This is a genomic window from Streptomyces sp. NPDC048479, from assembly GCF_040651435.1.
Taxonomy (GTDB): domain Bacteria; phylum Actinomycetota; class Actinomycetes; order Streptomycetales; family Streptomycetaceae; genus Streptomyces.
Map to the genome: position 1 here is coordinate 338,804 of NZ_JBEZKA010000003.1, position 55,857 is coordinate 394,660.

The 55,857-nt window shown below is 69.3% G+C and carries 54 protein-coding genes and 4 pseudogenes (1 of these 58 running past the window's edge); 33 read left to right on the top strand and 25 right to left on the bottom strand.

What is annotated here, in order from left to right; translation table 11 throughout:
- On the top strand, positions 1-5 hold the final stretch of the coding sequence (locus tag AB0D12_RS06905) for a response regulator transcription factor (RefSeq protein WP_327325048.1). 655 nt of this gene lie to the left of the window's left edge; the window shows 5 of its 660 coding nt (coding positions 656-660); its start codon lies beyond the left edge, outside the window; it ends in the stop codon at positions 3-5.
- A 21-nt stretch (positions 6-26) separates the two neighbouring features.
- On the opposite strand, the gene AB0D12_RS06910 is transcribed toward AB0D12_RS06905, so the two are convergent.
- Positions 27-989 (bottom strand): hypothetical protein, encoded by a 963-nt coding sequence (locus AB0D12_RS06910; RefSeq protein ID WP_362677826.1) that lies wholly within the window; start codon positions 987-989, stop codon positions 27-29.
- Positions 990-1,422: 433 nt separating this feature from the next.
- Between AB0D12_RS06910 and AB0D12_RS06915 the strand changes: the two genes are divergently transcribed.
- Complete coding sequence (locus AB0D12_RS06915; RefSeq protein WP_362677828.1) at positions 1,423-2,625, top strand: cytochrome P450; 1,203 nt, start codon at positions 1,423-1,425, stop codon at positions 2,623-2,625.
- A gap of 176 nt (positions 2,626-2,801) precedes the next feature.
- On the opposite strand, the pseudogene AB0D12_RS06920 reads toward AB0D12_RS06915, so the two are convergent.
- Positions 2,802-3,691, bottom strand: a pseudogene (locus tag AB0D12_RS06920) (ABC transporter permease); the annotation flags it as partial.
- Positions 3,692-3,774: 83 nt separating this feature from the next.
- On the bottom strand, positions 3,775-4,596 hold the full coding sequence (locus AB0D12_RS06925; RefSeq protein ID WP_362677830.1) for a diacylglycerol kinase: 822 nt from the start codon (positions 4,594-4,596) through the stop codon (positions 3,775-3,777).
- 153 nt (positions 4,597-4,749) lie between these two features.
- On the opposite strand from AB0D12_RS06925, the gene AB0D12_RS06930 reads away from it, so the two are divergent.
- Positions 4,750-6,033, top strand: a complete 1,284-nt coding sequence (locus AB0D12_RS06930; RefSeq protein ID WP_362677832.1) for an adenylosuccinate synthase — start codon at positions 4,750-4,752, stop codon at positions 6,031-6,033.
- A gap of 73 nt (positions 6,034-6,106) precedes the next feature.
- On the opposite strand, the gene AB0D12_RS06935 is transcribed toward AB0D12_RS06930, so the two are convergent.
- The gene (locus AB0D12_RS06935; RefSeq protein ID WP_362677834.1) at positions 6,107-8,242 is read right to left on the bottom strand and encodes a protein kinase; all 2,136 of its coding nucleotides are present in this window, start codon (positions 8,240-8,242) and stop codon (positions 6,107-6,109) included.
- 342 nt (positions 8,243-8,584) lie between these two features.
- Between AB0D12_RS06935 and AB0D12_RS06940 the strand changes: the two genes are divergently transcribed.
- Together AB0D12_RS06940 and AB0D12_RS06945 are read left to right on the top strand one after the other, a co-directional pair.
- Positions 8,585-8,851: a hypothetical protein gene (locus tag AB0D12_RS06940; protein WP_360884392.1), complete on the top strand. Its 267-nt coding sequence runs from the start codon at positions 8,585-8,587 to the stop codon at positions 8,849-8,851.
- On the top strand, positions 8,848-9,288 hold the full coding sequence (locus AB0D12_RS06945; protein WP_362677836.1) for a hypothetical protein: 441 nt from the start codon (positions 8,848-8,850) through the stop codon (positions 9,286-9,288). Before AB0D12_RS06940 ends, AB0D12_RS06945 begins: the two co-directional genes overlap by 4 nt.
- A 46-nt stretch (positions 9,289-9,334) precedes the next feature.
- Here the strand turns inward: AB0D12_RS06945 and AB0D12_RS06950 are convergent, their stop codons facing one another.
- The 3 genes from AB0D12_RS06950 to AB0D12_RS06960 are packed head-to-tail and all read right to left on the bottom strand — an operon-like array spanning position 9,335 to position 11,801.
- Positions 9,335-10,711 (bottom strand): cytochrome P450, encoded by a 1,377-nt coding sequence (locus AB0D12_RS06950; protein ID WP_362677838.1) that lies wholly within the window; start codon positions 10,709-10,711, stop codon positions 9,335-9,337.
- A gap of 20 nt (positions 10,712-10,731) precedes the next feature.
- The gene (locus AB0D12_RS06955) at positions 10,732-10,968 is read right to left on the bottom strand and encodes a DUF397 domain-containing protein (RefSeq protein WP_362677840.1); all 237 of its coding nucleotides are present in this window, start codon (positions 10,966-10,968) and stop codon (positions 10,732-10,734) included.
- On the bottom strand, positions 10,965-11,801 hold the full coding sequence (locus AB0D12_RS06960; RefSeq protein WP_362677842.1) for a helix-turn-helix transcriptional regulator: 837 nt from the start codon (positions 11,799-11,801) through the stop codon (positions 10,965-10,967). The genes AB0D12_RS06955 and AB0D12_RS06960 overlap by 4 nt, the downstream gene beginning before the upstream one ends.
- A gap of 157 nt (positions 11,802-11,958) precedes the next feature.
- On the opposite strand from AB0D12_RS06960, the gene AB0D12_RS06965 reads away from it, so the two are divergent.
- Both AB0D12_RS06965 and AB0D12_RS06970 read left to right on the top strand, forming a co-directional pair.
- Positions 11,959-12,366, top strand: a complete 408-nt coding sequence (locus AB0D12_RS06965) for a hypothetical protein (RefSeq protein WP_362677844.1) — start codon at positions 11,959-11,961, stop codon at positions 12,364-12,366.
- Between the two features lie 8 nt (positions 12,367-12,374).
- Positions 12,375-12,689, top strand: coding sequence for a hypothetical protein (locus tag AB0D12_RS06970; RefSeq protein ID WP_362677846.1), 315 nt, complete (start codon positions 12,375-12,377; stop codon positions 12,687-12,689).
- Between the two features lie 54 nt (positions 12,690-12,743).
- Here the strand turns inward: AB0D12_RS06970 and AB0D12_RS06975 are convergent, their stop codons facing one another.
- Positions 12,744-14,402 (bottom strand): serine/threonine-protein kinase, encoded by a 1,659-nt coding sequence (locus AB0D12_RS06975; protein WP_362677848.1) that lies wholly within the window; start codon positions 14,400-14,402, stop codon positions 12,744-12,746.
- Between the two features lie 211 nt (positions 14,403-14,613).
- Between AB0D12_RS06975 and AB0D12_RS06980 the strand changes: the two genes are divergently transcribed.
- On the top strand, positions 14,614-15,060 hold the full coding sequence (locus tag AB0D12_RS06980) for a VOC family protein (protein ID WP_362677850.1): 447 nt from the start codon (positions 14,614-14,616) through the stop codon (positions 15,058-15,060).
- Here the strand turns inward: AB0D12_RS06980 and AB0D12_RS06985 are convergent.
- Complete coding sequence (locus AB0D12_RS06985) at positions 15,023-15,493, bottom strand: MarR family transcriptional regulator (RefSeq protein ID WP_362677852.1); 471 nt, start codon at positions 15,491-15,493, stop codon at positions 15,023-15,025. The genes AB0D12_RS06980 and AB0D12_RS06985 overlap by 38 nt on opposite strands.
- A complete protein-coding gene (locus AB0D12_RS06990; RefSeq protein WP_362677854.1) occupies positions 15,490-16,083 on the bottom strand; it encodes a type 1 glutamine amidotransferase family protein in 594 nt (197 codons plus the stop codon). Before AB0D12_RS06990 ends, AB0D12_RS06985 begins: the two co-directional genes overlap by 4 nt.
- Before the next feature lie 472 nt (positions 16,084-16,555).
- On the opposite strand from AB0D12_RS06990, the gene AB0D12_RS06995 reads away from it, so the two are divergent.
- Positions 16,556-17,914: an aspartate aminotransferase family protein gene (locus AB0D12_RS06995; RefSeq protein ID WP_362677856.1), complete on the top strand. Its 1,359-nt coding sequence runs from the start codon at positions 16,556-16,558 to the stop codon at positions 17,912-17,914.
- Positions 17,915-18,024: 110 nt separating this feature from the next.
- On the opposite strand, the gene AB0D12_RS07000 is transcribed toward AB0D12_RS06995, so the two are convergent.
- Positions 18,025-18,462 carry a hypothetical protein gene (locus AB0D12_RS07000; protein ID WP_362677858.1) on the bottom strand — a complete coding sequence of 146 codons (438 nt, stop codon included), beginning with the start codon at positions 18,460-18,462 and terminating at the stop codon, positions 18,025-18,027.
- Positions 18,463-18,564: 102 nt separating this feature from the next.
- Here AB0D12_RS07000 and AB0D12_RS07005 point away from each other — a divergent pair, with 102 nt between their 5' ends.
- From AB0D12_RS07005 to AB0D12_RS07020, 4 genes are all read left to right on the top strand, one after another.
- Complete coding sequence (locus AB0D12_RS07005) at positions 18,565-19,251, top strand: GntR family transcriptional regulator (RefSeq protein ID WP_362677860.1); 687 nt, start codon at positions 18,565-18,567, stop codon at positions 19,249-19,251.
- Positions 19,252-19,271: 20 nt separating this feature from the next.
- Positions 19,272-21,734, top strand: coding sequence for a dolichyl-phosphate beta-glucosyltransferase (locus tag AB0D12_RS07010; protein ID WP_362678017.1), 2,463 nt, complete (start codon positions 19,272-19,274; stop codon positions 21,732-21,734).
- A gap of 102 nt (positions 21,735-21,836) precedes the next feature.
- Positions 21,837-22,487: a hypothetical protein gene (locus AB0D12_RS07015; RefSeq protein ID WP_326651519.1), complete on the top strand. Its 651-nt coding sequence runs from the start codon at positions 21,837-21,839 to the stop codon at positions 22,485-22,487.
- Between the two features lie 62 nt (positions 22,488-22,549).
- Positions 22,550-23,569, top strand: a complete 1,020-nt coding sequence (locus AB0D12_RS07020) for a class I SAM-dependent methyltransferase (RefSeq protein ID WP_362677862.1) — start codon at positions 22,550-22,552, stop codon at positions 23,567-23,569.
- A 296-nt stretch (positions 23,570-23,865) separates the two neighbouring features.
- Here AB0D12_RS07020 and AB0D12_RS07025 read toward each other — a convergent pair whose 3' ends face one another.
- Positions 23,866-24,609 carry an SLATT domain-containing protein gene (locus tag AB0D12_RS07025; RefSeq protein ID WP_362677864.1) on the bottom strand — a complete coding sequence of 248 codons (744 nt, stop codon included), beginning with the start codon at positions 24,607-24,609 and terminating at the stop codon, positions 23,866-23,868.
- A gap of 306 nt (positions 24,610-24,915) precedes the next feature.
- On the opposite strand from AB0D12_RS07025, the gene AB0D12_RS07030 reads away from it, so the two are divergent.
- The 7 genes from AB0D12_RS07030 to AB0D12_RS07060 all read left to right on the top strand — a co-directional run bounded on the left by AB0D12_RS07030 (position 24,916) and on the right by AB0D12_RS07060 (position 31,308).
- Positions 24,916-25,251: a YbaB/EbfC family nucleoid-associated protein gene (locus AB0D12_RS07030; RefSeq protein ID WP_362678019.1), complete on the top strand. Its 336-nt coding sequence runs from the start codon at positions 24,916-24,918 to the stop codon at positions 25,249-25,251.
- Between the two features lie 55 nt (positions 25,252-25,306).
- A complete protein-coding gene (gene recR, locus AB0D12_RS07035; protein ID WP_362677866.1) occupies positions 25,307-25,906 on the top strand; it encodes a recombination mediator RecR in 600 nt (199 codons plus the stop codon).
- Positions 25,899-26,558, top strand: coding sequence for a DUF5063 domain-containing protein (locus AB0D12_RS07040; RefSeq protein WP_362677868.1), 660 nt, complete (start codon positions 25,899-25,901; stop codon positions 26,556-26,558). The genes recR and AB0D12_RS07040 overlap by 8 nt, the downstream gene beginning before the upstream one ends.
- 298 nt (positions 26,559-26,856) lie before the next feature.
- The gene (locus AB0D12_RS07045; RefSeq protein WP_327325084.1) at positions 26,857-28,128 is read left to right on the top strand and encodes an aspartate kinase; all 1,272 of its coding nucleotides are present in this window, start codon (positions 26,857-26,859) and stop codon (positions 28,126-28,128) included.
- On the top strand, positions 28,125-29,192 hold the full coding sequence (locus AB0D12_RS07050; protein ID WP_362677870.1) for an aspartate-semialdehyde dehydrogenase: 1,068 nt from the start codon (positions 28,125-28,127) through the stop codon (positions 29,190-29,192). Before AB0D12_RS07045 ends, AB0D12_RS07050 begins: the two co-directional genes overlap by 4 nt.
- A gap of 398 nt (positions 29,193-29,590) precedes the next feature.
- The gene (locus tag AB0D12_RS07055) at positions 29,591-30,181 is read left to right on the top strand and encodes a SigE family RNA polymerase sigma factor (protein WP_362678021.1); all 591 of its coding nucleotides are present in this window, start codon (positions 29,591-29,593) and stop codon (positions 30,179-30,181) included.
- Between the two features lie 143 nt (positions 30,182-30,324).
- The gene (locus AB0D12_RS07060; protein ID WP_362677872.1) at positions 30,325-31,308 is read left to right on the top strand and encodes a hypothetical protein; all 984 of its coding nucleotides are present in this window, start codon (positions 30,325-30,327) and stop codon (positions 31,306-31,308) included.
- 207 nt (positions 31,309-31,515) lie between these two features.
- Here AB0D12_RS07060 and AB0D12_RS07065 read toward each other — a convergent pair whose 3' ends face one another.
- Positions 31,516-32,277, bottom strand: a complete 762-nt coding sequence (locus tag AB0D12_RS07065; protein ID WP_362677874.1) for an SURF1 family protein — start codon at positions 32,275-32,277, stop codon at positions 31,516-31,518.
- A 146-nt stretch (positions 32,278-32,423) separates the two neighbouring features.
- Positions 32,424-34,277 carry a prolyl oligopeptidase family serine peptidase gene (locus tag AB0D12_RS07070; RefSeq protein ID WP_362677876.1) on the bottom strand — a complete coding sequence of 618 codons (1,854 nt, stop codon included), beginning with the start codon at positions 34,275-34,277 and terminating at the stop codon, positions 32,424-32,426.
- 287 nt (positions 34,278-34,564) lie between these two features.
- On the opposite strand from AB0D12_RS07070, the gene AB0D12_RS07075 reads away from it, so the two are divergent.
- Positions 34,565-34,768: a hypothetical protein gene (locus tag AB0D12_RS07075; protein ID WP_362677878.1), complete on the top strand. Its 204-nt coding sequence runs from the start codon at positions 34,565-34,567 to the stop codon at positions 34,766-34,768.
- Here AB0D12_RS07075 and AB0D12_RS07080 read toward each other — a convergent pair.
- A complete protein-coding gene (locus AB0D12_RS07080; RefSeq protein WP_362677880.1) occupies positions 34,710-35,441 on the bottom strand; it encodes a 4'-phosphopantetheinyl transferase superfamily protein in 732 nt (243 codons plus the stop codon). The genes AB0D12_RS07075 and AB0D12_RS07080 overlap by 59 nt on opposite strands.
- 145 nt (positions 35,442-35,586) lie before the next feature.
- On the opposite strand from AB0D12_RS07080, the gene AB0D12_RS07085 reads away from it, so the two are divergent.
- Entirely contained in the window at positions 35,587-36,222 is a 636-nt protein-coding gene (locus AB0D12_RS07085) for a TetR/AcrR family transcriptional regulator (RefSeq protein WP_362677882.1), read from the top strand.
- Between the two features lie 92 nt (positions 36,223-36,314).
- On the opposite strand, the gene AB0D12_RS07090 is transcribed toward AB0D12_RS07085, so the two are convergent.
- Together AB0D12_RS07090 and AB0D12_RS07095 are read right to left on the bottom strand one after the other, a co-directional pair.
- Positions 36,315-36,890, bottom strand: a complete 576-nt coding sequence (locus AB0D12_RS07090) for a TerD family protein (RefSeq protein ID WP_266548966.1) — start codon at positions 36,888-36,890, stop codon at positions 36,315-36,317.
- Between the two features lie 168 nt (positions 36,891-37,058).
- A complete protein-coding gene (locus tag AB0D12_RS07095) occupies positions 37,059-37,520 on the bottom strand; it encodes a potassium channel family protein (RefSeq protein WP_362677884.1) in 462 nt (153 codons plus the stop codon).
- Between the two features lie 401 nt (positions 37,521-37,921).
- Here AB0D12_RS07095 and AB0D12_RS07100 point away from each other — a divergent pair, with 401 nt between their 5' ends.
- Together AB0D12_RS07100 and AB0D12_RS07105 are read left to right on the top strand one after the other, a co-directional pair.
- Complete coding sequence (locus AB0D12_RS07100) at positions 37,922-38,362, top strand: hypothetical protein (RefSeq protein ID WP_362678022.1); 441 nt, start codon at positions 37,922-37,924, stop codon at positions 38,360-38,362.
- Positions 38,363-38,510: 148 nt separating this feature from the next.
- Positions 38,511-39,047: a flavoprotein gene (locus AB0D12_RS07105; RefSeq protein ID WP_362677886.1), complete on the top strand. Its 537-nt coding sequence runs from the start codon at positions 38,511-38,513 to the stop codon at positions 39,045-39,047.
- Positions 39,048-39,088: 41 nt separating this feature from the next.
- Here the strand turns inward: AB0D12_RS07105 and AB0D12_RS07110 are convergent, their stop codons facing one another.
- Complete coding sequence (locus AB0D12_RS07110; protein WP_327325092.1) at positions 39,089-39,316, bottom strand: hypothetical protein; 228 nt, start codon at positions 39,314-39,316, stop codon at positions 39,089-39,091.
- A gap of 155 nt (positions 39,317-39,471) precedes the next feature.
- Between AB0D12_RS07110 and AB0D12_RS07115 the strand changes: the two genes are divergently transcribed.
- The 5 genes from AB0D12_RS07115 (at position 39,472) to AB0D12_RS07135 (ending at position 43,479) form a co-directional block, all read left to right on the top strand.
- On the top strand, positions 39,472-39,915 hold the full coding sequence (locus AB0D12_RS07115; RefSeq protein WP_362677888.1) for a CBS domain-containing protein: 444 nt from the start codon (positions 39,472-39,474) through the stop codon (positions 39,913-39,915).
- Positions 39,916-40,867: 952 nt separating this feature from the next.
- Positions 40,868-41,119 carry a hypothetical protein gene (locus AB0D12_RS07120; protein ID WP_327325094.1) on the top strand — a complete coding sequence of 84 codons (252 nt, stop codon included), beginning with the start codon at positions 40,868-40,870 and terminating at the stop codon, positions 41,117-41,119.
- Positions 41,120-41,130: 11 nt separating this feature from the next.
- Complete coding sequence (locus tag AB0D12_RS07125) at positions 41,131-42,336, top strand: SPFH domain-containing protein (protein ID WP_362677890.1); 1,206 nt, start codon at positions 41,131-41,133, stop codon at positions 42,334-42,336.
- Positions 42,337-42,774: 438 nt separating this feature from the next.
- Positions 42,775-43,263, top strand: a complete 489-nt coding sequence (locus AB0D12_RS07130) for a VOC family protein (protein WP_362677892.1) — start codon at positions 42,775-42,777, stop codon at positions 43,261-43,263.
- Between the two features lie 27 nt (positions 43,264-43,290).
- On the top strand, positions 43,291-43,479 hold the full coding sequence (locus AB0D12_RS07135; protein WP_362677894.1) for a bleomycin resistance protein: 189 nt from the start codon (positions 43,291-43,293) through the stop codon (positions 43,477-43,479).
- 130 nt (positions 43,480-43,609) lie between these two features.
- On the opposite strand, the gene AB0D12_RS07140 is transcribed toward AB0D12_RS07135, so the two are convergent.
- Positions 43,610-44,215: a hypothetical protein gene (locus AB0D12_RS07140; RefSeq protein ID WP_362677896.1), complete on the bottom strand. Its 606-nt coding sequence runs from the start codon at positions 44,213-44,215 to the stop codon at positions 43,610-43,612.
- Positions 44,216-44,523: 308 nt separating this feature from the next.
- Here AB0D12_RS07140 and AB0D12_RS07145 point away from each other — a divergent pair, with 308 nt between their 5' ends.
- Positions 44,524-45,225 (top strand): DUF899 family protein, encoded by a 702-nt coding sequence (locus tag AB0D12_RS07145; RefSeq protein ID WP_362677898.1) that lies wholly within the window; start codon positions 44,524-44,526, stop codon positions 45,223-45,225.
- Between the two features lie 6 nt (positions 45,226-45,231).
- Here AB0D12_RS07145 and AB0D12_RS07150 read toward each other — a convergent pair whose 3' ends face one another.
- Together AB0D12_RS07150 and AB0D12_RS07155 are read right to left on the bottom strand one after the other, a co-directional pair.
- A complete protein-coding gene (locus AB0D12_RS07150; RefSeq protein WP_362677900.1) occupies positions 45,232-45,747 on the bottom strand; it encodes a hypothetical protein in 516 nt (171 codons plus the stop codon).
- A 174-nt stretch (positions 45,748-45,921) separates the two neighbouring features.
- Positions 45,922-46,369, bottom strand: a pseudogene (locus AB0D12_RS07155) (DoxX family membrane protein).
- A gap of 173 nt (positions 46,370-46,542) precedes the next feature.
- On the opposite strand from AB0D12_RS07155, the gene AB0D12_RS07160 reads away from it, so the two are divergent.
- Positions 46,543-47,775: an amidohydrolase family protein gene (locus AB0D12_RS07160; RefSeq protein WP_362677902.1), complete on the top strand. Its 1,233-nt coding sequence runs from the start codon at positions 46,543-46,545 to the stop codon at positions 47,773-47,775.
- 96 nt (positions 47,776-47,871) lie between these two features.
- Positions 47,872-48,792 carry an FkbM family methyltransferase gene (locus AB0D12_RS07165; RefSeq protein ID WP_362677904.1) on the top strand — a complete coding sequence of 307 codons (921 nt, stop codon included), beginning with the start codon at positions 47,872-47,874 and terminating at the stop codon, positions 48,790-48,792.
- Between the two features lie 47 nt (positions 48,793-48,839).
- On the opposite strand, the gene AB0D12_RS07170 is transcribed toward AB0D12_RS07165, so the two are convergent.
- The 3 genes and pseudogenes from AB0D12_RS07170 to AB0D12_RS07180 all read right to left on the bottom strand — a co-directional run.
- A complete protein-coding gene (locus AB0D12_RS07170; protein ID WP_362677906.1) occupies positions 48,840-49,604 on the bottom strand; it encodes a glycosyltransferase family 2 protein in 765 nt (254 codons plus the stop codon).
- Between the two features lie 5 nt (positions 49,605-49,609).
- Positions 49,610-50,398, bottom strand: coding sequence for a GntR family transcriptional regulator (locus tag AB0D12_RS07175; protein WP_362677908.1), 789 nt, complete (start codon positions 50,396-50,398; stop codon positions 49,610-49,612).
- Between the two features lie 136 nt (positions 50,399-50,534).
- Positions 50,535-50,720, bottom strand: a pseudogene (locus AB0D12_RS07180) (ABC transporter ATP-binding protein); the annotation flags it as partial.
- 2 nt (positions 50,721-50,722) lie between these two features.
- Between AB0D12_RS07180 and AB0D12_RS07185 the strand changes: the two are divergent.
- A pseudogene (locus tag AB0D12_RS07185) lies at positions 50,723-50,830 on the top strand (DNA-binding response regulator); the annotation flags it as partial.
- A 436-nt stretch (positions 50,831-51,266) separates the two neighbouring features.
- Here the strand turns inward: AB0D12_RS07185 and AB0D12_RS07190 are convergent.
- The gene (locus AB0D12_RS07190; RefSeq protein ID WP_362677909.1) at positions 51,267-55,280 is read right to left on the bottom strand and encodes a hypothetical protein; all 4,014 of its coding nucleotides are present in this window, start codon (positions 55,278-55,280) and stop codon (positions 51,267-51,269) included.
- Positions 55,281-55,857: the final 577 nt, after the last annotated feature.

Consider the following 55,857-nt stretch of genomic DNA (forward strand, 5'->3'; position numbering starts at 1 on the left):
GCTAGGCTTTAGCCCGTCTGAGGCACTCAAACCTCAAGTCGAGTGGCGACATCGGGCTGGTCATGGGACTCGGCGACGCGGATACGCGTGCGGATGAGTGTCCGCAGCATCGCCGCGCCCGCCACTACAGCGCAGAGATGCAGCACCACCGCGACGACGAGGTTCTCAGGCGGGCCGGCGCCAACCGGGTCCGCCCACGCTGTATACAGCGTGATGGGCAGCTTCCAACCGCTCCACGCGAACAACGAGCCCGACCCGACCCAACCGAACACCAGAGGCAGCCAGCGGGGCAACCGGGCAGGTCGCGCCCGGGCGACCATCCTGACGGCGACGGATCCGGCGAGCGCCCAGAAACCGGAGACAGCTCCCAGCACGTACCAGTCCGTGATCCGCTCGGCCGGGTGCGCGATCCCCATCGTGCCGCCGACCGCCCAGTAGAGCCAGACCAGCCCGACCGCCGCACCGACGGCAGCCGCCCATGGTGGCGCCGTGCGCGGGCCGTCGCCGACTCGCCCGGTGAACGCTTCTGGCCAGCGGCGCCTCAGATACGCGGGGACCGCGAGGGCCAGCCCCAGCCCCATCCCCAGAAAGCTGAACTGGACCAGAAGGCCTTCCCAGACCGGCATGGCCGGATCCTCGCCGCCGCCCTGTGAGCCGCCGCCCGCATCCAGGAGTGCACCGAGCACGCCGAACGGCAGTATCGAGACGAGGAACCCCGACCCCACCCACGCGCAGAACGCGACCGGCGCCCCCGGTATCCGCATCCCCCACGGCCGCACCAGAGCAAGCGCCAACGCGATCCCGATCGCGGCCATACCGACCGTGACGGTGTTGAGTACCACCCACTCCGCCATGCCGAACCCATTGCCGACCGGCAGCACCCCCATGAGCGAGCCGACCACCCACGAAACCTTGATCAGTAAGTACGGCAACAGTGCCAAAGCCGCCCCGTAAGACGCTCTCCGCCCGACCCGATCCCACCGTTCCACCCGAACTCCCCTTCCACCAGCAGGAATCCCATTCTCGAAGGTCACCCCGACCGGCCACATCCCCCGCTGGTTGCACCCGCCTCCCCCATCCGGGGGGCGACTGAATTCCACAAGACCGCCCCGCCGAGGCCACGTTCCACCGATGTTCTTCAACCTCGTTCCTGCCCGACCTGCCTGGGTGGAGAACGGCGTGCGTGAGCCGGGGGACCGAACCACGAGGGGCAGGATGACCGAAGACAGCGATGGTGGCGGCTGATGAGCAAGGACGCTCTCGTCGGCACGATTGCCGTAGACGAAGCTGACTTCCGGGGTACTCCTGTTCTGTGCAGAATCGCGGCATGAGCGACATAGTCGAGGTTCAGTGGCGGCGTCCTGGTTGACTTCCGTCCTACGCGGAGCCCCGGGTACGGGAGGCGACCGGTAGCGTCGGCGCATGGCCGCCTTCGACCCCTGGTCACCCGCATTCGTCGCCGACCCCTACCCCGCCTACGCCGAGCTCCGCTCCCGCGGCCGGGTGCACTACTACGAGCCCACCCGCCAGTGGCTCGTCCCGCACCATGCCGACGTCTCCGCGCTGCTGCGCGACCGGCGGCTCGGGCGGACCTATCTGCACCGCTTCACACACGAGGAGTTCGGCCGTACGGCACCTCCGGCCGCGCACGAGCCGTTCCACACGCTCAACGACAGCGGGATGCTCGATCTCGAGGCGCCCGACCACACCCGGATCCGGCGGCTGGTCTCCAAGGCCTTCACACCGCGCACCGTCGAGGCGCTCGTGCCCACCGTGCGCAGGCTCGCGGCCGAGCTCGTCGCGCGGATCACGGACGCCGGCGGAGGTGATCTGCTCGCCGAGGTCGCCGAGCCGCTGCCCGTGGCCGTCATCGCGGAGATGCTCGGCATTCCGGCCGCCGACCGTGCGCTGCTGCGGCCCTGGTCAGCCGACATCTGCGGGATGTACGAGCTGAATCCGTCCGAGGAGACCGCCGCCCGCGCCGTCGCGGCCTCGCTCGAATTCAGCGCGTATCTACGGGAGTTGATCAACGAACGGCGCAGCTCGCCCGGCGCCGACCTGATCTCCGCGCTCATCGCCGCCTACGAGGAGGGCGACCGGCTCAGCGAGCAGGAGATGATCTCCACCTGTGTGCTGCTGCTGAACGCGGGGCACGAGGCGACGGTCAACACCACCGCCAACGGCTGGTGGACGCTCTTCCGCCACCCCGGGCAGCTCGCCGCTCTCCGCGCCGACCACACACTCCTGTCCACAGCTGTGGAGGAGCTGATGCGCTACGACACTCCGCTCCAGCTGTTCGAGCGGTGGGTCCTCGACGACATCGAGATCGACGGGACGGTCGTCCCGCGCGGCTCCGAACTCGCCCTGCTCTTCGGCTCGGCCAACCGCGATCCGGAGAGGTTCGGCCACCCGGACACCCTCGACCTCGCCCGCGCCGACAACCCTCATGTCAGCTTCGGCGGTGGCATCCACTACTGCCTCGGCGCGCCGCTCGCCCGTATCGAACTGGCCGCGTCCTTCGGCGAGTTGCTCCGCGAAGCCCCGACGATGCGGCTCGCCGCCCAGCCGGAGTGGAAGCCGGGCTACGTCATCCGCGGCGTCAAGGAGCTGCTGGTCGAACTCTGATGCCCGCGCAACCGGCCCGGGCAACGCACGGCGCCCGGACACCACCAACCGGCCCGGGCAACGCACGGCGCCCGGACACCACCAACCGGCCCGGGCAACGCACGGCGCCCGGACTCCGACACAGGTCTTCCGGGCGCCGTGCGTTCCCGCCGTGCGTTCCCGCCGGGCGGGCAGGGTCAGGTCTGCATGTCCCTCCTGCGCAGACCGCCGAGTCCCGCCGCCACCAGTGCCGCCGCCACCGCGGTCAGCAGCAGCACCGGCGTCCAGGTCATCTCCGGGCCCGGCAGCTTCGGCAGGTGGCTGAACGGCGACAGGTTCATCACCGACTCGGGCAGGTCCAGCGCCGGGCTGATCCAGCCCAGGGTCAGGCAGATCCCGACCACCGCCCAGGACGCCACAGCCGCCTTCGGGAAGAGCCCGTACAGCACCACCGCGAGCCCGCCCAGCAGCCAGGTCGCCGGGAGTTCGACCAGGGCCGCGCCCATGATCGGGCCGAACTCCTCGCCGTGGCCGATCGCCGGCCCCAGGCCGGCCATAGCCATGATCACGACCGCGCCGCCGAAAGCGATGGCGAGGTGGCCCGCCGCCCAGGCGACCCGGCCGACCGCGTTCGCCAGGATCGGCTCGGCGCGCTGTGAGGTCTCCTCGCCGTGCAGCCGCAGCACGGACGCGACCGTGTACAGCGCGGCGACCATGCCGAACATGCCGATCATCGCCGCCAGGAAGGCCTCGGTCATCCCGGCCTGCCCGCCCATCCGCTCGAAGATCTCCCGGGCAGCCTCGTTGTCGCCGACCAGGTCCGCCGTGCCCTTCGCCATCCCGCCGAAGACGATCCCGGCGAGGAAGAAGCCGACGGCCCAGCCGAGAACGCTGCCGCGCTGGAGCCGCCGGGCGAGCCCGGCCGCGGTGGCGATCCTGCCTTCCGCGGGCCCGGGCGGGTCGGCAGGAAGCTCATGCCGACATCGCGCCGTCCGGCCAGCAGATAGGCGACCGCACCCTGCGCGACGACCGCGACCGCGAGGAGCAGCAGGACCCACCAGCGCTCGTTCGCGTACGGCCGTACGGACGGGCTGAACGCTGCTAGACGGGCTTGGATTCGAGCCTGTCCGGCGCTCGAGGACGAACCGGCTGTCGGCCCCTCCCGGCTCACTACCCGCCCGACGCCACCGCCACCGACGGCAGCGTCAGCCCCCACGCCCCCGGCCGCAGCGTCCACGTCCGCGTCCGGACCGGGCCCGTGATCAGCGCGTCCGCCCGGTAGCGGAAGTCCGCCCCGGACACGGTCACCGTCAGCGCCCGCGCCGTCACCGGCTCCATGTCCGCGCCGTGCCGGACGACCACCTCCGCCCGACCGCCGCCCGCGCGCACCGTCACGTCCTCCACCAGCCGGTCCAGGTCCGTCAGCAGTACTCCGTCGGCCTCCACCCGCAGCCGGTGCGTACGCACCGCGGGCACCGGCGGCGCCGGGCGGACCAGGGTGCGCACCAGCGAGCGGCAGGTGCCCCACACCGACGTCCCGTTCGCCGCCGCGCCCGCCGCCGCCCGCGCCGCCGGGATCGACAGATCCCCCAGCACCACGCCGTCGCTCTCGTCCACCAGCAGATCAAGACGCTGTACGGTCCCGTCCAGCACCGCCCGAGCCGCCGCCACCGCACCCCTCGGCACGCCCAGCGCGTGTGCGAGCTCTATGGATGTGCCCACCGGGACCAGCGCCAGCGCCCCGTCGCCCAGCCAGCGGTCCCGGTGCAGCAGGGCCACCGCCCGCAGCAGCGCACGGTCGTCACCGACCACCACCGGCCGCCGCGAGCCCCTGCGTGCCAGTGCCCGCGCAAACTCCTCCGGGCTCTCGGGAAGGCAGATCTTCGCCTCCGCGCCGCCACGCAGCACATCTTTCGCGATCCGCACGGACTCGCCGTCACTTCGGCGGGCGACCGGGTCGATGACCACTAGTAGCTGGTCGTGAGCCGACACCTCGGTCCTTCCTCGGGTAGCATCTTTGTGCAAGAGCCCCTTGCGCTATTGCGCCAGGGGCTTCGTCTATTCCGGGGCAACCGGTCCGAAGACTCAGGCACGGCTCAGGCCCCCTGACCTTGGTCTTGCCCCGCCCGGAAGGGGTGTACGCCTGTGCCCGCACTTGTGCTGCTCGGTGCTCAGTGGGGTGACGAGGGCAAGGGAAAGGCCACCGACCTGCTCGGTGGATCCGTGGATTATGTAGTGCGTTACCAGGGCGGCAACAACGCCGGCCACACGGTTGTCGTGGGCGACCAGAAGTATGCGCTGCATCTCCTCCCTTCCGGAATCCTCTCGCCCGGATGTACTCCGGTAATCGGCAACGGCGTCGTTGTGGACCCGGCGGTACTGCTCTCCGAGCTCAGCGGGCTGAACGACCGCGGCGTCGACACGTCCAAGCTGCTGATCAGCGGAAACGCCCACCTGATCACTCCGTACAACGTCACCGTCGACAAGGTGACGGAACGGTTCCTCGGGAAGCGGAAGATCGGCACGACCGGCCGCGGCATCGGTCCGACATACGCGGACAAGATCAACCGTGTCGGCATCCGCGTCCAGGACCTCTACGACGAGTCGATCCTGGTGCAGAAGGTCGAGGCGGCGCTGGAGTCCAAGAACCAGCTCCTCGCCAAGGTCTACAACCGGCGCGCGATCGAGGCTGACAAGATCGTCGAGGAGATGCTCCAGTTCGCTGAGCAGCTCAAGCCGTACGTCGCCGACACCACGCTGATCCTGAACGACGCCATCGACGAGGGCAAGGTCGTCCTCTTCGAGGGCGGCCAGGGCACGCTCCTCGACGTCGACCACGGCACGTACCCCTTCGTCACCTCCTCGAACCCGACCGCGGGCGGCGCCTGCACGGGCGCGGGCGTGGGCCCGACGAAGATCAGCCGGGTCATCGGCATCCTCAAGGCGTACACGACCCGCGTCGGCGCGGGCCCGTTCCCGACGGAGCTCCTCGACGAGGACGGCGAGGCGCTGCGCCGCATCGGCGGCGAGCGTGGCGTGACCACCGGCCGCGACCGCCGCTGCGGCTGGTTCGACGCGGTCATCGCGCGGTACGCGACCCGGGTCAACGGCCTGACCGACTTCTTCCTCACCAAGCTGGACGTGCTGACCGGCTGGGAGCAGATCCCGGTATGTGTGGCGTACGAGATCGACGGCAGGCGCGTCGAGGAACTCCCGTACTCCCAGACCGACTTCCACCACGCGAAGCCGATCTACGAGATGCTGCCGGGCTGGTCCGAGGACATCACCAAGGCGAAGACCTTCGACGACCTGCCGAAGAACGCGCAGGCGTATGTGAAGGCGCTGGAGGCGATGTCGGGCGCGCCGATCTCGGCGATCGGTGTCGGCCCCGGCCGCACCGAAACGATCGAGATCAACTCGTTCCTGTAGGGGTGGTTCCTGCGGCTCGCCCCGGGCGGCCTTTCGGCCGGTCGGGGCGAGTTGCGTTCCTGTGGACCCGTTCCTACGGACGCCGGTACTCGCGGGGCGAGTCGCCCGTGTCGAGGAAGGACCGGTTCAGTGTGCTGCCGCTCACCGTCAGGACCGACGACCCGGCCGCCGCGCAGTCGCCGCTCACCACCAGGGACGGACCGATCACGACGCGGTCCCCCGCCGAGAACAGAGCGGACTTCGACGTACAGATGCCGCCGCTCTGCGTGGTGGTGAAGGTGACGACCTGGCTGCCCACGGCGCCCTGCGAGACGGTCAGCCGCTGCACACCGGCGGAGCTGGTCAGGTCTCGCTCCCAGGAGCCCAGGAACGTGCTCTGGATCCGGTCGGGGCCCGCCTTGCGCAGCGTCGAGCTCCGGCCGCCGCTCGCGGTCCACGCGAGCGTCCCGTCGGAGCGCGCTGTCAGGGTCTGCTCGCCGATGGCGGAACACTTCCCGGCGGGCGTGCTGACGGTGACACCGGTGTCGATACGGATCGAACCACCGCCTGCCGCAAGCAGCTTGCCGGTGCCCTTGCACAGATAGCTCTCGCCCACGCTGATGCTCGCGACGACGGTGTCGCCGACCTTGCCGGGGGAGAGGGTGATCCGGCGCTGTGAGCCGGTGTCCGCGCCGTCGCGGAGGACGCTGCCGATCCAGGTCCCGGCATACGCGGCGGGCAGCGCGGCCGGTCCGGCGGGGTTCCCCGACCCTCCCGGCTTCTTGCCCTCCGGGTCCTTGGACGCGGGGTCCTTCACGTCGTCGCCTGCGCCGCTCCCGGGCCCGGGGGACGACAGCGACTCCTTGCCCTTGCCCTGTGCGGCCGCGCCAGGCCCTCCGGTGGCCGAACCGCCGCTTCCCGGCCGGCCGGCCACCGTGTCGCCGTCCCCGCGCAGCAGGGTGACGGCAGCAAAGGCCGAGCCCAGCAGCGCGGCCACGGCCACACCGGTGATCACCACGGTCCGCCGGGAGCGCTTCCGCGCGGCGGGGCTGGTACCGGTGGTGTCGGGTGCGTCGGCGCCCGTGAGGTGGCCCTGTACCCAGGAGCCGTAGGGAGCGGCGGCCGAGGGGACTCCGGGCACGCCGCCGGGGGTTCCGGGCGCAGGGGCGCCGGAGGCCTGGGGCCACGGGGGCGTGGCACCCGGCTGCGGGGTGCCGTAGGTGCCCGGGGTGCCGGGAGTTCCAGAAGTTCCGGGCGCGCCCGGCGACGGCGGGGTGCCGTACGCCGCCCGAACGGCATCCGGCGCCGGCGTCGGCGGGTTCGGCACGGCGCCCCTCGTCGGCGTATCGGCGTCCAGCAGCGACACCGCGCGCTGCCCGAGCTCGGCGATCAGCGCCGCGGGCAGCCAGGGTGCGGCCGGATCGGCAGGACGGGTGCGCTCCACGATCTGCTCCGGCGTCGGCCGTTGCGCCGGATCCTTGGCCAGACAGTCCGCGATCAGCTGCCGCAACTCCCCTTCCACGCCGCTCAGATCGGGCTCCGCGCTCACGATCCGGAACATGACCGAGTGAATCCCGGTGTCGGAACGCCCGAACGGCAGCCGCCCGGTCGCCGCATACGCCAACACCGAGCCCAGCGAAAACACATCGCAGGCAGGACCGACCCGCTCGCCCTGGATCTGCTCGGGCGACATATAGCCCGGCGACCCCACCACCACGCCGGTCTGGGTCAGTTCGTCGGACGGATTCTCCAGCGCGCGGGCGATGCCGAAGTCGATGACCCGAGGACCGGCGATCGTGATCAGTACGTTGGACGGCTTCAGGTCCCGGTGGACGAGACCGGCCCCGTGCACGCTCCGCAGCGCGCCGGCCAGACCGTACGCCAGTGTCCGCACCGACTCCTGAGGCAGCGGCCTCTCCCGCACGACATGCAGCAACGAGGGCCCGGCGATGTACCCGGTCGCCACCCAGGGCTCCGCCGCCTCGGTATCCGCGTCCAGCACGGGCGCGGTCCACTCCCCGCCGACCCGGCGCGCGGCGGCCACCTCCTGCCGGAACCGGCCGCGGAACTCCGGATTCCCGGCGAGCTCGGCCTTGATGAGCTTGACGGCGACCGTACGGCCGCCCGCGGAACGGGCGAGGTAGACCCGGCCCATCCCGCCCTCACCAAGGCGGCCGAGCAGACGGTACTCACCTATGGAGGGCGGATCCTGGGGCGCGAGCTGTTCCATGCGCCGAACATTACGCAGTCGGTGTGGCGACGCCGAGTTCGGGGCTTACGGGGTCTCGACGCCGGATGTTCGCCCCCAAGTCACCCTGGGGGGTGAACTCTTCAGGGAGGTGGCGGCTGTCTGCCGTCCGTCGATTCGACCCCATTTTCGGCAAATGCCGACCTGATTTCGGGCTTTGAGTCATTCGAACTACGGGTTTGGCATAGTCAGTTGGCACTTGCGTCGATCGCTGTGCGTGGCAGTACGGTCACCCGGCAGTCCATACGACTTCAAGGGAAGTGGAGCGACGTGACCATCGCATTAGAGCGCCCTGAAACGGTATACCGCCGGTATACTGTGATCATGGCTGACACCACCATCAAGGTCGACCCCGCGGTCCGTGACCGCCTGCTGGAGCTCGCTCGCGAGCGCGGGATGACGATGCGCGACCTGGTCGCGCAGCTCGCGGGTGCCACGCCCACCAAGGAGGAGCTCCAGAAGCAGTACGAGGAGACCAAGGCGTACGTCGAGGAGCACTTCCTCGGCAGGCCGTACACCGAGGAGGACGAACGGGCCGGCGAGCAGCTCTGGGCCGACCTCGAGGCCGGACGGATCGGGGAGGTCCAGTGACGGCCAGCAAGGAGTACCCGCTGCCGCGTGCTGTCGTCTTCGACGACACCGCCGCCCTGGCGCTCGGCGCAGGCAACAGCATGGCCTCGCGCCTTGTCACCGAGGCCGAGAAGAACCCGGCGCAGCGCGTCTACATTCCGGCCCTGTGCCTGACTGCCGCAGAGGCGGAACGCGCGGGCGTGGCCGAGCACATCGGCGCGCTGCCGTCCGTGGACATCACGGCGCTCGACTTCGCGGGAGTCATGGCGGTCGGCAAGCAACTGCGCTCCGACGTGGACGACGACGACCCGGAGAAGGCGGAGAGCGACTGGAGCGGTGCGCACGCGCTGCATCTGGCCCGGCCGTCTGTCGAGTGGCCGCGCGGCCGCCCGGTGCTGACCCGCGCGCCGTCGCGGTACCGCGGTACGGGCATCCGGACGATCCGGATCGTCGAGTAGTACGCGGCGCGGGGCCCGGATCGCGCCCGGGCCCCGCGCCTCCGCGTCAGGCGGACGCCCCGTCCACCCGCCGCAGCGCGCACCGCGCCGGGCCCGCCGCCCGCAGAGTGATTCCGGTGTCCACCGGAACCTCCACGTCGACCGCCTCCAGCTCGTACTCCCGCAGGATCATCGCCAGCGCCAGCACCGACTCCAGCATCGAGAAGTGCTGACCGATGCATGCCCGCGGCCCGCCGCCGAACGGGAACCATGCGTACCGCGGCCGCTCCTTCTCCCGCTCCGGCGTGAACCGTTCCGGGTCGAAGCGCTCCGGATCGTCCCAGTACCCCGGATGCCGGTGCGTCACCCACGGCGCGACGATCACATCCGCGCCGGCCGGGATCGTGTGCCCGCCGATCTCGGCGGCCGCGACAGCCTGGCGGCCGATGACCGGACCCGCCGGATACAGCCGCATGGCCTCCTTGAGGACCTTCGTCAGATACGGCAGTGCATCGAGATCCGCGGCCCCAGGGGTCCGCCCGTCCAGTACGCGTACGACCTCGTCCCGCGCCAGCGCCTGCTGCTCGGGGTGGCGGGCCAGCAGATGCAGCGCGAACGCCAGCGACGTGGCCGTCGTCTCGTGCCCCGCGAGCAGGAACACCAGGACCTGGTCGCGGATCTCCGACGCGTCGAGGGACCCGTCCTCCGCGCTCTCGGCCTGGGAGAGCAGCGTCAGCAGATCCTCACCCTGGGCCGCATCCCCCTCCGCCCGCCGCTTCTCGATGATCCCGTCGCACACCGCGAACAGTTCCTCCATCGCGGTGGCGGCCCGCCGGTTGGCAGGAGTCGGCCAGCTGCGCGGGAAGTTGGCGGGGGAGTAGCCGCGGGTGAGTGTGTACTCCCCGATGATCGGGAAACAGCGCTGCACGACGTCGACCGCCGCCTCGACGTCCGTGCCGAACAGGATGCGGGCAACCGCCCGCAGTGTGAGCCGGGTCGTCTCGTCGACGACGTCCACCGTGGCGTCCGGGGCGGTGCGCCAGGCGGAGAGCAGAGCAGAGGTTTCGGCGGTGACGGCGTCGGCGTAGCCGTCGACCCGGCGGCGGGTGAACAGCGGCTGCACGAGTCGCCGCTGCCGGAGGTAGTCGTCGTCCTGGCTGGTCAGCAGGCCGTTGCCGAACGACTCCCGGACCTCCTGATAAAAGGCGTTGTCCTTGCGGAAGTTGGCCGATTCCGTCGCCAGTACCTGCTGGGCGCCCTCCGCGGAGAACACCGCGTACAGCTCGGCCCGCAGCCCGGGCGGGCCCGCGGTGATCCTGACGACGTCGCCGTGCTCGCGCTGTGCGTTGAGGAAGGTGCCGAGCGAGTCCCGCTTGAGCTCGAACATCGAGCCCAGGAGCGGCAGACCCGCCGGACCCGGTACCGCTGTGCCCGTCAACGTCATGGCTTCTCCTCCGTACGGGTTCAGCTCGCCCAGTCGAGGAAGTTCGTCCAGGTGGTGGGGGCGACGGCGAAAGTGGGGCCGTCGGTGACCTTGGAGTCGCGGATGTGGATGGTGTGGGGGCAGGTGGCGACCTCGACGCAGTTGCCGGTGCCGTTGCTGCTGTACGAGGACTTGTGCCAGTCGAAGGCCACTTCGATGCACTCGCCGCCGCTGGCGCTGCTGTAGCTGGACTTGAACCACCGCAGGGTGCTGGTCATTGCTGATCTCCTGCCAACCGCTCGATGAGGCCCAGCGATTCACGAGGACCCAGGGCCTGTGCTCGGATCTTCGCATACCGCTGGGCGCATGTGCTCACCTTTGCAGGGTCCTTGATCAGCAGGCTTTCGTCCTGTGCCTCCAGGTAAACCAGGTGGTCGTGTTCCAGCGTTTCCACGAGGGTTAACTCGCTGTGGGCACCAGCGTGCTCGCCGCTGAGACCGCAGTCCAGCGGCAGCACCTGGAGTGTCACATTGCGCCGCCGCGCACATTCCGCGAGATGTAGCAGCTGGCCCCGCATGACCTCCTCGCTGCCAATCGTCCTGCGCAGTACGGACTCCTCCAGCACCACCTCGATCAGTGCCACCGGCTCCCGCTCGAACAGCGCCCTACGCGCCATCCGCGCCTCGACCAGCTCCTCCACCCGCTCCCCGGACAGCGGCGGATACCCGCCCCCGATCAGCGCCCGCGCGTACTCCTCCGTCTGGAACAGCCCGTGCACGACCAGCGTTGCGTACAGGCACAGCCCCACCGCCTTCTGTTCCAGCAGTGCGTAGTTCTTGAACTGCGCCGGGTACTTGTCCAGCCGTACGTACGTCCTCGCCTCCTCGAAGATCCCCGTCCCGCCCCCGAGCACTCTCTCCAGCTCCACCAGCATCTGGTCGCTCGCGGGCTGCGCGCAGGTCTCCATCGCGCTCACCGCCGCGCCTGTGAAGCCCATCTCGTCTCCCAGCTGCTCCTGTGTCAGTCCTTTCTGGACGCGCATATTGCGCGCGACATTCGCCACCAGGCGCGTCGCCGGACCCGCCGTTTCCTTGTTTTCCGAACGTGCCATTTGCGATCACCGCTTCGACTCAACCGGACTCAACCGGTCTCAACCAGTCCCCGCCGAATTCGACCCGCCTCAAGGGAAGTTCGCCCAGGTCAACGTATGCCGGACCCCCTCCTCGCGGTCCTGGAAAACGCTAGCCAAAGTCACTCAGACTGTCCTTGTGGATACGCAAAGTCGCCAAGTAAACCTCGATTGGATTCCGGCTTCCGGATTCCAGCTCCGTAAGGCAGGCGTGCAATTCGACGCAGTCCGCGTCGACGACGAGGACGGCCGCCGCCTGGCCGACCTCCTGGAGAGGATGACCGGGGGCGACCCGGGCCCCGTCGTCATAGAGGCGTACGGGCGACGGTCGGTCTACTTCCTCGTACCGCCCGGGACGACGTCCCACCGGCCCTGGCCGCGTGGTGTCACCCGGTTCAACTCAGGTCCGGCACATGTGAGTTTCGTGCCCGTGCCCGCCCTCCGCGGCCGCACCTGGCCGCTGTCCTGGAGGTTCCCGCCCACCGGCGAAGGGCGGTTCGTGCACCCGCTCCTGCTGTCCAACGCCGCGTCGGCGCTGCTCGGTTGACCCCCGGCGTGTCCGGGACACGTCCCGGACGCGACATCCAGCAGATCCAGGGCGCGGCCAGCGTCAACCAGACGTTCTACGTCTCCCGCAGCGACGGCCCGTCCGTGTACGGCTACCTGGACACCGGCCGGGCGTCCGCCACCGATCTGACCGTGCGGACGAACGGAGGAGTGGTGCGGGGTACGGAGGACCTGTCCTACGCACGGACCGGCGGGCGACGACTCCTGTGGTCGCTCGGCGAGTACGCGGTCGACGACCAGGACCGGGGCACCCGTCCACGGTCCCCGTACAACAGCCGCTACGTGTATGCGATCAGACTCTGACCGCATGGTCGGTGGCGGCCGCAGTACGGAATGACGGACCTCGAGGTGTGAGCCTCAGCCGCGCTTCGTGTACGTGAGCGGCGCGCCGCCCGAGCCCACCAGCTCGCGCACGATCGTCGTGTCGTTGGGCATGTTCAGGCGGCTCCACTGGCCCGGTGAGCACTGCTTCGGGTCGCCGAACGTGACCTGGGTCGGCCCGAGTTCGAGGGGCGGGCCCGAGGCGCGGAGGGTGGCCGACCAGCGGCAGTCGTAGTTCGGGCCGGTGCCCGTCAGGGTCATGACCTGGGTGCCGGTCGAGCCCTGGGTGATCGTCATGGTGCGGACATTGGTGCCGTCGGCGGTGTCGAAGGAGGCCTGCCAGGTGCCGACGTACTCCTGGGGGACGCCGCCGGTCCCGGTGCCGGGATCGGTCGGGGGTGTGGTGGCGGGGGCCGTCGGCGACGAGGTCTGCGGCGAGGGGGACTTCGAGGCCGGCGGCGTGGAGTGGCTGGACCCTGTGTGCTTGCCGTCGCCGCCCATGAACGCGTACACCGAGCCGCCCGCCAGGACCGCGACGAGGAGGGCCACCGCGACGAGGGCTACGGTGCCGCCCTTCCTGCTGGGCGCGGGCGGGGGTGCGTACGGAGCCGGGGCGGGGAGGTACCCGGCTTGGGCGGGGACGTTGTACGGGTAGCCGTACCCGTACGCCGGGGGTGGGGTCGGCGGAGGCGTGGGCCGCGGCATCGGGGGCTTCGGGGCGGCCGCGGTCATCGTCGGCGGCTGTTCCGGGGTCGGGGCCGGGAGCGCGGCCGGTGCGGGAGCAGCCGGGGCCGCCGGCTGCTCCACCTCCAGCAACTGCACCGCATGGCGGCCGAGTTGGGCGATCAGCGCGCCGGGCAGCCAGGGCTCGACGTCCGCGTCGGAGGTCGTACGCTCCAGGATCCGCGCCAGCGTCGGGCGGGCCTCGGGGTCCTTGTTGAGGCAGTCGCGTACGAGCTCGAGCAGGCCCTCCGGAAGGCCGGCCAGGTCCGGCTCCTCCTGAGCGATACGGAACATCAGCGCGTGCACACCGCTGTCGGCCGAGCCGAACGGGAGGCGGCCCGTCGCCGCGTACGCCAGGACGGAGCCGAGGCAGAAGATGTCGCAGGCGGTGGTGACGCGGTCGCCGCGTACCTGCTCGGGAGCCATGAAGCCGGGCGAGCCGACGAGCGCGCCGGTGCGGGTGAGGCCGCCGTCGGTGACCGTTTCCAGGGCGCGGGCTATGCCGAAGTCGATGACGCGGGGGCCGTCGATCGTGATCAGGATGTTGGACGGCTTGAGGTCGCGGTGGATGAGGCCGGCGCCGTGGATGTTCTCGAGTGCGTGCGCGAGTCCGGTGGCGAGGATGCGAACGGAGCGCTCCGGGAGCGGGCCGTGGTCGCCGGAGACGACGCTGTGGAGCGCGGGTCCCGCGATGTAGCCGGTGGCGACCCAGGGGACGGGGGCCTCGGTGTCGGCGTCGAGCACGGGTGCGGTCCACTCGCCGCCGACGCGCAGGGCCGCGCGTACTTCCTGGCGGAAGCGGCTGCGGAACTCCTCCTGCACGGCGAGCTCCTGGCGTACGAGCTTGACGGCGACGGTGCGGCCGCGGTCGTTGCGCGCGAGGTAGACCTGGCCCATGCCGCCCGCGCCGAGCCGGGCCAGCAGACGGTACTCGCCGATGTGCCGTGGATCTGCCGGTGCCAGTGGCTCCATCGCCGCGCGCCCTTCCCCCGTGCCGGACCTGCTTCGTGCCGGACGTGCTTCCGTTCCGACGGATCGAGAATAGTGCGCGCGGAGGTGGCCCTTGTAGGTCAGGATCTGACCTCATTGCCCCCTACCGTCGGACTCACGAACGCAACCCCGTATGCGAGGAGACTGTCATGGCCGTCAAACCGGTTCCCGAGGGCTACTCCAGCGTCACGCCGTGGATCACTCGCAGGACACGGCGGGTGTCATCGACTATCTGAAGGCCGCCTTCGGGGCGGTGGAGCTGGGCCGTACGACCGGCGAGGACGGGCGCATCGGGCATGCGGAGATACGGATCGGGGACGCGGTGGTCATGCTGTTCGACGCGGCGCGCGCCGACTGGCCGCCGACGCCGGCGTTCCTGCGGCTGTACGTCGAGGACGCGGACGCGGTGCACCGGCGGGCGGTGGAGTGCGGCGGCGAATCGGTGACCGACGTGACGCACCTCTTCTTCGGGGACCGGGGCGGACGGGTGCGGGACCCGTTCGGGAACCTGTGGTGGATCCAGACGCACGTCGAGGATGTGAGCGAGGCGGAGATGGCGCGTCGCCTCGGGGATCCGGTGTTCACCGAGGCGATGGACTACCTCACGAGCGCGGACTTTTTCCCTGGGACTCCGAACTGATGCTGTCGAGAGCTTTGGAGAGCTGGTCGAGCACTCGCGCCGTCTCGGCGAACTGCTCGGGGCCGAGGGCGTCGGCGAGGCGGGCCGCCAGTTCCGTGTGACCGGGGTCGATCTTCGCGATCGCGGCGCGGCCTTCGTCGGTGGGCCTGAGCAGTTTGGCCCGGCGGTGGGCGGGGTTGGGTTCGTACGCGGCGAGGCCACGCTCGACGAGCAGATCGGCGATCCGCTGCACGCTCTGACGGGTGATGCCCATGTCGCGGGCGATCCCGGCGACGGGCAGCGGATCGCGCAGTACGGCTCCGAGGACCTGCCACCAGGCGGCAGTCAGTCCGGCCGGCTTCGCCAACTCCTCGGACACGGCGAGGAATTGGCCGTTCAGCCGGAAGACGCCGAGCGCCGTCCGGCTGAGCAGGTCCTGCTGTTCGCGGCTCATGACTCCAGGACCTCGAAGGCGGAGGCGTCCGAGTCGTGGAACAGCCGGTACCAGGCGTCCAGTTTCTCCCCCTCGTACACGCCGAGCCGTGCGAAGACCTCGCGGGCGAAGGCGACGGGCTCTGTCGGCCCCGCGGTGATCAGATCGCCGTCGGTGACGGCGTCCGTGTCGCGGTAGTGCTCGCCGCCCTTGTAGCCGGTGGCGTCGAGGTAGAAGGAGACGGCGCTGGTGTGCTCGCGATCGTCGAGCAGGCCTTCGCGGGCGAGCCCGGCGGTGGCACCGCAGATGGCGGCGACGGGCACTCCGGCGTCGAGGAACGTACGCGCTGTGGCGGCGAAGGGGGCGAGATCGTCAGTGGTGTCCCAGAGCTGCGCGCCGGTGAGGATGAGCAGGGCGCTGTCCTCGGGCCGCAGGTCGCCGAGCGCGAGATCTGGCTGGATACGGACGCCGCCCATGGTCGTGACGGGTTCGGTGGTGGGCCCGACGGTCCGCACGGTGAAGCCGTTCTGGGTGAGGTGGGCGGTGGTGTGTCCCGTCTCCCAGTCGGCGTAGGTGTCGTACACGGCGAGATGAACGGTGCGGGGGTTCATGGCGTCCTCCTTGGCCTAGTGACAGCAGCCTGTCATGTCGACAGCATGCTGTCAATAACGGGGCTCGTCCGGCCTCAGGTCGGGGCTCCGCCCCGAACCCCGCGCCTCAATCGCCGGCGGGGCTTGAAGATCAGCCCGTCCGGCGATTGAGGACATGCGGCCGAAGGTCGCATACGGGGTCTGGGGGCGAAGCCCCCTGCCCGCCGCAGGCGCACCCGCGCCCGCCGCAGGCGCACCCGCGCCCGCCGCACCCGCACCCGCGCCCGCCGCACCCGCACCCGCGCCCGCCGCACCCGCACCCGCGCCCGCCGCACCCGCACCCGCGCCCGCCGCACCCGCACCCGCGTCCGCCGGACCGGGTCCGCGGGCCCGACCCGGTCGTCCCGGACCCGACACACTGCCCAGGAACCCGGCTCAGGCCATACACCGTGGCCATGTCCGCCCCCACCTGCGCGTCTCTACCCTTGACCGCATGACCCCTCATCCCGACCCCCAGGCCGGCGCGGCCGTGAAGGCCGCAGACCGTGCGCATGTGTTCCACTCGTGGTCCGCCCAGGGCCTGATCGACCCGCTCGCCGTCGCCGGTGCCGAGGGCTCGTACTTCTGGGACTACGACGGGAACCGCTACCTCGACTTCACCAGCGGCCTCGTCTTCACCAACATCGGCTACCAGCACCCCAAGGTCGTCGCCGCGATCCAGGAGCAGGCGGGCAAGCTCGCCACCTTCGCTCCCGCCTTCGCCGTCGAGGCCCGCTCCGAGGCCGCACGCCTCATCGCCGAGCGGACCCCCGGCGACCTCGACAAGATCTTCTTCACCAACGGCGGCGCCGAGGCCGTCGAGAACGCCGTCCGGATGGCCCGGCTGCACACGGGCCGCCCCAAGGTGCTCTCCGCCTACCGCTCGTACCACGGCGGCACCGCGACCGCGATCAACATCACGGGCGACCCGCGCCGCTGGGCCAACGACAACGGCACCGCCGGTGTCGTGCGCTTCTGGGCGCCGTTCCTCTACCGCTCGCGGTTCTACTCCGAGACCACGGAGCAGGAGTCCGCCCGCGCGCTCCAGCACCTCGAGGACACCATCACCTTCGAGGGGCCGCAGACCATCGCAGCGATCATCCTGGAGACCATCCCGGGCACCGCCGGCATCATGACGCCGCCGCCCGGCTATCTCGCGGGCGTCCGCGAGATCTGCGACCGGTACGGCATCGTGTTCGTGCTCGACGAGGTCATGGCGGGCTTCGGCCGTACGGGCAAGTGGTTCGCCGCCGAGCACTTCGGCGTCACGCCCGACCTGCTGACCTTCGCCAAGGGAGTCAACTCCGGTTATGTACCCCTCGGCGGCGTCGCGATCTCCGCCGAGATCGCCGCGACCTTCGACAAGCGCCCCTACCCGGGCGGACTCACCTACTCCGGCCACCCGCTGGCCTGCGCCGCAGCCGTCGCCACCATCCAGGTCATGGAGGACGAGAAGGTCGTCGAGAACGCGGCCCACATCGGTGAGACGGTCCTCGGGCCGGGGCTGCGGGAGCTCGCCGAGCGTCACCCGTCGGTCGGCGAGGTGCGCGGTACGGGCGTGTTCTGGGCGCTGGACCTGGTCAAGGACAGGGAGACGCGCGAGCCGCTGGTGCCGTACAACGCCGCGGGCGAGGCGAACGCGCCGATGGCCGCCTTCGCCGCCGCGTGCAAGAAGAACGGCCTGTGGCCGTTCGTCAACATGAACCGGACGCACGCGGTGCCGCCGTGCAACGTGACGGCGGCGGAGGCCAAGGAGGGCCTGGCCGCGCTGGACGCGGCGCTGTCGGTCGCCGACGAGCACGTGGTGTCGTAGGCCGGGGCTCCACCCCATGCTTCGGGGCTCCGCCCCGGACCCCGCGCCTCAATCGCCGGCGGGGCTGAAATTCAGCCCCGCCGCCCGGCGGCCGACCGCCCCGGGGCAGCTCACCGCCCCGCCGGCTCCACCTCCAGGAACCGGCGGCGCCGCGGTCCCCGGTACAGCAGCGCCTCCCAGTCCAGACGGCCCAACGTCGCCGCGCACTCGGTCAGCCTGCTCTCCTCCTCCTGGGGCGCCCCGCTGCCCGGCGGGCCCAGCCAGTCCACGCAGACCATGCGCGGGCGCTCGGAGGCGCGCACGCGGTAGCCCGTCGCCGCCCGCGCGCCCGAGGCGTCGACTGCGGAGGCCGGGACGCCAGCCGCCTCCAGCGCCAGGGCGACCGCGCGCACCATCTGGTTGAGCTCCCAGGCCGCCGGTGCGGTGTTCGTCACGCGGCGGATCTGCAGCAGGCCTTCGAAGGCGACCCGTACCTCAGCTGTCCTTTCCCGCTCGGTCAGGGCGGACAGCAGGCCGTCGCCGGTGGACACCTCGAAGACGTCAGCCACGCATACCTCCCCTTCCGGCACCGTCAGGACCGTACGCCCCGCGCCCGGTGCATCACCCCTGGCCTATCGTGTCCGGGACCCCTGGTGAAGGAGAAGGCCACGATGCGCGGTACCAGCAGCAGTACCGCTGTCACCCGCAACACCCTGCGGCAACAGATCGCTGACGCGCTGCGTGACGAGGTGCTTGCGGGGCGTTTGCAGCCCGGACAGGAATTCACCGTCAAGCAGATCGCCGAGCAGTACGGCGTCTCCGCGACCCCCGTCAGGGAAGCCCTCGTCGATCTTTCCGCCCAGGGGCTGCTCGACTCCGACCAGCACCGGGGCTTCAAAGTGCACCAGTTCTCGGTCGACGACTACCGGGGCATGGTCGAGGCGCGTTCGCTGATCGTGGACGGCATCTTCCGCCATGTCGCCGTGCGCGGCTCGGGCGGAGTCGGAGTGCACGGCCAGTCGCTGGTGTCCGTACGCCGCCGGGCCGAGGAGGCCGCCCGCGCGGCGCGCGTCGGGGACCTGGACATCCTCATCGGATACGACCTGCGCTTCTGGCGCGAGCTCAGCTCGATCGTCGCCAACCGCTACATCTCCGACTTCCTGCACCGGCTGCGGGTCCAGGCCTGGGTGTTCGCCGTCCCCTATCTGCGGGGCGACGCGCAGGTGCGGGACTGGCTGTGGAACGGGCACGAGGACCTGGTGAACGCCGTCACCTGCGGCGACGCCGACTCCGTGCGCGCGGTCATCGGCGCGTACAACGACCATGCGCTCGCGTGGGCGGATCGGCTGGAGCGGTGAGCTCGGACGGGGGCGTGGGCATGAGCGCGGAGGCGAGCGCCGGTGACGGCGTGGACCTGAGCGTCGTCGTTCCGGCGTACAACGAGGAGGGCCGGCTGCGGCCCACCCTGGACGCGATCTGCGCGCATCTGCGCGCGGAACCCGGCCGCTGGGGCAACTGGGAGCTGATCGTCGTCGACGACGGCTCGTGCGACGCCACCGCGAAGATCGCCCAGGAGGCCGCTGCCGAGGAACAGCGCATCCACCTGGTCTCCAGCGACGGCAACCGCGGCAAGGGCAGCGCCCTGCGCCTCGGGGTGCTCGCCTCGTACGGCCGGCGCGTCCTGATCACCGATGCGGACCTCGCGACGCCCATCGAGGAGCTGGACCGGCTCGACAAGCAGCTCGCGGCCGAGGACAGCGCGGCGGCGATCGGCTCGCGCGCACACCCCGACTCCCGTATCGAGGTGCACCAGCGACGGATGCGTGAATGGCTCGGCCGGATGGGCAACCGGCTCATACGTGCCGTCGCCGTCTCCGGCATCCACGACACCCAGTGCGGCTTCAAGCTCTTCGACGGAGACAAGGCGCGTGCCGCCTTCGCCGATTCGCGGCTCGACGGATGGGGCATCGACGTCGAGATTCTTCGGTTCTTCCGGCGCCAGGGCTGGCCGGTCACGGAGGTCCCGGTGCGCTGGTCGCACCAGGCGGGCTCCAAGGTCAGACCGCTGGACTACGGAAGGGTGCTGCTGGAGCTGCTGCGGCTGCGCGCGCGTGCCGTACGGCGGGTGGACCTCGCCGTCACCGTGCTCTTCCTCCTCGCCTCCGTACTGCTCTACAAGGGGCTGTGGACCGACCTCGACCGCGGCTACCTCACCGACGCCGGGCAGGACCAGAACCAGTGGGAGTGGTTCTTCGCGGTCACCGCCGACAATGTCGCGCATCTGCGGAATCCGCTGTTCACGACTCTGCAGGGCTATCCCGACGGCGTGAACCTGATGGCGAACACCGTCATGCTCGGGCTCTCCGTCCCGCTCGCGCCGGTGACCCTGCTCCTCGGGCCGACGGTCACCTGGGCGCTGGTGCTCACGCTCGGGCTCGCCGTGACCGCCACCGCCTGGTACTGGCTGATCGCCCGGCGGCTGGTGAAGAACCGGTGGGCGGCCGCCGTCGGCGGAGGCTTCGCGGCCTTCGCGCCGCCGATGATCTCGCACGGCAACGCGCACCCCAACTTCCTTGTGCTCTTCATGATCCCGCTGATCATCGACCGGGCACTGCGGCTGTGCGAGGGCCGCAATGTCGTACGCGACGGGGTCCTGCTCGGGCTGTTCGCGACGTACCAGATCTTCCTCGGCGAGGAGCCGCTGCTGCTCGCGTCGATCGGCATGCTGCTCTTCGCGCTCTCGTACGCGCTCCTGCGCCGCGATGTGGCACGGGCGGCCCTGCGGCCGCTGCTGCGCGGGCTCGGTGTCGCGGCCGTGGTCTGTCTGCCGCTGATCGCCTTCCCGCTGGGCTGGCAGTTCCTCGGCCCGCAGAGCTACAAGAGCGTGCTGCACGGCGACAACGCGGGCAACAGCCCGCTGGCCTTCCTGGAGTTCGCAGGCCGTTCGCTGCTGGGCTCCGACGCGGGCGCGGACCCGCTCGCGATGAACCGCACCGAGCAGAACGCCTTCTTCGGCTGGCCGCTGATCGCGCTGGCGGCGGCGATCGTGGTGCGGCTGTGGCGGCACCCGGCGGTCAAGGCCCTGGCGTTCACCGGCCTCGCCGCGGCGTTCCTGTCGCTCGGACCCACGTTCCGTATCCCGTACACGGACACCGTGCTGACCGGCCCGTGGCGGGCGCTGGCGCATCAGCCGCTCTTCGAGTCGGTCATCGAGTCGCGGGTCGCGATGATCTGCGCGCCGGTGCTCGGCGTGCTGATCGCGCTGGCCGCGGACCGGCTGCTGGCCACACGGGAGCGCGTGCACCAGGTGGTGGGTCTCGCGGCGGTGGCGGCAGCCCTGCTGCCGGTGCTGCCGACGCCGTATCCGGTGCGGGAGCGGTCCGAGGTCCCGGCGTTCATCACGGAGGGGATGTACCGCGCGTACGTCTCCGAGGGCGAATCGGTGGTCACCGTGCCGCTGCCGTATCCCGGCAGCGCGGAGGCGCTGCACTGGCAGTCGGCCACCGGGCTCGGCTTCTCGGTTGCCGGCGGCTACTTCAACGGGCCGTGGGGACCGGACCGTATCGGTATCTACGGCTCGACGCCCCGCCACACCTCCAACCTCCTCAACGATGTCCGCAACAGCGGGCGCGTCCCGGTGCTCGGCCCCAACTGGCAGGCGCAGGCGCGCGCCGATCTCGCGGCGTGGAAGGCGGGCGTGGTGGTGCTGGAGCCGCAGTACAACGACGGGGCGCTGTATGCGACCGTGGAAAAATTGCTCGGGCAACCGGGGAAGCGGGTGGGCGGAGTGTGGGTATGGGATGTGCAGGACCCGAAGAATTCCGTTCGGACGGGCAGTTGAGCGGCACCCTTCGCCGAATGTATCCGTGGCATTACGCTGTCCCGACCATCGCACGACCGCGCCCTATGCCGTGCCCGATCCCGTTGGAGAGCGAGCCTTCCCTTGGCCTGTGACCTGTGGCTGGTGCCCCTCGTCGATGTGCTGTGTCACAGCCCCGACAATCCCTTCGCCGAAGAGATCGCGTCCTACGACAAGGCCCTCACCGATGCCGGCCTGCCCACGGTCCCCGTCTTCGCCTATATGCCGGGACTGTCGGGCGATGTGGCGCCGGTCGCGGGCTTCGACTACGACGCGTTGCACTTCCTGCGCCGCGCGTATCTGCTGCAGCTGTGCGGTCTCGCGGTGACGCCGGTGGACGAACTGGGCGGTGACTACGAGCAGTTGCTGGAGATGTTCGAGTCGACGGCCCAGCAGTCGCATCTGGTCTGGCACTACGACCACGCGGGCGCGTACGTCCCCGTGGACTTCGGCTCGCCGCTGTCCAACGACGAACTGCTCGCGGGCGGCGGCCCGTTGGGCTCCACGCAGGGACTGCTGCGGGAACTGGAGTATGTCGCGCCGTCGATCGGCATCGACCCGGCGAACCCGCCGGACGCCCCGCAGCCGCCGGACCGTCCCACCTCGCTGGAGGAGCCGGCGGGCCCGATCCCGTACGACGAGAGCCCGTTCGCGCGGGAGCGGCATGTGTGGCTGGGGCTGCATGCGGCGGCGACGCGGAGCCTCGGCCAGGGCTCAATGATCATTTTCAGCTGACGCACATCCGTTGAATGCGCGGCCTTAAGCTCCGGGACATCTCGGCCCGGTAGGACCGGGGCATGTCACAGACGAGTACTCCGGCACAGTCCCCCGCGGTGGCGACCGCGGGGGAGCACGTGGACGAGACCGCGGACCAGACCGCGAAGGAGACTGTGGAAGAACTTCCCAGGCCGACACGTTTCGCGGACGTCAAGGGCTGGTTCTGGCCCGCGGACCAACTGCTCTTCGACTGGTTCCTGACCCATCAGCGGGACACGGATCCGGACGGCCGCGGAGACCTGCTCGAGCTCGGCGCGTATCTGGGCAAGAGCGCGATCTTCGTGGGCGGGTATCTGCGGGACGGGGAGGAGTTCACGGTCTGCGACCTCTGGGACTCCCCGGCGCCGGACGATTCCAACAGCGCGGAGATGGGCCGGTCGTACTCGACGCTCACGCGCCGCGCCTTCGAGGCGAACTACCTGTCGTTCCACGACGCGCTGCCGACGCTGGTGCAGGCCCCGACCTCGGTGATCACCTCCCGGGTCAGCCCGGGCAGCTGCCGCTTCGTGCACGTCGACGCCTCGCATCTGTACGAGCATGTCCACGGCGACATCGAGGCGGCGCGGGAGTTGCTGCAGCCCGAGGGCATCGTGGCCTTCGACGACTTCCGCGCCGAGCACTGTCCGGGCGTCTCGGCGGCGGTGTGGGGCGCCGTGCCCACGACGGGCCTGAAGCCGATCTGCATCACGGGCACAAAGCTGTACGGCACATGGGGCGACCCTGCGCCGGTGCGGGAGGCGCTGCTGGCGTGGCTGGAGGCGCGCGAGGATCTCTGGCACGGGGTGGAGGAGGTGGCGGGCCGCCCGCTGATCCGGATCAAGGGCACGAAGGCGCAGATGCCGTCGCAGCCGCGGTCCCGCCATGAGCCGGAGCCGGACTCGACGCCCGAGCCGACCCCTGCGCCGCGGGTGACCGCTGCGCCGGTGCCCGCGGCGACCACGCCTTCGCGCCCGCCCCGCGCCCGCTCCCGCACCCGGCGCCTGGTCAGGGACCTGCTCCCGCCGATCCTGACCCGAGCGATCGCGGGCCGCCGGAAGTGAAAATCAGCCCGCCCGGCCTTTGAGAGCGCGGCCTGCACGGCTGGGGCGCGGCTGATTTTCGGCCTGTCCGGCGTTTGAGGGCGTGGCCTGCACGGCTGGGGCGCGGCTGCATTTCAGCCCGTCCGGCGTTTGAGGACATGGCCCGCAGCGCTGGGGCGCGGCTGCATTTCAGCCCGTCCGGCGATTGAGGACAACGCCCGCACCGCAGGGGCCCCGCACCCGCAGGGGCCCCGCACCCGCAGGGGCCCCGCACCGCAGGCGCCCCCACCCACAGGGGCCCCGTACCCCGCCCCACCTCACCGCGGCGTCTCCGGCGGCCGCTGCCGCGGCATGTTCGGCCGCGTACCCGGCGGCAACGGCACCCGCCCAGGTCCCGGCGTCGGCCCCGTGTCCGGCCGTCCCGCGCCCGGGCTCATCGACTGCATCGCCGGCGGCGCCGGGACGCCCGGGCGGAACTCCACCATCCAGTTCGCCGTCTCCGACCGCACCAGCTCCGTGATGTCCTCCGAGAACCTGCGCAGCACCCCGAGGCACCGCTCCGCCGCCTCGCTCGCCGTGCCCTCCGTAGGGCCCAGCACCTCCCGTACGGACTCCGACGCCCAGTCGAACTGCAGCGCCTGAAGCCTGCGCTGCACCGCCTGTGCCGTCGCGACATTCCTTATCCAGCCCGAGGTCAGCCCGAAATGCCGGTCGCAGGCCAGGCACGCCGCCCCCAGCAGCAGCGACAGATACCCCCAGCCCGCGACGTCGGCCAGCGCGGCCGTCAGGTCGAGGAGGACGAGCGCCGCCCCGCCGATCACGCCCAGAGCCGTACCGATCCGCAGCACACGCGCCGTGCGCCGCTTCCACACGCGCTCCGTCAGGTACCACTCCGCCGTACGCAGCCCCGCCGCCTCGACCCATCTGTAGAGCTCGTCGAGGCGCTCCGCCGGCTCTCCCCAGTCGCCGAGCGGAAACGGCATTCCAGTCAGATCACCGCGCGGCGCCTCGCCGCGCTCCTCCCGGGCCGGCCCCCCGGGCTGCATCTCCGGCTGGCTCACCCTTGCACTCCTCTACGACCGACAACGGACGCGACAACAGACGCGACGACTGACGTAACACTGCGTGACGTAACGGTGCGCGCGTGCATCCTGATGTGCATGACCGTCCTACCGCCGAATGGTGGGCTGTGCTCCGAAAAGCCCGGTATTTCCGCCCGCAAGAGGGTCTTGATCCGTAAGCGCGCTCCACCCCACTCGCTCGAAAATCACTCGAAAGAGTTGGTCATCGCGGGGTGGGGCAGGCCGCCCGGTGACCACGTAGGCTCGGCGTACCGAACAATCGTCGTCGAAATGCCAGGAGTGACCGTGATTCCCGGTGGTGGCCAGCCGAATATGCAGCAGCTCCTCCAGCAGGCCCAGAAGATGCAGCAGGATCTCGCAAAGGCCCAGGAAGAGCTGGCGCAGACCGAGGTCGAGGGCCAGGCGGGCGGCGGCCTGGTGAAGGCCACCGTCACCGGCTCCGGCGAGCTGCGCAACCTCGTCATCGACCCCAAGGCTGTCGACCCCGAGGACGCCGAGACCCTCGCGGACCTCGTTGTCGCCGCCGTCCAGGCTGCGAACGAGAACGCGCAGCAGCTGCAGCAGCAGAAGCTCGGCCCGCTCGCCCAGGGGCTGGGCGGCATGCCGGGCCTGCCCTTCTAAGGGCGCGGCCCACCAACTACCGTAAGCGTCAAAGCATTCCAGGAGAGGCGTTCCGTTGTACGAAGGCGTGGTTCAGGACCTCATCGACGAACTGGGCAGGCTGCCCGGCGTCGGTCCCAAGAGCGCGCAGCGGATCGCCTTCCACATCCTGCAGGCCGAGCCGACCGATGTCCGCCGCCTCGCGCACGCACTCCTCGAGGTGAAGGACAAGGTCCGCTTCTGCGCGGTGTGCGGCAACGTCGCGCAGCAGGAGCAGTGCAACATCTGCCGGGACCCGCGCCGCGACCAGTCGGTCATCTGCGTCGTGGAGGAGCCGAAGGATGTCGTCGCGGTCGAGCGGACGCGCGAGTTCCGGGGCCGCTACCACGTGCTCGGCGGGGCCATCAGCCCCATCGAGGGCGTGGGCCCCGACGACCTGCGGATCCGCGAGCTGCTCGCCCGTCTCGCCGACGGAACGATCACCGAGCTGATCCTGGCCACGGACCCGAACCTGGAGGGCGAGGCCACCGCCACCTACCTGGCACGCATGGTCAAGCCGATGGGACTGAGGGTCACAAGGCTGGCCAGCGGTCTCCCTGTGGGGGGAGACTTGGAATACGCCGACGAGGTCACGCTCGGGCGTGCCTTCGAGGGGAGACGACTACTCGATGTCTGACGTCATGCTGCACGCCACTAGCCAGGACCCGGACTCTTTCGCGGTCCAGATCGCCGACTCGATCGAATCCTTCATCGTCGCGACCACGGAAGTCGCGAAGGGCGACGAGCCCGACAGTGCGGTGCCGTTCATGCTGCTGGAGATCTCGCAACTGCTGCTGACGGGCGGCCGGCTGGGTGCGCACGAGGACATCGTCCCGGACGAGCGGTACGAACCGGACACCGGCCCGGACGTGGACGTCGACGACCTGCGCGAGCGGTTTGCGGTGCTGCTGGACCCGGTGGACATCTTCTCCGAGGTCTTCGACCCGTACGAGCCGCGCAAGGCCCCGGTCGCCTGCCGGATCTCCGACAACCTCGCGGACGTCGTCACCGACCTGCGCCACGGCCTGGCCCACTACAAGGCGGGCCGCGTCAGCGAGGCGTTGTGGTGGTGGCAGTTCTCGTACTTCTCCAACTGGGGCCCGACCGCATCCGCGACGCTGCGCGCCTTGCAGTCGCTGGTCGCCCACGTCCGCCTCGACCAGCCGCTGGATGAGCTGGACGGCCTGGACACGGACGAGGACCTGGCCGAGGAGGTGCTGGCCGAGGAGGCCGGCAAGGTCATGGCGGAGGAGCTCGCGGGCCCGCTGGGCATGCGCACGGTCACCTGAGGGCCGCCCAGATGCCAAAACGCTTGCAAAGGACCGGAGTTGGTGTAGCCGCCGGTGTGCCGGCACCGCAGCCGGATCCGTAGTCGGCATGTGACCCGCCCCACACTCCGCGTACTGCGCCTGACCCCGGGCAGGAGTCGTTCCGAGCGGCCGTGAACTCCTCCCCGTGATCACTGAGTGAGCGGGACATCTCACGATGTGACATCAGCGGGGCGGAGAGCGGCCGCTCGTTAGACTGAGCCGACCGCAGTAGTGACTGCAGCAACGACTGCAGTAATGAACCGAGCGAGGAGCGCACGTGGGCCTTGTCGTGCAGAAGTACGGAGGTTCCTCCGTTGCCGATGCCGAAGGCATCAAGCGCGTCGCCAAGCGAATCGTCGATGCCAAGAAGAACGGCCACCAGGTGGTCGTCGTGGTATCCGCGATGGGCGACACGACGGACGAGCTGATCGATCTCGCCGAGCAGGTATCCCCGATCCCTGCCGGGCGCGAATTCGACATGCTGCTGACCGCAGGAGAGCGGATCTCCATGGCCCTGCTGGCCATGGCGATCAAAAACCTGGGCCACGAGGCCCAGTCGTTCACCGGCAGCCAGGCAGGCGTCATCACCGACTCGGTCCACAACAAAGCGCGCATCATCGATGTGACGCCGGGCCGGATCCGTACGGCGCTCGACGAGGGCAATATCGCCATCGTCGCCGGCTTCCAGGGTGTGTCCCAGGACAAGAAGGACATCACCACCCTCGGCCGGGGCGGCTCCGACACCACCGCCGTCGCCCTCGCCGCCGCGCTGGACGCGGAGGTCTGTGAGATCTACACCGACGTCGACGGCGTCTTCACCGCCGACCCGCGGGTCGTGAAGAAGGCGCGGAAGATCGACTGGATCGCCTTCGAGGACATGCTGGAGCTCGCCGCCTCCGGCTCCAAGGTGCTGCTGCACCGCTGCGTCGAGTACGCACGCCGATACAACATCCCGATCCATGTCCGCTCGTCCTTCTCCGGGCTGCGCGGCACCTGGGTCAGCAACGAGCCGCAAGGGGACCAGCAGGTGGAGCACGCCATCATCTCCGGAGTCGCCCACGACGTCTCCGAGGCCAAGATCACGGTCGTCGGAGTGCCGGACAAGCCGGGCGAGGCCGCGGCCATCTTCCGCACGATCGCGGACGCCGAGATCAACATCGACATGGTCGTACAGAACGTCTCGGCGGCCGCCACCGCGCTGACCGACATCTCCTTCACCCTCCCCAAGACCGAGGGCCGCAAGGCCATCGACGCCCTGGAGAAGGCGAAGGCCGGGATCGGCTTCGAATCGCTGCGTTACGACGACCAGATCGGCAAGATCTCACTCGTCGGCGCGGGTATGAAGACCAACCCCGGCGTCACCGCCTCCTTCTTCGAGGCGCTGTCCGACGCGGGCGTGAACATCGAGCTGATCTCCACCTCGGAGATCCGCATCTCGGTGGTCACCCGCGCCGACGACGTCAACGAGGCCGTGCGCGCCGTGCACACCGCCTTCGGTCTCGACAGCGACTCCGACGAGGCGGTCGTCTACGGAGGCACCGGGCGATGACCCGTAAGCCGACGCTCGCGGTCCTTGGAGCGACCGGAGCCGTCGGCGTGGTGATGCTCCAGATCCTGTCGCAGCACGCCGACATCTGGGGCGATATACGACTCCTCGCCTCGCCGCGCTCGGCCGGTCGCAAGCTGGCCGTGCGCGGCGAGGAGACCGAGGTCGTCGCGCTGAGCGAAGAAGCCCTCGACGGCGTCGACGTCGCGCTCTTCCTCGTGCCGGCCGAAGTGTCCGAGCGGTGGGCACCGGTCGCCGCTGCCAAGGGCGCGGTGGTCGTGGACAATTCGGCCGCCTTCCGGATGGACCCGGATGTGCCGCTGGTGGTCCCCGAGGTCAATCCGCATGCCGTACGGGTCCGGCCGCGCGGCATTGTCGCGAGCCCGCACGACACCACGCTCGCCATGCTTCCCGCGGTGGGCGCGCTGCACGCGGAGTTCGGGCTGCGCGAACTGGTCGTCTCCTCGTACCAGGCCGTCAGCGGCGCGGGACGGGACGCTGTCGGTGCGCTGCGGTCGCAGCTGTCGATGGTTGCCGGTACGGAGCTGGGCGCCGGCCCCGGAGACGTACGCCGTGCTGTGGGCGACGAGCTCGGCCCCTTCGCGGCGCCGCTCGCGCTCAATGTGGTGCCCTGGTCCGGCACGCTCGAGGACGGCGGCTGGTCCTCGGAGGAGCTGGGGCTACGGGCCGAGACGCGCAAGATCCTGGGTCTGCCGGGGCTGCGGGTGGCGGCGACATTCGTACGCGTACCGGTCATCACCACGCACTCCCTCGCGGTGCACGCGCGCTTCGAGAACGAGGTCACGGTGGAGCGGGCGCACGAGATCCTGGCGACCTCGCCCGGTGTGGTGCTCTACGACGATCCGGCGGCGGGCGACTTTCCCACGCCGGCGGATGTGGTGGGAACGGATCCGACCTGGGTGGGTCGGGTGCGGCGGGCGCCGGACGACGTCTGTGCGCTGGAGCTGTTCGTCTGCGGCGACAACCTCCGTAAGGGGGCGGCACTGAACTCCGCGCAGATCGCGGAGGCGGTCGCCGCCGAAATCGGGCCGCGGCTCGGAGCTTGATCCGACTCCGGTTCCGGCTCTTCCTCATGGGGGGCGGTGGAACCGGAAGCCTTTGTAAGATCTGTGTACATCCTGTGAGCAAGTCGAAGGTCTGTACCACTTGAACTGGGGTGCAAGGATGTTCGACGATTCGCTTCCCCCCTTTCTGCAACCGGCAGTTGGGCGGGAAGCGTCTTTGCGGTTGCCCCTTCACGGTGCCGCAAAAAATGGGGCATTGGGGAAGAGCGGGTACGCATGAGCGCATTTGGATCACCGTCAAAAACGGTGGCGTACGCGTACAACCCTGACGGGGGGAAGCGTGTCCAACAGGCGTGGCAGAGGTTCTCGACATCACCAGGGTGGTCCCGGTCCGCGGCGCTGCAGTGCGTCCGCTCCGCAGACGCCGCCCGTCCGGCGGCATGCCGGTGATTGCTCCCATGCCCGCACCCCGTACCAACCGCATACCTTCCCAGCGCGAGGGCGCTGAAGGAACCATGGCTGAAGACACCATGGCTGCGGGCACCACTGTCGATCACCTCACCGAGACCTACCGCGCCCACTACAGGTCGCTCCTCGGTCTCGCGGCCCTCCTGCTGGACGACACGGCCTCCTGTGAGGACGTCGTCCAGGAGGCCTTCATACGCGTCCACTCGGCGCGCAACCGGGTGCGGGACCCGGAGAAGACTCTGGCGTATCTGCGCCAGACCGTGGTCAATCTCTCCCGCTCCGCGCTGCGCCGCCGGATCCTTGGGCTGAAGCTGCTCTCCAAGCCGATGCCGGACATGGCGAGCGCCGAGGAGGGGGCCTACGACCAGCTGGAGCGGGACGCGCTGATCAAGGCGATGCGCAAACTGCAACGGCGCCAGCGCGAAGTGCTGGTGCTGCGATACTTCGGCGATATGACCGAGGCTCAGGTTGCCGAAACGCTGGGTGTATCGCTCGGCTCGGTGAAGGCGTACGGCTCGCGGGGCATCGCGGCGCTGCGCGTCGCCATGGAGGCCACGGCATGAGCGGGCACAAGCACAGGTTTGAGCAGTACGGGCCGGACGGGCCGTTTGACGACCGGACTGGAAACGGAATTGTGAACAACGGGCCGGAAAATGAGCAGGGCGGCCTCGGTCAAGGACCCGCTGAGGGTTTTGGCGGGGACGAAATGGCCCTGCGCCGGATGCTGCAGGGCGCGGTACAGGACCTCGAGCCCTCCGACGGCGCCCTCGACCATCTGCGAAGGGCGGTTCCCGCGCGGCGCGCCCGCAAACGGCAGGCGCTCGTCGGCATGGCGGCCGCGGCGCTGCTGATCGGCACCGCCGTCCCCGCCTTCGTCCATGTGGCGAACTCGAGCGACAGCGACGGCGCCCGCTCCGTCAACGCCGGACACGGCGAACAGGCGCAGGGCGGCACCGGGTCCGAGGAGGGTGACGGGGCCGGCGAGAACGGAACGGACAATCCTTCCGCCGGCGGCCAGGGCACCGAGCAGAACGAAGGCGGTGCCAGCCGGACGCCGGGGGCGAAGCCCGGCAACGGCACCTCGAACGGCATGGTCGGCGGTAGCGCCAACCCGTCGGGCACCGTGGCCGCGACCTCGCCGCCCTGTGACGCGAGCCAGCTCGGCGTCAGTGCGACGCAGGCGGCCAAGCCCGACGCCGATGGCAAGGTGTACGGCACCTTCCACATTGCCAACGTCTCCAAGGCCGACTGTGCGGTCAGCGGCGCCGGCACGGTCGGCTTCCAGGCGATGGGTGCCGCGGACCCCGCCAAGATCACGGTGGTCGGGCACACGACGGGCGACCCGGCGAGCGGACTGCCCGACCCCGCGCAGGAGGCGGGAGCGCTGCTGCTGAAGCCGGACACGGCGTACGAGGTGAAGTTCGCCTGGGTGCCGAAGGACAGCTGCCCGACCTCCGGCGCCTCGCCCGACCCCACGCCCTCGACGGGCTCCTCGGGCGCGAGCAGCAGCGGCACGGGCACGACGTCGGAGAACACCCAGCCCCAGCTCGTCACCGAGGACGGCGGGACCTCGGACGGCAGCGTCGCGGTGACCCACATCCCGGAGCCGGGCGCACCGAGCGCGGAGACGACGATCTCCAACGCATGCGCGGGCACGATCTACCGCACGGGTGTCCTGAACGCGCAGTAGCAGCGACCGTCGCGTAACCGGGGCTCCGCCCCGGACCCTGCGCCTCAATCGCCGACGGGGCTCCTGTTGGGGCTCCGCACCAAGCCCCGCTCCTCAAACGCCGAAGGGGCTGTTGTTCAAGCCCGTCCGGCGATTGAGGACACGCCCGAAGGGCGTACGGGGGCTCCGCCGCGGTTGGCCGGCCGCAGCCGCATCGTCCGGCTCGGTCTACACCGTCTCCGGGCCCGGGGCCAGGCCCAGCGCGCTGTCACGTGCCGCCTCCGCCTCGCGCCGCAGCAGCCGGAACCACATGAAGACCACAAAGCCGGCGAAGACGAACCACTCGCCGGTGTAGCCGAGGTTCTGGAACGACTTGAGGTCGAGCCCACTGCCCTCCGGCGCGGCCGCGGGGACGGCCTTCAGCCCGGCGTCCGCCTTGGCGAGCGTGACCCATGCGTCGTACACATCGTCCGGCACCAGGTTCACCAGCGAGGCCGCGCTGATCATGCCGAGCTGACCGCTCGGCAGCCCGCCCGCCGCGTGCACCCCGTCGGAGCCCGAGGTCTCGGAGGCCTGCAGCGCGCCGGTCACGGTGACCTGGCCGGCCGGTGCCGCGGGGATCCGCCCGCCCTCGGCCAACCAGCCGCGGACCACGGGCAGCATCCGGCCGCCGTCGGTCTTCAGCATCGTCAGCACATACGAGCCGCTTTTGCCGTCCAACTCCCGCTCCGGCACGAGGAACTGTTTCCCGTACCGCCCGGTGGCCGTCGCCTGCCGCCCCGACGTCTCCTGGTCGACGGGCAGCAGCTCGTCGACGGGCGCGGCCTTCTGCTCACCGGGGCCGGGCTTCTGCTGGGCCTCCCGGTGCGTGTGGACGCGGTCCTCGAACTTGCCGAGCTGCCAGGAGCCCATGAAGACGCAGAAGGGGATCGCCAGCACGACGAAGAGATTGATCCCCCACCAGCGGGGCGTCAGCAGGAACCGGTACACCCCTCCACGGTACGGAACGGGCCCGCGATCTCTCGGCCCACCCCCCTGTCCCGGCTCCCCCTCCTGGCTGCGCCGCCCTGCCCCTTGCGGCAGGTACGGCGCCCCGTCCCCATTCCCGGATACGGCCCTTTCCCGATTACCGATTCCTATCCCAGGCTCGCCGCCTGCCCCAGGTGCCCGCCGGCGAAGGCGATCTCCAGCCGCACCTGCTTGATCCGCTCCTCCACCACCAGCGAGCCGTGCCCCGCGTCGTACCGGTAGACCTCGTGCACCGCGCCGCGCGCCGCCAGCCGGTCCACATAGTTCTCCACCTGGCGGATCGGGCAGCGCGGGTCGTTGACGCCCGCCGAGATGTACACGGGAGCCTTGACGGCGTCGACGTACGTCAGCGGGGACGAGGCCTCGAACCGCTCCGGGACCTCCTCCGGCGTCCCGCCGAGCAGCGTGCGGTCCATCGCCTTCAGGGCCTCCATCTCGTCGTGGTACGCCGTGACGTAGTCCGCGACCGGCACCGCCGCCAGCCCCAGCGTCCACGCCTCAGGCTGGGTGCCGAGGCCGAGCAGAGTCAGATACCCGCCCCACGAGCCGCCCGCCAGGACCAGCTTCGCCGGGTCCGCGAGCCCCGACTTCACCGCCCACTCCCGTACCGCCGCGATGTCCTCCAGCTCGATCAGCCCGACCCGGTGCTTGAGGGCGTCCGTCCACTCCCTGCCGTACCCCGTCGAACCCCGGTAGTTGATCCGCACGACCGCGTACCCATGGTCGATCCAGGCTGCCGGGCCCGCCGCGAAGGCGTCGCTGTCGTGCCAGGTCGGGCCGCCGTGGATCTCGAAGACGGTCGGCAGCGGTCCTGTCGCGCCCGCCGGCTTCTGCACCAGCGCATGGATACGGCCTCCGGGTCCCTCCACCCAGGCGTCCTCCACCGGCACCGACTCCGGCGCCTTCATCCCCGGCGGATCGAGCACGACCCCGCCCGACGTCGAGCGCACCTGCGGCGGCAGTGCGGCGGACGACCACAGATACTCCACCTGTCCGTCCGGCCGGGCCGTCGCACCCGAGACCGAACCGGTCGGCGTCTCGATGCGCGCCAGCTCGCGCGCCGCCAGGTCGTACCGGAACAGCTCCCCGCGCGCCTCGAAGCTGTGCGCGACCAGCAGCCCGGAGCCGTCCGGATACCACTCGGCGTTCACATCGCCCGGCAGGTCGATCGCGAGATCGGTCTCGGTGCCCGACGCGACGTCCCAGATCATCGGCTCCCAGCGGCCGCGCCGCTGATGCCCGATGAGCAGCCGGGTGTCCCCGTCCACCGGAGCGAAGCCGAGGACCTCGAGGCCCAGTTCTTCCGTGCCCCCCTTCGTGTCGTCCAGCTCGGCGACCGAGGTGCCTTCCCCACAGCCTTCGGCGTGGGAGGTGCCCCCAATGCGCACCACCCGCAGCGCCGAGTGCATCGCGTCCCCGTGCTCGGTGTGCTCGATCGCGATCAGCGTCCCGTCGTGCGAAAGATCGCCGACCCCGGCCGACTCCCGGTGCCGGTAGATCTCGGCCGGCTCCGCACCCTGCCGTACGACATGGATCGTGGTGCCGTCCTCGTCGGTCGACCGGCCGACCACCGAGGTGCCGTCCCGGCCGATCGCAAGCCCCGCCGGGTACGAAGGCTCGAGTCCGGGTGCCGCGGGCTCGTCGTCGCCGCCGCCGAAGGGCTGCCGCATCCAGATCCCGAACTCGTCCCCGTCGGTGTCCGAGAACCACCAGATCGACTCGCCGTCGGGCGACAGCACACCGTCTGTCGTGCCGTTCGGCCGGTCCGTCGCCTGCCGCTGCTCGCCGGTCGACCGGTCCCAGGCGTACAGCTCATATGTCCCCGTGGCGTTCGACACGAAGAGCGAGCGGTCGGGCGCGTCCTCCGCCCAGTCGGGCAGCGAGACGCGCGGGGCCCGGAAGCGCTTCTCCCAGTCGGGCATCGGCGGCAGGTCCGGCGTCGAGTCGGTGATCTCAGTCATGACCCCATTCTGCGCCGGACCTCCGACAATCCGTTCGCGTCGTCCGCAGCCTGTGGATAACTTCGAGGGCATGGGTGAGCATGTGGTCGAACGCTACTGAGGCCGCTGGGCGTTCGGCAGCCGGACGACGGCGATGCTCCCGCCCAGTGTCCAGGGCCGGGACAATGGACGGCATGAACCTGCAGAGCTCCGACTGGGTCACCGTTGCGGCCTACGAAAACCTGCCCGGCCGCCCGAACCCGACCGCCGCAGTACGCGCTTGACTACGTGATCGCGGCATCGACTGGATGCCCTTCGCGGAGAGCGACATCTACTGGAACCACGCCTGCGGTCCAGGTCCCGACGGCCGTTGGCGCGGATGGTACGACGTTCGCATCCGGGCCGACGCCCTGCGCCCGCTGGGGCTGCATCCCGACCAGCCCACGGCGAAGGTCAGCGGGCCGTCTCCGCCTCGTTGGTGGCATGCGGCGGCCGAGCGCCGGGCGCGGTGAGGTGTACGGCGATCGCGGCGGCGAACCCGGGATCCGTGGGCAGGTCGGCGAGCAACCAGTCGGCGCTTCCTGCCGGTTGGGCGCCGGCTCCCACATAGGTGAGGGAGAGATCCTCGTTCAGGCCGACTCCGGTTGCCTTCAGCAGGGCTTCCTTCCGGGTCCAGCAGCCGGCGAAGGCGGCGGGGCGGTGTTCGGGGGGCAGCGCTGCCAGTTCCGTACGCTCCCTCGGGTGCAGCTGGGTCGCGACTTCGGCGACCGTGTCCGGGGCGGGGACGCCCTCGACGTCGACCCCGACGGGCACTGTGGCCAGGGCGATCATCACCAGGCCGTCGGTGTGCGAGAGCGAGAAGTGCACCGCATTGCCGGGAACGACGGGTCGGCCGTGCGGTCCGCCGCAGTGGGTGCACGGTTCGCGCGAGAGCGTGATCGCTTCCGGGGCCTGGCCGAGTCGTTCGCCGAGCAGCCGGCGCAGGGTCACATGCGCGACCGTGTACGCGTCACGGTCCACGGCTCGCCGGAAGGCAGCGCGGCGCGCGGACTCGTCGGCGTCGAGGAGGTGCAGGTGGGCGGCGGTGTCGTCGGCATGGGCCGAGACCCGGCCGGACCACACCAGCTCCACGCCCGGCAGCATCGTCGGCGGGCGGCCGGGACCGGCGGATACGTCGATCGGCATGTTGAACTGCATCTCCCTCGCCACGTCTGCCTCCAGTTTTACCTGTCCTGCCCGGACATTTTCTAACGGATCCATGGTTCCTTTAACTTGGGTGTGAGCAGGCGGCGGCCATGGAAGCGGCCATGGAAAGAGTCTGGAGTCCGTTGTGCCAACCAAGGGCGCATCCGCGGATGCGGCAGACCCGGGCACCGTCCGGCCCGGCGGACGGACCGCCCGCGTCCGGGCATCCGTACTGCGGGCAGCGGGCGACGCCCTGGTCGAGCACGGTATCCACAGCCTCGACCTCGCCGATGTGGCCCGCCGCGCGGAGGTGGGCAAGACGACCGTCTACCGCCGCTGGGGCACGACCACCGGTCTGATCGCCGATCTGCTGGCCGACATGGCCGACATGGCCGAACAGTCCGTGCCGCGTACGGGCTCCGGCTCTCTCACCGAGGACCTCAGGTCCAACGCCCGCCTCGTCGCAGCCACCCTGACCGACCCCCGCCAGGGCCCCCTCTTCAAGGCCGTGATCGCCGCCGCCACTTGCGACGAACGCACCGCACGGGCGCTGCACCGCTTCCATGCGACCCGGATCAAGGAATGGGCGCCGTGTGTCGAGGGAGCCGTTGCCCGCGGTGAGCTGCCCGCGGGCACCGACGCCCGGGAAGTCATCCGGGCTGTCTCCGCCCCGCTCTACTATCGCGTCCTGGCCGACGGCGACCCGCTCGACGACGCGGCCGCAGACCGTGCGGCCGCGGCTGCCGAGTCCGCGGCGCGGGCGGGCGCGTACATCGGCTGACGGGCGACGAGGCGACGACGGCGACGAAGGTGGCAAGGGCGGCAAGGGCCTGACCCTCGGCGAGGTCAGGCCCTTGAACAGGCTTACGCGGCTCAGATGTTCACGCCGAAGTCCTGCGCGATGCCGCGCAGCCCAGAGGCGTAACCCTGGCCGACAGCACGGAACTTCCACTCCGCGGCATTGCGGTACAGCTCGCCGAAGACCATCGCGGTCTCGGTCGAGGCGTCCTCGCTCAGGTCGTAACGCGCGAGCTCGGCGCCGCCGGCCTGGTTGACGACGCGGATGAACGCGTTGCGCACCTGGCCGAAGGACTGCTGACGGCTCTCGCCCTCGTGGATCGAGACCGGGAACACGATCTTGTCGACCTCGGCAGGCACGCCCGCCAGGTTCACCTTGATCTGCTCGTCGTCGCCCTCGCCCTCACCCGTGAGGTTGTCACCGGTGTGCTCGACGGAGCCTTCCGGGCTCTTGAGGTTGTTGAAGAACACGAAATGCTGGTCGGACACGACCTTGCCGTTCGCATCCACCAGCAGGGCGCTGGCGTCGAGGTCGAAGTCGGTCCCGGTGGTGCTGCGTACATCCCAGCCCAGGCCCACGACGACCGCGGTCAGGCCCGGGGCCTCCTTGCTGAGCGAGACATTGCCGCCCTTGGAAAGGCTGACACCCATGGAAATCCCCTGCGCAATCCGGCGCGGGCCGCGCCTCTTGACGATTCCTTTGCCCACGGGGGCAACGAGCGGTCACCGCCCCTGGTTCCCCTGACATCCAAATGGCCGTCACCATGCTTCGCTGCTCTCGCGTCCTCCACCGGCCCCGGGGGTCGTCGCGGCGGCTCGTCACGGCGGCTCGCTGTGCCCCAGCCGATCGCCGACCCGGCTGCGCAGCCGACGCGTCACCGCGGTCGCGGCGGCGGTCAGGAAGACGAAGCTGTAGAGGATCTGGAGCATGGTCACCAGGCGGGCGGTCTGGCTCTGCGGCACTACGTCCCCGTAGCCGACGGTCGCCAGTGTGATCACGGTGAAGTACAGCGCGTCGAGCCTCGTCTGCAGCCCGAGGAACGCGCCCGCATGCCGGGCCAGTGCGTAGTACGTGGCCGAGAAGACCAGTACGGACAGGAACATCAGCAGCAGAATGACGACAACGGGGTGGGTGTCCGGCCTGTCGAGGAGTACGTCCCTGATCTGAAGCAGCAGCAGGCACCCGATGGTGGCGAGCACCACGATGAAGACCGTCCAGCTGAGTTCCGGCGTGCGTGGTCCGAAGCCGCTGAGGGGTAGCACGAAGTAGGCCACGGTCATGGCGACTACAAGACAGAGGGATGTGACCCAGAGCCGTAGCGGCGCAACATTTGTTGTGCGGTGCACCACGTGAGCCTCCCGCCCAAGGCCGCGTCCGGTGCCGCGTCCCGTCGAAGCCGCTGTCGCCCCCCACGATCGTCCGCCCCGGCGATCCGTCGCCACCCGGCAGCGGCCGAACGGTGCAGTCATGGCGCAGGGCAGTGCGGACGAACGTCACGGCCCGACGGACACCGCCTCCACAAGTGCGCACCCTCGTCACTCGAACGGGCGTACCCGTATGGCGATGGTGTGTGTACCGGCCGACGCTCGAAGCCGGTACGCGACCGGCGTGCGGGACGAGAAAGGGAGCACCCATGAGCCAGGACCAGCCGGTGGGATCACCGATGAACATGGAACCCCCGATGGACAGGGGAACACCGATGTACAAGGGGCCGCCGCCCGGGGAACCGAACAGCGGCTGGGTGACCGGCGGCATCGTATTCGCCGCCGTACTGATGCTGTGCGGCGGTGTGCTCGCCGCGCTCCAGGGCATAGCTGCGATCGCCGAGGACGATGTGTACGGCCGGCTCGGCAACTACGTGTACGGCATGAGCCTCACCGGCTGGGGCTGGATCCACCTGATCCTCGGGATCTGTGTCGCCATCACCGGCGCAGGGCTGTTCAAGGCCGCCACATGGGCACGGTTCACCGGTATCGTCCTGGCCTCGATCAGCCTTGTCGCCCAGTTTCTGTTCCTGCCGTACGCGCCGGTCTGGTCGGTGATCATGATCGCGATCGACCTGTTCATCATCTGGACGCTGGCGGTGTACCACAGCACCGAACCAAGGCCGGCTTCCGCCTGAAGGAAACGAGAGGAAACGAAAATAGTCGGAGGGAAACCGCCCTCAGCGCTGCTTCCGCACCACGGCTCGACCGTAGGCAGCCACGAGCCGTCCCCCCGCCGTAGGCTGCCGGGACTCCACCAACTCAGTTGCCTACGGGAGTCCTTGAGTGAGCGAGCAGCCGAAGAAGCCGTTCCTGTACGTCATTGTCTGCGCGGCCGGGATAGCCGGCGATGTCGGCAAGCTGATCACCGCCGCGCAGGAGCAGTACTGGGACGTCGGCGTCATCGCAACCCCGCAGGGCCTCGGTTTCATCGACGCCGAGGCCGTGGCGGAACAGACCGGCAACCCGATCCGCTCTGCCTGGCGCGGCCCCGGCGACCCTCGCCCATTCCCCGCGGCGGACGCCATCGCGGTGGCCCCGGCCACCTTCAACACCATCAACAAGTGGGCCGCCGGCATTGCCGACACCCTCGCCCTGGCCACGCTGTGCGAGGCCTACGGTGCCGGCATCCCCACCGCCGTCCTGCCGAGCGTGAACGCGGACCTGGCCGCTCATCCCGCGTACCGGCAGAGCCTGGTCCGGTTGCGTGAGATGGGCGTGGTGATCAGTGCGTACGAACCTGACGAGCCCAAGGCGGCCGGCTCCGGCTGCTTCCGTTGGGAGGAGGCCCTGGATCTGCTCACGCCGAAGGTGTCCGCCTGAGGGCGACCGGACAGGACGAACGTCATCGGACAGAACGAACGTCACGGCATGATCTCCAGCGGGTAATACTCGTGCGGCCGGTCACCGATCCACTCCACCCACGTCGGATCGTCGAGGAGCTCCTCCGTATCCGGCAGCCCTGCCAGGCGCAGGAACTCCAGCACGTCCCGGTCGGAGTCTGCGAGGCCCATGATCTGCTGTCGCACCGTGACCCGCCGCCCGCCCGACGCGGCGATCCGGTGCACGACGATCGGCGGATGTCGGGACATACATCCAGGCTGCGACGAACAGCGACCCACAGCACGCCGAGATCGGTGCCGGGCCGGTGGAGGAGTGCTGACCCGGCGGTCACGCAGAGCGGGCGGTATGGGGCCGACCGTGTGATCGTGGAAGGAGGACCAACGCACTGAAGGCAGAGGGAGATATGGCCAGCAACAAGCAGCTCACGGCCCGCGACATCATGTCCAGCGGGGTGCAATGCGTCGGTGCACACCAGTCGCTGTTCGAGGCGGCGAAGATGATGCGCGACTTGAACGTCGGATGCCTTCCCATCTGCGGTGATGACAACAGACTCACGGGCCTGATCACCGACCGGGACATCGTCGTGAAGTGCTGTGCCGAAGGAGTCGACCCCGCAGCTGTGCAGGCGGGATCCCTGGCCGGGACCCTGCACTGGATCGATGCCGGGGCGGGCGCCACCGAGGCGCTGGAAATCATGGAGACGCACCAGATCAAGCGTCTGCCGGTGATCGATGTCGGGAAGGGCCACAGCCTGGTTGGAATGATCACGGAGGCCAACCTCGCCAAGAATCTGAACGACGAACAGATCGCGGAGTTCGCGGCCCGCGTATACGCGGGCACGAGCTAGCCGACCCACCCGCTCGGCAGGGCCCCGTGAGCCGCGGGCGGAGCCGGTACGCGCTGTGGGCGTGTCACCGCTGATGCGGACACCATGGGCCGAATCTAGACTGGCGAAGGCATGTGAAGTCCTGAATTAGGGAGATATACACCATGGCCAAGCGAGGGAACAAGCGACGCGCCCGTAAGAAGAAGAAGGCCAACCACGGCAAGCGTCCCAACGCCTGACCCGACCGTGCACACGGCCGACGGTCCGGTCTCTTCACGGCCCGGATCGAGGTCGAGGAACACCCGCTCGCCCCGCTGACCCGACATTTGACCGTGGGCCCGGCAGGTCCCGTCCCGCCGGATACACCTGTCGGGCCGGTCGATCACGTGCGCCCGGCGTACCTCGTACGCCCTGGCGCCCGTCAGACCCGTCAGACCCGCCGCACCCGCCCCGCCCCGCCCGGCACACCCTGCGCGCTCGTCAGGTCAGTCGCGCCGGTCGCGCCCTTCAGGCCCGTCGCTCCCTCTTGCGGTTGTCCTTCCCGCCGCGTTGCGACCCGTCCTTGCGTGCATCGCTTCCGCCGCCCGTGCTGCTTGACGCGCAGGACCAGCGTGAGCGAGGAGATCGCGCTGCCGACCATCCACTTGTCTCGACGCCTCAGCGGCCCCAGCACGGACCTTGTCCCGCTGTGCGGAATTGGAGGCCAAGTACTCGGCGAGGTGCTTGAGTTGGCGGGCGACGACCTCGGCGCCGTGGTGCGGGTCGATCAGGGTGCAGGCGTTCGGGAACTCGGCAGCGGGCCGGGGGGTGTCGATCCTGCGGGGGCAACCGGCCTGCTCCGCTGCTGTACAGGCTGCAGAGCGGCCTGGATGTTCCACTGCGCCGGTTCAACAGAGGGCCCCGAGGATAGGCCGCTGATTCCGGCGGGTCTAAGGTCGAAATCGAGAACCAGAACGATGGAGGGCGGTCGGTAGTGCCACAGGACGAGGCCGTGATCGGCTGCTCCGGAGAGCTGATCATCGGTACCCGTGGATCCGCCGGTCCCGGCGAGATCCTGGTGCGGGTCAGAGGCGGATCCGAGACCTTCCTCGCCTGGTCCGAAGAGCCCCTGCCGAGGGGCGCGACCGTGCTCGTGATCGGATCCCGCGGCACTCGCCAAGTGGACGTCATCGAGTGGGCCGATCCGTTGGATGCGTTGGGCGGCAGCGCCGTCGGCGCTGGTTAAGGAGACGAAGCATGTTCGGTTACCGGGTTCCCGCTCCCGACGAGGCCATGTTGATCTCGGGCGGCAGGCGCGGGCTGGGTGGCGCGCCGTTCCGTGTGGTGACGGGCCATGGCAAGTTCGTGCTCCCGATCTTCCGCAAGACCCGCTTCCTCACGCTGTCGATGTGCGAGGCCGAGGTCACCGAGACCTGTGTGACCAGGCAGGGCATCGCACTTCACGTCCGCGCCGTCATCGCTTTCAAGGTCGGCAACGACACCGAGAGCATCATCAACGCCGGCCAGCGATTCCTCTCCGACCAGGATCAGATGTCGGTGCTGACCGGCCGGATCTTCGCAGGTCACCTGCGCTCCATTATCGGCTCGATGACCGTCGAGGAGATCGTCACCGAGCGGCAGAAGCTCGCCGCCGAGGTCTTGGACACCTCGAAGACCGAGATGGCCAAGATCGGGCTGATCGTGGACTCGCTGCAGATCCAGTCGATCGACGATGGCGATGTCGGCTACATCGACGCGATGTCGGCCCCGCACAAGGCAGCGATCCAGCGGCAGGCCCAGATCGCACAGGCTCAGGCCACCCAGGCGTCGGTCGAGGCGGAGCAGGTGGCCGCGCGGAACCAGGCCGAATACGCGCGGCAGACCGCGGTGGTGAAGGCGGAGTACTCGGCGGAGGTGGACCGCGCACAGGCCCAGGCGGCGCAGGCCGGGCCGCTGGCGCAGGCGCACGCGCAGCAGGAGGTGCTCGCCGCGCAGACCGAGCTGGCCCAGCGCGCGGCCCAGCTCCGCCAGCAGCAGCTGGTGGCCGAGATCGTGAAGCCGGCGGAGGCCGAGGCCGAACGGATCAGGGTGCTGGCCGTGGCCGAGGCGGAGCGGATGAAGATCCAGGCCGCTGCCGCTGCCTCGTACGACCGGGTGGCGCTGGACCGGATGCTGATCGATCAGCTCCCGCAGATCGTGAAGGAGGCCGCGGGCGGCCTCGCCGGAGCCAATGTCAATGTGCTCAACGGCGCCGACGGCCTCGGCGAGATCGCGGCGGGCCTGGTCGGCCAGGGGCTGACGATCCTGGACTCGGTCAGGCAGAACCTGAGCGGTTCCGATCACCGACCCGAGAAGGACAACGGTCCGCTCGGCCTTCCGGGGCACCTGACTGGCCCTGAGAAGGGCATGGACAAAAAGGACGGCCCGCGCAAGCCGACCGACGGGCCGGTTGCCATCGACTAGCGCCGTGGTGGCGGACGGCGAGCAGTAGCGCTATCGGGGAGTGGGTTTTCATGATCCATTCCCCGATGGTCGCTCGCCCGGCGCTCCAGGAAACGAATCGCTCCGTGCGGCTCAGTTCCTGCCCGATCAGGCATCGCAACGGCAAGGGAAGACAGCGGGTCCTCTCGAGCATATGACTGTCCCCGTGGGTGCCGGTGCCGGTGCCGTGCACGTGCCGGATATTGCCTGCCGGGAGCCCGTGCATGTCCGTCACCGAACCGACCTTCACGCCGGCGAGGATGGGCTCGCCGCGCCAGACTTTGTCCAGTAAGCGAAGATTGTGATATTAGCCGGTCCACGGATGACCCAGAGCCGGCGCTCGGGTTCCCGCCGATGGCGGCTTATCAGCGGCTTATCAGGGGTCATGACCGAACCGGACATCCGTCACGGGAGGTCGATGTGAGCACCCTGCAAGCACATCAGGACGGCGCAGCGGACGTCGTCAAAGATCCGACGATCAATATGAGCCTCGAGGTCATCGTCATCCCGGTGGCTGACGTCGACCGTGCCCTGCGCTTCTACAGGAGTCTGGGGTGGCGGCTCGACGCGGACTACGAGGCCGGCCCGGAGTTCCGGATCGCGCAGGTGACGCCACCGGGGTCCGTGGGCTCGGTTATCTTCGGCCGCGGTGTCACCCCCGTGGCACCGGGCTCCGCCCAGGGTCTCCACCTCGTGGTCTTCGATATCGACCGAGCCCGCGCTGACCTGGTCGGCAGGGGCGTTGATGTGAGCGAGGTCTTCCACAATGTCTACGACAACGGCGTCCAGGAGCGGGTGGACGGCCCCGATCCAGAGCGTCGCAGCTACGCCTCGTACGCCTCGTTCAGTGACCCGGACGGCAATGGGTGGTTGCTGCAAGAGGTCCAGGTGCGACTGCCCGGACGGTGACTCCGGCACGGCGGAGGAGGTTTCGCCATGAACGTCACCGCGTTGTCAGAACTCTTGCATGAGACCGAGGAGCACCACGGTTCGTACGAGGCGACGGCCCCGGAGCACAACTGGTGGGACTGGTACGCCGCATACATGGTCGCCCGTGAGAACGGCCGGACTCCCGACGAGGCGGCCGGCGACGCCGCGCTCCACATGGAACCGTTGCTGCGATGAAGGCCGACTGCGACGTCGTCGCGGGCGCGCCCCGACTCACGGATCGAAGCACATGCAGGCGACAGGGGTGATGGAAACTGTCGGGTGGTGGTACTGAGCACGTCATTCGTCCGGGAAGAGGATGACAGCGTCACAGGTGCATCATCGACAACAGCTCAGGGCTCCTCATACCGGATGACACCTGAGGTTGGTGGTGGCCCGGCTTCATCCACCCCGCCGCTTCTGCGGCGGCGACGGCGTCTGCCTCAGCTGCATCCGCCGTCGCGTTCAATGCCCCGTTCGTTCCCATGCCTTCCTTCCCTGCGGCGTCTGCGGCGGCCTGGGATGCCTTGAGGGCAGCGCGATTGGCGGCAACAGAGAGATCGCCTGCGCCGTCGTGGAGCTGACCCACCTGGGCGGCGAGAGCGCCGGCGGCAGCGGCGTTCCTTGCACAGCGGGCGTCTGCCGCAGGGTCAGGGGCACTCTCTGAGAGCGTGGCGACGGCTTGAGCGGACAGGCGGGCGGCATGGGCGGCCTTCCAGACGACCTCCCTGCCCGCTGCTTCGCCTTCGTGCTTCGTGTCGGGGCTGCGTTGCTCGATGTAGTGGCTGATGGCCGCGGCGCGAGCTGCGGCACTCCGGGTGCGTGCAGCGTGGCTCTTCCTGAGGGCCTCCGGGGTGGCCTCTGTCGCCTCCTGGGCGTGGGTGGCGCGGGCTTCTGAGGGGCCCACCTGCTCATCGTCGTTGTGTGCGCTCATTGCCATCTCCTTGCCTGCCAGGGCGATGGTGCGACCTGATCGAGTACCCGTCGATGGCCTCGGACATTGCGCCGGGCCGGGAGCGACAATCAACGGGCGTCCGGCAGGGTGGCACGTCGGGCGCCAACAGACCAGAGCTATCCCGCTGGAATGAGGGCGCGTGTCCGGTGGATCTTGGTTGATCCATAGGGGTGCACTGACCAGGTCCTTGTCGTTTCGGTGCCTGGTGAGTCCTGTGCGCAGGCATACGATGGTGGGCCAGAGCAGATGGTGACCACCAGACAGCCGTTGGCCCGCCGGGGGTAGCGATGCGTCAAACCAATCTCACTGGGGAGTCGGCCCCGTACGTCAGCGCCCGTGAGGAACTGCGGCAAGCCGAGATCGAGCTGATGCGCCATCGTGAACGCGTCGCCGACCTGCGTCGCCGGTTGCCGCTGGGCCCTGTCGTCGATGACTACGTGTTCGAGGAGGGCCCTGCCGATCTGCAGGCTGGTGACGCGCCGGCGCAGACCGTGCGCCTGGGTGAACTGTTCACTCGGCGCGGGCGTGACCTGGTCGTCTACCACCTCATGTATGGCAAGAAGCAGACCGAGCCGTGCCCCATGTGCACGATGTGGCTCGATGGGTTCAACGGAGTAGCCCACCACGTCGCGCAGAACGTCGACTTCGCGATCGTCGCCGCGGCCGACCTGCCCTCGCTCCGCGCGCACGCGCGAAACCGGAAGTGGACGAATCTGCGTCTGCTCAGCGCCGGGTCCAGTACCTTCAAATACGACCTGGGCAGCGAGGACACCGAGGGCAACCAGGACTCGACGGTGTCAGTGTTCACCCGCGACGACAACGGGTCGGTACGCCACTTCTACTCGGTGCACCCCCGGATGTCCGACGACATCGACCAGCGAGGCATCGACCTGCTCAGCCCGGTATGGCACATCCTCGACCTCACCCGCCAAGGCCGAGACGACTGGCTCGCCGCACTCGGCTATGAGGCCGGGCCGCTCAACAACTGAACCGGCTCAGGTAGATGTGCCCTCGTCGCGGCGGGCCGACGGCAGGAGGAGGTCACGCTCCGGATGCTGTTCTCCCGTCACGCTGCCGTCGACTCCAAGGTCCGATCGAGCCGCTTCGTGGAAGTCGTTGATCCCCCGGAACGCGGCGCGGTTCCGGTCGCGCCACTCGTCCAAAGTGCCGTCGATCTTGCCGTTCGCCTGCCAGTCGACTTTGAGCGCTATGGCGTTGAGTTCGTGCGCCGCCTCCACGACGTCATCGCCGCCAAGCAGCATGATCCGCTCGAAGGCCCGTCCGCGTAGCCGACCTGCATCTGACATTTCGGCGAGCATTTCTCGCTCGCTCTGGTCGCTCGCCCGAAGGCCTTCCTTGTGCTCGTAGAGCTGCACCGCCAGGAAGATGCACGACCGCACACTGTCGACGTACCCCTCGTATGCTTCGAGCTTCTTGCTGTCCCAGCGCGTCACCAACTCGTGCTTCTTGCGCTGCCGCTCCATCGCGTAGTTCGTCAGATGCGTGGACATCGCGCCCAGCAATACAGCGGCTATCGTCACGAGTTGCTCGCCGGTCCCCAACCCATCCCCCCGGTGTGACTGACTCCTGAAAATGACTGGGCGATCTTACGGTTGCGGGTGGTCCGAGGGCGAGGGAGAGGCTGAACCGTCGGAGCCGGCGAGCGAACCGGCGCACGGCCATCGCTAGAGGAACAGCCCGAAGGCGTTGTCGAGTGACCAGCTCTGCCAGCTCATGGCGAGAAGCGCTACTGCGGAGATCAGAGCCATCATCAGGTTCTGCCCCTGTTCCGCCCAGTCGTGGATCATCAGCACGAGGTAGATCAGGTTGAGCACCATCCCGCCGACGAGGGCGATCGGGCTCAGGAAGCCCACGATCAGACCGAGACCGAGAGCCAGCTCCGCGTACGCGACGAGGTACGCCATCAGTCGGGGGGGGCTTCACGATGTGGTTGAAGCCTTGCCGGACGACAGGCCAACGATGCCTGGCCGCGACGCCCGCCGCCCATGTGATGCCGCCGCCGGCGAACCAGTCCTTCTTGTCCTTGTGGCGCCAGCTCTCCAGCCACCACAGGCCGAGACCGATACGGAGGACCGCGAACCACTCGGCCCCGCTGAGCCAGATCGTTTGCATCCTGCTCCCCTGACCCACACTTAACTGACGGAGCGTCAGTTCAGCGTTGCTCAATCTCGCAAGGGGTGGAGTTCTCGGCCCCTCCTTGTCGTCGAGGGAGTGAGCCCATAACCTCGACCTGATGGTCCGTCAGATACGAGCCGGGTGAACCGGCGGGCAGTTGGGGGTACAGCGTGGTTGGCATTGCGAGCGGCACCCGGGAACTCCCCAAGGTCATCAGCGTGGACGATCACGTGATTGAGCCCGCGCATCTCTTCGAGACCTGGCTTCCGGCGAAGTACCGCGACAGGGGGCCGAAGCCCTTCACCGCCGGAATCGGCGATCTGGAGTACATCGGCGGGAAGTACCGGTTCACCACCGACCCGGAGGGCCAGATCACCGACTGGTGGGAGTACGAGGGCCTGATCTTCCCGTACAAGCGCATCATTGCGGCCGTCGGCTTCTCCCGCGATGAGATGACGCTTGACGGCATCACGCGGGAGCAGATGCGGCGCGGGTGCTGGGACCCGAAGGCCCGGTTGGAGGACATGGACCTCAACCACGTGGAGGCCTCGCTGTGCTTCCCGACGTTCCCGCGCTTCTGCGGGCAGACCTTCGCGGAGGCCAAGGACAAAGAGGTCGGGCTCGCGTGTGTGCGGGCGTACAACGACTGGATGGTGGAGGAGTGGTGCGGTGACAGCGGCGGCAGGCTGATTCCCCTGTGCCTCATTCCGCTGTGGGACATCGACCTGGCGGTCGCCGAGATCAAACGGAACGCGGCACGCGGCGTGCGGGCGGTGACCTTCAGCGAGATCCCCACCCATCTGGGGCTGCCGTCGATCCACTCCGGCTACTGGGACCCGTTCTTCGCGGCGTGCGAGGAGACCGGCACGGTCGTGAACATGCACATCGGGTCCAGCTCCCAGATGCCGGCCGCGTCGCCCGACGCGCCGCCCGCCGTGCAGGCCTCGCTCTCCTTCAACAACGCCATGGCCTCGATGATGGACTTCCTCTTCAGCGGGGTGCTGGTGAAGTTCCCGCGGCTCAAGCTGGCGTACAGCGAGGGCCAGATGGGCTGGATCCCCTACGCCCTGGAGCGCGCCGACGACGTGTGGGAGGAGCACCGTGCCTGGGGCGGGGTGCGCGACCTGATCCCCGAGCCCCCGTCGACGTACTACTACCGGCAGATGTTCTGCTGCTTCTTCCGCGACAAGCACGGCATCGATTCGATCGAGACCGTAGGCGTCAACAACGCCACCTTTGAGACCGACTATCCGCACGTCGACTCCACGTGGCCGCACACGAAGCAGGTGGCGGCTGATCACGTGGCCAGTCTCCCCGAGGACGTGACCTACAAGATCCTTCGAGGCAACGCGATTCGCATGCTGGAGTTGCCGTTCGACCAGGACCGGTCATCCACCGCCTGAGAGCTGCACTCGGCCAGGGTCCTAGAATCTGTCTGCCCGCACGGTGAGCCGCCCTCAGCGTCATGGTCCGAGGGCACCCAGCGGAGAGGCGAACGGATGCGGAACCCCGGTTCAGAGGCCTTGGTCAGCCTCGGTCGCTGGTATGTACGTCACGCTCCCGGCTCGATCTGCAAAGCCTCGCTGGCTGCGGAGCACCTCAACGCCCGGCTGCGGGACCATCCTCGTCGGCGCGTTACCCGGACCCGGTTCGGTGCCAGGTTCGGCGTCGATACGCAGGACCTCATTCAGCGGTACCTCTACATGTTCGGGGTGTGGGAACCCCACATGACGCACTGGCTGCAGAGCAGGTTGCGCCCCGGGGACACGTTCATCGACGTCGGCGCGAACGTCGGCTACTACGGCGTTCTGGCCTCCCGCCTCGTCGGGGACGGGGGCCACGTCGTCACTGTCGAGGCCTCACCTGTGTTCCACCGAAGGCTTCTGCAGCACGCCCAGCTCAACGACTGCCGCAACATCCGCGCGGTAAACGCCGCCGTGTCAGACAGCCGCAAGAAGCTGACGTTCATCCTCGCGAGCTCGAAGAACACGGGGGCGACCAGCATCGTCCCGTACGAGGGGCCGGCTGAGTCCACCTTCGAGATCGAGGCACGCCCGCTCCCGGAACTGCTGAAGCCCGCCGAGATCACCAACGCCCGAGTGATCAAGATCGACGTAGAGGGTGCCGAGGGAGGCGTCGTCCGCGGACTGGCTCCCATGCTCGACAAGCTCAGGCAAGACGTGGAGATCACCGTTGAGGTAACTCCCAGCCGTATGGCGCAACTGGGCGACTCCGCCACCGAGTTGGTGGAGACGATGTGCGAGCACGGCTTCCATGCCTACCGCCTGGTCAACGACTACGCCCCGGAGAGCTACCCGGCTGCCCTGCGTTCTCCCCGAGTACCGGTTCGCTGGCGAGGGCCGGTCTCCGACGAGAGTGACCTGATCTTCTCCCGGGCCGACGCCGAAACGCTTCCCTGACATGACACGGCCCGGCTCTCTCGACCGAGAGAGCCGGGCCGCGAAGCTCATCGGGCGTCCGTGACGGGGTAGCGCCACCGGAAGTACGACAGCGCCCGAGCCCTCGCTTCGACGACTGCCATGCGGGCGTCACGCTCGGCGGCATCGGTGTGCGCGGCCTGGCCGGTCGCCTGCCCAGGCCACTTGCGGTACAGGAGTCCCACCTCGGGCGAGAACCAACCGCGGCTGGTGGAGTTCAGGGCGAGCAGAAGCCCCGTGTCCTCTGAGGCGGGGAGAGCCATCCAGCCGCCGAGCGCGAGAAGCAGTTCGCGGCGAACGAACAGCGTCGCCGGGTGGACCTGCGCGCGGAAACCATTCGCCTTCCAGAAGTCGAGCACGGCCCCCCGCTCGATCGGTCCAGCTTCGGGGTCCCCGGGAAAGCCCGCCGTGGAGCCGTCGGGCAACAGATCCAGTACGCGCGATGTCGCCCAGCCGATCGCGGAGTCACCTTCGAGCGCGGCCAGGTCGCGGGCCAGCGCACCCGGGGTCAGTTGGTCGTCGGCATCCAGGACCTTGACGTACTCGCCGTCTGCGTGCGCGAGAGCCATGGTCCGGGCGACGCCGGGGCCGCCGGGGCGCCCCTGCTTGAAGGTCACGCGGTCGTCGTCGGGGATGTGGGGAGCGACCTCGTCGCTCTCGCCGTCCTCCTGGATCAACCAATGCCACTCCCATCCGTCGGGGAGCTCCTGCTCGCAGAGAGACTTGTACGCGTCCGGCAGGAACGGAGCGGATGGCGGGTGGACAGCAGTGATGATGACGACGCGCCGAAGCACGGCACTCACCACCTTTCCAGATGAGTGGTGAAGAGCATTTCCGTGCGGTCACCAGGCAGCGTGATGTCGGATACGTCCACGACGCGGTCGTTGATGTCGAACGAGGTCTTCCGGAGAACCAGGACCGACGTGCCCGGCGGCAGCTCCAGCTCATCCGCCTCTTCCGGTGTGGGTGGGCGGGCGGTGACGCGTTCCTTGACGCGGTCCACTTCGATTCCCACGGTGTGGAGCTGGTTCTGTGTGCCGCCGGGCCACGGTTCGTTGGTGTCGTCCAGGAGGTCCGGGTTCTCCTCGACCAGGGCGCGGACGATGTATGAGGTCACCAGGTTGAGCGGGGCGGTTTCGGCGGCGTACCTCGTCCGGTAGGTGCGTTCCAGGAGGGGCGTGCCCTCGGGGACCCCGAAGGTCTCCGCAAGTTCCTTGTTCGCCTTGATCTCGCGATACGCCGCGTAAAAGACGAGGTCGTCCATCCGCAGGCCGGTGTCATGCTCGGTCGCGCCTGTCTCCAGCCTCTTGGCCTCCGGCTCGCGCGCGCGGTCCTTCTCCCACTGGTGCCGGACGTCGTCGCGCAGCACCGTCGTGCGGGGCCGACGGACGAAGTTGCCGCGGCCGTGCTGCTTCTCGATCAGCCCTTCGTTCTGCAGCAGTCGAAGTGCGTTCTGGATCGTCGGGACGCTCTTCCCGTACTGCTCCGCGAGTTTGGTCTCCGCGGGAAGTCGGTCGCCGGGCTCCAGCTGACCGGCGCGGATGGACTGGCGGAGGTCATCCGCGATCCGTTCGTACACCTTTGCCACTGATGCTCACCGTTCTCTGTCGCCTGACGGGGCTCAGCCTATGACTCCTCAAGAGGTCTTGACGAGTGGGAAGAGCTACGCCATCGGACCACTCGTCTCCGGATGAGTGGTCTCTCTGGCCTGGGCCGCGGCCGCGCTCGCCGTCGATGCGGCCGTCGACCAGGAAGAGCACCCGGTCCGCGTACGCGGCGGCCACCGGGTCGTGGGTGACCATGACGACGGTCTGTCCGTCGCGGTCCACCAGGCCGCGCAGCAGTTCCAGGACCTCCCGTCCGGTGCGGGTATCCAGTGCCCCGGTCGGCGCGTCGGCGAACAGCACTTCAGATGGTCTCCGAGGCCGCCGTGGGTAAGCACATCGGCTCCATCCTCACCAAGCTGGATCTGCCGCAGACCGACGACACCCACCGCAGGGTGCTCGCGGTACTGGCGTTTCCTGCGGGACTGAGGCCGGCCGGCCGCTTCGAACAGCAGCGCAACCTTTCCAAGCCTTTTCACGGTTGTCACACGGGAAGCCTGGAAGGTATCGCGCGTGCGGCTCTGGGCACCGAACATCCCCGCGGGCGTATCGCGATTCCGAGGCGGAAGCAAGAAGGGCACAACCGTGCGCGATTTGTTGATGTTCTCCGCAGGACATGGAAGCGCCCGACCGCTGGCGACGGGGGATGCACCAGCGATCGGGCTGTAGCCAAGAGTAACAAGGCTGCTTGTACGGCGGGAACCGACTGTTCAGCCGCAACGAGGCGTTGTGATCGGGATCACGCAATGAGTCCACAAGGGATGGAAACGGAGGACCAAGGCCGCTGATGAGCGGACCGGCGTATCCCGCCTGACGCCCGGGGAGCATGTCGCTGGTCGAGCCTCGGCCCCGCTACTGGTCGCACGGAGGCTCGTACGAGAGACGGGGCAGATACTCGTGCCATTTCGCCGGCGTCAGAACGCCCCGAGTGGTCGAGCAAATGTGACGAATGGCCTCGTCGACGTCGAGGTTCCACAGCCGGACGGTATCGGCGCCGCTCGATACTCCGAGCATGTGGCTTTTGGGACTGAACGACAAGAAATTGCCCGTCTTGGCGTTGGGGCTCATCGATTGACCAATGGGAGCGGCCTTGGATGGATCTGCCACGTTCCAGAGCCGGACCGTGTTGTCGTTGCCGCCGCTCGCCATGGTGCGGCCGTCCTGGCTGAACGTCAGCGACACGACCGCTTCGGTGTGACCTGTGAGGGGGGAGCTCAGCCGGGTCGCCTTGAGGGGGTCGCTGATGTTCCAGAGCCGGACCGTGCCGTCGTCGCTGCCGCTGGCCAATGTATGGCCGTCGGGGCTGTACGAGAGCGCGTTGATGGGTCCGAGGTGCCCGGTGAGAGGTGCCCCGAGCTGGGCGGCACGACGTGGGTCGGCCACGTTCCACAGCCGGATGGTGTCGTCCGCGCTGCCGCTGGCGAGAGTGCGGCCGTCCGGGCTGAGGACGAGAGAATTGACGTAGCCCTTGTGGCCGGTGAGCGGCTTGCCGAGCGGAAGAAGGTGGGACGGGTCGCTGATGTTCCACAACTGAATGGTGCGGTCCTCATGGGCGGTTGCCAGCGTGCGCCCGTCCGGGCTGAATGCCAGCGCGCCGGGGCCCGCGAACCGTGTCCGCAATTCGACGGGCGGCCCGTAGGAGACAGGCCGAGTCGGGTCGGTGACGTTCCACAGCTGCACTGCGCGGCTTCCCGTCAGCACCGCGAGTGTGTGGCCGTCGGGGGAGAACGTCAGTGAACGCAGGTCACCCTTCCCGGGCATGAACGGTTTGCCCAGCGACGCGGGCCGTTCGGGAGTCGCCACGTTCCACAGCCGAACCCTTCCGTCGCGCGCGGCCGTGGCCAGCACCTGCCCATCCGGGCGGAACGCTCCGATGCGGCCGATCATGTCCGACGTCGGTATCGACCACAGGCGGACCTTGCTGTCACCGCTCCCGGTGGCGAGCGTTCGGCCGTCGGGGCTGAAGCCCACGGCGTACATCTCGCCACTGCTCCCTGCGAGAGGCTCGCCGACCTGCGACGGATATGCCGGATCGCTGACGTTCCACAGGCTCGCCGTACTGTCTGCGCTGCCGGCGGCGAGCATGGTTCCGTAGGGGCTGAAGGCGACTGACCATACGGGACCGGTGTGGCCGGTGAGGGGCGCGCCGAGCGGCGTCGCGTGACGTGGATCGGCCACGTTCCAGAGCCGGATGGTGTCGTCCGCGCTGCCGCTGGCGAGGGTTTGGCCATCGGGGCTGAAGGCCACGGAGTGCACCGTGTCCGTGTGGCCGGTCAGCACTGTGTCGATCCGCGTCGGACGACGTGGATCGGCCATGTCCCACAGCCTGATCGTGTCATCGTCGCCACCGGCTGCCAGCGTCCGTCCGTCAGGGCTGAACGCCATGGAGCGCACGGCGGCGGTGTGGCCGGTCAACGCACCGAGCGCCTTCGGTCGGCGCGGGTCGCTCATGTCCCACAGGCGAACGGTGTGATCTTCATTGGCGGAGGCCAGAGTGTGTCCGTCCGGGCTGAAGGCGAGCAGGTAGACCGTGCCGCCATTGCGGGTCAAGGGCGCGCCGAGCGGGCGCGGGTGGTCGGGATCCTGCACGTTCCACAGCCGGACCGTGCCGTCGTCCGAAGCACTGGCGAGGGTGCGGCCGTCGGGGCTGAAGACCGCGCTGCTCACCCAACTCGTGTGGCCGGTGAGGGGCTTGCCCAGCTGTTTGGGCCGAGTCGGATCCGACACGTCCCACAGTCGAACGGTCCGGTCGTAGTTGGCGGTGGCCAGGAACCGCCCGTTCGGACTGAACGAGGTGAGGTACACGGCGCCGGCGTGGCCGAGAAGCGGTGTGGCCAGCGGCGCGTTCACGATCGAGATCAGCCGATTGTTCGCGCCCTCGTCGTCCGGCCGCAAGCGGTGAGCCACCAGGTCGAGTTGAGCGGACAACGACGGATCCGTGTACTGGACGCGATCGGCTTCGGCGACCACCTGCTCGAACACCGCATCGTTCCGCTGCTGCCACGCGACCACCGCCGAACCGACGGCCAGCATCGCCAGGACGACCAGAGCCGACACCGCGCCACGGCCGATCCAGACGGTGCGCTTGCGCAGCCTGACCGAAGCAGCCAGGAATTCCACCGCGATCCGCGTCAGGAAGGTGTCACCGGCGGATTTCGCCCAGTTGTGGGCCTGCTCCAGACGGGAACCCCGGTAGAGCAGTGACGTATCGCGGTTCGACCCTTCCCAGGCCCTGCCGTCCTCTTCCAGCCGTTGGCGCAGCAGATTGCCGGTCCTGTCCTCGTCGATCCAGTCACGCAGGCGTGGCCAGGCGTGGAGCAGCGCTTCATGGGTGATCTCCACGGTCTCCGCGTCGAGTGTCACCAATCGGGCGCTCACCAGTGCTTCGAGGGATTCCTCCGTCTTGTTGGGGTCCGTTGACTCCGCCGCCAGTTGGCGGCGCGTCCCCCGCCTACGGGTGGCCTGCGTGTCTTCGCCCAGCCGGACCAGCCTGAGGAGGAGCAGTCTCGCGGCAGTGCGTGCTGCCGGGTCGAGGCCGGACCAGGCCCGCTCGGCGGTCGCCGCCACCGCTCCCTGGATTCCGCCCGCCGCGCGGTAGCCGGCCAGCGTCAGCCTTCCCGCCTTTCGTCGCTGCCAGGTGGCGAGCAGGGCGTGGGAGAGGAGCGGCAGAACCCCCGCGTTGCGCGCCCCCCGGGGGCCGTCAGCGCTCAATTCCCGGACGATCAGTTCCGCCAGCCCCGGTTCGAGTTCCAGGCCCACGGCCTTGGCCGGGCCGGTCACCGCTTCGCGCAGCTCCGTGGTGGTCAGCGGCCCGAGCACCATGTGCCGGTGTTGCAGCGCGTCGGCCAGTTCGGGATACCCGAGGCATTGCTCGTAGAAGTCGGCGCGTATGCCGAGGACTACGAGCACGGGGGCTGGGTCACCGGAGCCGGGGGGCGAGCACGCAGCGTGGAGGAGCTGGATGAAAGTGCGCCTGCGCGCCTCGTCGGAGCAGAGGGTGAACGCCTCCTCGAACTGATCCACGATGATGACCGGACGGGCGGCGGAGGATGCCTCGCGGTGCGCCCATGCCGTGACGGCCTTCCTCACCACGTGCGCGAATTGCGGAGTACCGGGCTCCTTCGCCGCCGGTTCCTCCGCGGCAGAGACGACGTGCGCGAGCTCAGGGATCCGGCAGGTCAGCTCCGCGAGAGGATCGCCTCCTGGCGCGAGCTGCAGAACCCCCCTTGCCTGGCTGTTCTCGTCCCCCAGCGCGCCGTTCTGCAATGCGGGCACCAAGCCGGCGTTCAGCAGGGAGGATTTTCCCGCACCTGAGGCGCCCACGAGCATGACCAGGCCACCCGTCTTCTCCGCTGCGAGGAGCTGAGCAATGAGGGCGTCCGTGCTCCGCTCGCGGCCGAAGAACCACCGGGCGTCTTGCTGACGGTACGAAGCCAGCCCCCGGTATGGGCACACACCGGGGACGGTCGGGGTTTCGACCGGGGGTTGTTCCTCCGCTTCCGCGGATGCAGCGGCCCGGTCGCTGACCGGGTCGGCGACCGCGCGCTCCCATAGGCGCTGCCACTGGGCCAGGTCGTACAGGCCCGTGGACACCGGCGCGGGCCGCGAGCGCCGCGCTTCGGGGATCAGGATGTGCAGCACCACTGCGAGGGCGGCGAACTGGGCAGGCACGTTCTTGGCCCGTCGCCAGTCGCTGATCCGCTGAGCGGACACCCGCACTGGCCGCCCTTGTTCGTCGACCCGCTGAAGCCGGACGACCCCCTCGGCCACGCGCTTGAGGGGAGGGTTGCCGGCCTCCTTGTACAGCAGCGCGAGACGTTCCGCGAAGGCTGTGCGTGCCCCTGAGTCGGAACTCAAGGTCTCCACCCCTTACTTCCCCCGTACCTGGGCATCCGGACCGGAAAACTCACCTTATATGGCTGACCTGCGGTTAAGCCGTTGGCCCGGTGCCGGAACCTCCTCGGCGGGAGCCACAGCTGACAGGATCACGACGCAGTAGCGCATCACCGGGCGTCGCCCGGATATGCCACCAGCTCAGCGCTCGGAGAGACAACTCATGACGCCACATGTTCTCGGTCATCTTCCGTCGGAGTTACGAGACGGTGGCGACGGTCTCGTCGCATGCGTGTGAGAGATCCGTGGAGCCAGTCCCATCCGGACTGCTATCGCGTCGACCACGGGTCCGGCCTTTCCTCGATCCGCGCCGTACCGGCGCGGATCGACGCCGCCCGTATGGTTCGGCACCGGTCCCCACGAGGGGAGGGACTGGTGCCGTACGACGCGGCGGGTGGAGGCGGAGGCTGTGCAGGCCGGTATGCGATGCCCGACGGCAGCGATCGCACGCCGCTTACAAGCAGCCAACGGCAGTCGATCAACGCGGTGGGCCGCGAATGCTTGGGTTGGTCCACAGAGGGCGTCGGCAGTTGACGACGCAGAAGAGGTC

Coding starts and splice junctions, on each gene's coding strand:
- AB0D12_RS06995 (WP_362677856.1), top strand. CDS start 16,556: ATGACCCCTCATCCCGACCCCCAGGCCGGCGCGGCCGTGAAGGCCGCA.
- AB0D12_RS07080 (WP_362677880.1), bottom strand. CDS start 35,441: ATGCCGATCGACGTATCCGCCGGTCCCGGCCGCCCGCCGACGATGCTG.
- AB0D12_RS06935 (WP_362677834.1), bottom strand. CDS start 8,242: ATGGAACAGCTCGCGCCCCAGGATCCGCCCTCCATAGGTGAGTACCGT.
- AB0D12_RS06950 (WP_362677838.1), bottom strand. CDS start 10,711: ATGACGTTGACGGGCACAGCGGTACCGGGTCCGGCGGGTCTGCCGCTC.
- AB0D12_RS06960 (WP_362677842.1), bottom strand. CDS start 11,801: ATGGCACGTTCGGAAAACAAGGAAACGGCGGGTCCGGCGACGCGCCTG.
- AB0D12_RS06940 (WP_360884392.1), top strand. CDS start 8,585: ATGGCTGACACCACCATCAAGGTCGACCCCGCGGTCCGTGACCGCCTG.
- AB0D12_RS07040 (WP_362677868.1), top strand. CDS start 25,899: ATGTCTGACGTCATGCTGCACGCCACTAGCCAGGACCCGGACTCTTTC.
- AB0D12_RS07110 (WP_327325092.1), bottom strand. CDS start 39,316: ATGTCCCGACATCCGCCGATCGTCGTGCACCGGATCGCCGCGTCGGGC.
- AB0D12_RS07005 (WP_362677860.1), top strand. CDS start 18,565: ATGCGCGGTACCAGCAGCAGTACCGCTGTCACCCGCAACACCCTGCGG.
- AB0D12_RS06955 (WP_362677840.1), bottom strand. CDS start 10,968: ATGACCAGCACCCTGCGGTGGTTCAAGTCCAGCTACAGCAGCGCCAGC.
- AB0D12_RS06985 (WP_362677852.1), bottom strand. CDS start 15,493: ATGAGCCGCGAACAGCAGGACCTGCTCAGCCGGACGGCGCTCGGCGTC.
- AB0D12_RS07055 (WP_362678021.1), top strand. CDS start 29,591: ATGCCGGTGATTGCTCCCATGCCCGCACCCCGTACCAACCGCATACCT.
- AB0D12_RS07010 (WP_362678017.1), top strand. CDS start 19,272: ATGAGCGCGGAGGCGAGCGCCGGTGACGGCGTGGACCTGAGCGTCGTC.
- AB0D12_RS07090 (WP_266548966.1), bottom strand. CDS start 36,890: ATGGGTGTCAGCCTTTCCAAGGGCGGCAATGTCTCGCTCAGCAAGGAG.
- AB0D12_RS07165 (WP_362677904.1), top strand. CDS start 47,872: ATGCGGAACCCCGGTTCAGAGGCCTTGGTCAGCCTCGGTCGCTGGTAT.
- AB0D12_RS07140 (WP_362677896.1), bottom strand. CDS start 44,215: ATGAGCGCACACAACGACGATGAGCAGGTGGGCCCCTCAGAAGCCCGC.
- AB0D12_RS07020 (WP_362677862.1), top strand. CDS start 22,550: ATGTCACAGACGAGTACTCCGGCACAGTCCCCCGCGGTGGCGACCGCG.
- AB0D12_RS06915 (WP_362677828.1), top strand. CDS start 1,423: ATGGCCGCCTTCGACCCCTGGTCACCCGCATTCGTCGCCGACCCCTAC.
- AB0D12_RS07125 (WP_362677890.1), top strand. CDS start 41,131: ATGTTCGGTTACCGGGTTCCCGCTCCCGACGAGGCCATGTTGATCTCG.
- AB0D12_RS07135 (WP_362677894.1), top strand. CDS start 43,291: ATGAACGTCACCGCGTTGTCAGAACTCTTGCATGAGACCGAGGAGCAC.
- AB0D12_RS07145 (WP_362677898.1), top strand. CDS start 44,524: ATGCGTCAAACCAATCTCACTGGGGAGTCGGCCCCGTACGTCAGCGCC.
- AB0D12_RS07150 (WP_362677900.1), bottom strand. CDS start 45,747: ATGTCCACGCATCTGACGAACTACGCGATGGAGCGGCAGCGCAAGAAG.
- AB0D12_RS07060 (WP_362677872.1), top strand. CDS start 30,325: ATGGCCCTGCGCCGGATGCTGCAGGGCGCGGTACAGGACCTCGAGCCC.
- AB0D12_RS07070 (WP_362677876.1), bottom strand. CDS start 34,277: ATGACTGAGATCACCGACTCGACGCCGGACCTGCCGCCGATGCCCGAC.
- AB0D12_RS06990 (WP_362677854.1), bottom strand. CDS start 16,083: ATGAACCCCCGCACCGTTCATCTCGCCGTGTACGACACCTACGCCGAC.
- AB0D12_RS07100 (WP_362678022.1), top strand. CDS start 37,922: ATGGACAGGGGAACACCGATGTACAAGGGGCCGCCGCCCGGGGAACCG.
- AB0D12_RS07115 (WP_362677888.1), top strand. CDS start 39,472: ATGGCCAGCAACAAGCAGCTCACGGCCCGCGACATCATGTCCAGCGGG.
- AB0D12_RS07050 (WP_362677870.1), top strand. CDS start 28,125: ATGACCCGTAAGCCGACGCTCGCGGTCCTTGGAGCGACCGGAGCCGTC.
- AB0D12_RS06975 (WP_362677848.1), bottom strand. CDS start 14,402: ATGGAGCCACTGGCACCGGCAGATCCACGGCACATCGGCGAGTACCGT.
- AB0D12_RS07075 (WP_362677878.1), top strand. CDS start 34,565: ATGCCCTTCGCGGAGAGCGACATCTACTGGAACCACGCCTGCGGTCCA.
- AB0D12_RS07095 (WP_362677884.1), bottom strand. CDS start 37,520: ATGACCGTGGCCTACTTCGTGCTACCCCTCAGCGGCTTCGGACCACGC.